The sequence below is a fragment of the Solihabitans fulvus genome (genome assembly GCF_008386585.1).
Classification (GTDB): domain Bacteria; phylum Actinomycetota; class Actinomycetes; order Mycobacteriales; family Pseudonocardiaceae; genus Solihabitans; species Solihabitans fulvus.
In genome coordinates, this window is the sequence record NZ_VUOB01000057.1 from 1 (window position 1) to 57,020 (window position 57,020).

A 57,020-nucleotide genomic window follows, 5' to 3' on the forward strand; every position below is an offset into this window, starting at 1 on the left:
CCAGCTCGGCGTCGGCGCGCTGTACGCGTCCCCGATGCTGGCCGCCGCGCCGGGCTCGACGCACGGCTACGACGTGGTGGACCACAGCCGCGCGTGTCCCGAGCGCGGCGGCGAGCGCGGCAGGCGGGTGCTCGCGGCGCGGCTGCGGGAACTGGACCTCGGGCTCGTCGTGGACATCGTGCCCAACCACATGTCGGTCGCGGTGCCCTCGGCCAACCCGTGGTGGTGGGACGTGCTGCGCCACGGCCAGGAATCCCGCTACGCCAAGCACTTCGACGTGGACTGGTCGGCGGGCCCGCTGCTGCTCCCGGTGCTCGGGGACGACGACGGCGTGGCCGACCTCAAGATCGACGACGGCTGCCTCGTCTACTACGAGCACCGGTTCCCGCTCGCGCCGGGCACCGACCGGCCGGCCGGCGGCGCACGGGAGATCCACGAGCGGCAGCACTACCGCCTGGTGTCCTGGCGGCGCGGCAACGCGGACCTGACCTACCGGCGTTTCTTCGACATCACCAGTTTGGCCGCGATCCGGGTGGAGGACCCCGAGGTGTTCGCCGCGGCGCACGCGGAACTGCTGCGCTGGGCGGCCGACGGCGACGTGACCGGCCTTCGGGTGGACCATCCCGACGGCCTGACCGACCCAGGCGAGTACCTGCGCGGGCTGCGGGCCGCCTCGGGCGGGTGGCTGGTCGTGGAGAAGATCCTCGCGCCCGGCGAGGCGCTGCCGGCGTCCTGGCCGGTGGACGGCACCACCGGGTACGACTCGCTGCGCGAGATCTGCGGGGTGTTCGTGGACCCCGCGGGCGGGCCCGCGTTCACCGAGTTGGCCGAAAGCCTCGGCGTGGCAACGGATTTCGCCGCCGTGCAGGAGGAGTGCCGGCGGTTGGTCACGGACACGATCCTGGTCGCGGAGAAGCGCCGGATCGCCGCACTGCTGCCCGGCGTGCCGCGCGCGGCGGCCGAGGATGCCGTGGCCGAGGTGATGATCGCCTATCCCGTCTACCGCAGCTACCTGCCGGCCGGCCGCGCCAGCTGGCAGGCCGCGCTCGGCCGGGCCCGCGACCGCCGCCCCGAGCTGGCCGCCGCGTTCGACGCCCTGGACACCGGGGTGCGCAGCAACCCGGAAGGCGAACTGGCGCAACGGATCCAGCAGACCTCCGGCATGGTCGTCGCCAAGGGCACCGAGGACACCGCGTTCTACCGTTACACCCGGTTCGTCGCGCTGAACGAGGTCGGCGGCGAGCCCGCCGCGTTCGGGGTGTCGCCGGCGGAGTTCCACGCGGCCTCGGCGGCCCGCGAGGCCGCGACACCGCGCGGCATGACCACGCTGTCCACGCACGACACCAAGCGGTCCGAGGACGTGCGGGCCAGGCTGTCCGTGCTCGCCGAACTCCCGACCGAGTTCGCCGGGTCCGTTCGCCGCTGGACGGACCGGTGCGGCATCCCCGAGCCGTCGCTGAACCTGTTGGCCTGGCAGACCTTGCTCGGCGCGTGGCCGATCGACGCGACCAGGCTGCGCGAGTACCTGCTCAAGGCGGCGCGGGAGGCGAAGGTCCGCACCTCCTGGGTGGACGGCGACGCGGAGTTCGAGTCCGCCGTGGCCGCCTGGCCCGAACGAGTGCTCGCGGACGCCGAACTGGCGGCGGAGGTGGCGACGATCGTCGAGCGGATCCGCCTGCCGGGTTGGTCCACCGCGTTGGGGCAGAAGCTGGTCCAGCTGGCCGGCCCCGGGGTGCCGGACGTCTACCAGGGCACCGAGCTGTGGGACCTGTCGCTGGTCGACCCGGACAACCGGCGCCAGGTGGACTTCTCGGCACGCCGGAACCTGGTGGGGCGCATAGCGTCCGGCTGGCTGCCCGAGGTGGACGACGACGGCGCCGCGAAGCTCCTGGTGGTGCAGCGCGTGCTGCGGCTGCGCCGCGAGCGACCCGACCTGTTCGTCGGCTACCGGCCGCTGCCGGCCGACGGGCCCGCCGCCGAGCACGCGCTCGCCTTCGCCAGGAGCGCCGACCTGGTGGCGGTCGCGACCCGGCTGCCGGTGCGGCTGGCCGCCTCCGGCGGCTGGCGCGACACCGTGCTGCCGCTGCCGGCCGGCCAGGGCTGGACGGACCTGCTGACCGGCAAGGAGATCGACTCGCCGAACCCGGCGCTGGCCGAGTTGTTGGACCGCTACCCGGTGGCGCTGCTCGTCCGGAGGACTGCGTGAGATTTGCCGTGTGGGCCCCGGAACGGACCCGGGTCCTGGTGCGCCTCGACTCCGGCGACCACCCGATGTCCAGGGACGACGGCGGCTGGTGGCATGCGTCGCTGCCCGACGCGCCCGGCGACGTCGACTACGCGTTCCTGCTCGACGACGATCCGACGCCGCTGCCCGACCCCCGCTCGGCCCGGCAGCCCAACGGCGTGCACGGCCCGTCCCGGCGCTACGACCACGCCGCGTTCGAGTGGTCCGACCACGGCTGGACCGGGCGCGCCCTGCCCGGCAGCGTCGTCTACGAGCTGCACATCGGCACGTTCACCGAGGCCGGCACCTTCGACGCGGCCGTCGAGCGGCTCGACCACCTCGTGGACCTCGGCGTCGACCTCGTGGAAGTCATGCCGGTCAACAGCTTCGACGGCGTGGCGGGCTGGGGCTACGACGGCGTGCTGTGGGGCGCGGTGCACGAACCCTACGGCGGCCCGACCGCCTTCAAGCGGCTCGTGGACGCCTGCCACGCGCGGGGCCTCGGCGTCGTGCTCGACGTGGTCTACAACCACCTCGGCCCGTCCGGCGCGTACCTCGACCGGTTCGGCCCGTACTTCGCCGGCCGCAACGACTGGGGACCGGGGCTCAACCTCGACGGGGCCGGGTCGGACGAGGTCCGCCGCTACGTCGTCGACAACGCGCTTGGCTGGTTCCGGGACTTCCACGTGGACGGGCTGCGGCTGGACGCGGTGCACGCGCTGGTCGACCGCCGCGCCACGCACCTGCTCGAGGAGCTGTCCGCCGAGGTGGACGCGTTGTCCGCCGGGCTGCGCCGGCCGCTGACGCTGATCGCCGAGTCCGACCTGAACGACCCGGCCGTGGTCACCGCGCGCGAGGCGGGCGGACGCGGGATCGCCGCACAGTGGTCCGACGACCTGCACCACAGCCTGCACGTGGCGCTGACCGGCGAGAAGCAGGGCTACTACGCCGACTTCGCCGCTCCCGGCGCGCTGCCGGCCACCCTGCGCGGGGTGTTCTTCCACGCCGGCACCTGGTCGTCCTTCCGGGGCAGGACGCACGGCAGAAAGGTCGACACCGCAAGGATTCCAGGCCACCGGTTCCTCGCCTACCTACAGACCCACGACCAGGTCGGCAACCGCGCGGCCGGCGACCGGATCTCCGCGCTCGTGTCGCCGGACCGGCAGCTCTGCGCCGCGGCCATCGTGCTCTGCTCCCCTTACACGCCAATGCTGTTCATGGGGGAGGAGTGGGCAGCGGGCACGCCGTGGCAGTTCTTCGCGTCCTTCCCCGATCCCGCGCTCGCCGAGGCCGTGCGGACCGGGCGGCGCAGGGAGTTCGGCGAGCACGGCTGGGGCGAGGCCGAGGTGCCCGATCCGATGGATCCGGCGACGTTCCTGCGGTCGAAGCTGAACTGGGCCGAGCTGGCCGAGCCGCGCCACCGCGAGGTCCATGAGCTGTACCGGGAGCTGATCGCCCTGCGCCGCAGCCGTTCCGAGCTGGCCGACCCCCGGCTGGACCGGTTCGTGGTCGACGCGGACGAGCACCCGTGGCTCGTGCTGCACCGGGGTGCGCTGCGGGTGGTGTGCAATCTCGGCGACACCGAGGCGCGCGTGCCGCTGGACCGCGAGCCGCACGAGGTGCTGCTGGCGTCGGCGTCGGTGGAGCTGGCCCCCGCCGCGGTGACGCTGCCGGCCGCGTCCTTCGCCGTGCTGGACACGGAGCCCGACCCGGCCGACTGACGGTCCCTGACGGCTAATTAGAGCGGCACGTCCTCGCTCGCCCGCAGCGTGCCGACGGTCGCGGACAGCCGGGCGACGCCGGCCGCGCCGGGGATCGTCACGAGCGTCATCGAGATCGTGCTGCCCTGGCCGGGAGCCACCGTGATCGCGCAGACCAGCTCGCTGCCGATCGCGGGCCGGCACCGGCCGCTCCCGTCGATGCCGATGACCCCCGCCGGCAGCGCGACGGTGAGCGTGCCCGTCGCCGAGGAGGATGCCGTGCCGTGCACAGTGATGTCCAGTCGCCGCAACAGCTTCCCGGTCAGCTCCTCGCGGCCGAGCGCGGTGACGGTCGAGGAGAGGGCCACCGTGTCGGCGCGCACCGGGGTCGGCTGCGTCGTGGTCGTGGCGGGCGGTGTTGTCGTCGGCGGCGTTGTCGTCGGAGGCGTGGGGGCTACGCCCTGTCGGGACGTCGACGCGGCCACGGTCGTCGACGTGGGCGGCGCGCTCGACGTCGGCGCGGCGGACGGGGACGGCTGGTCCGGGGTCGTGGTGGCGCGAGCGGGCTGCGTGGACGTCGACGGCTGGCCAGGCACGGCGGGTTGGTGCGCCTGGGTCGTTGGCGCTCTGCCGGGGGTCGGAACGGCGCCGGGCGTCGGGGTGTTGGGCGTTGTGGGGACGTTGCTCGATGGCGGCGCGGCCGGTGTCGTGGTCGGGATGGCCGTCTCGGCCTCCGCGGCTGGCACGCTCTGGTGGACCGGGCTCAGGTACAGCGCGCCCGCGACCCCGGCGGCCGCGGCGGCCACGCCGATCCACTGGGCGATCCCGGTCGTCGCCGAGTTGGCGCCCGCGGTGACCGGCGCAGCCGCGGCGGTGGCGGTGCCCGGCCCCGTGGTCGCCAGGTAGCCGGCCGCGCCGACGCCGAGCACCAGCGGCGCGACGACCGCGCGCAGGGTGGTGTTGACGTCGGACAGCTCGGCGGTCAGCGCCCGGCAGCGCTCGCACTCGTCGAGGTGCGCCTCGACCTGGTTGGCCTCCCGCTTGGACAGCGCGCCCCTGACCCATACGGCCAGCCGGTCCACGGTGGCGCGGCAGCGTGCGGAGGTGGTGTCGGTCAGGTGCAGTTGCAGGTATGCCTGGCGCAGGCCCTCGCGGGCGCGGTAGGCCAGCGCCGACACGCCGTTCGCGCTGAGCCCGAGGATCGGCGCGATCTCGGCCGGGCTCTGGCCCTCGATCTCGGTGTGCCACAGCACGGTCCGCCACCGCTCCGGCAGCCGCGCGTAGGCCGTCGCCACCAGCGACCGCTCCGCCAGGGCGACGACCTCGTCGGACGGGTCGCCCTCGTCCCCGACGGTCGGCCGGTCCTGGAAGTCCTCCTGGAGCGACACCCTGCCGTCCTTGCGGTGCTTCTGGAAGGCGACGTTGCGCACCACGGTGAGCAGGTAGGGGCGGAAGCCCTCGGTCGGGCCCCGGCCGGACCGCAGCATCTCCAGCACCTTGGCGAAGGCCTCGGAGACCAGGTCGTCGGCCTCCGTCGCGGAGTTGCCGAGGCTGAACGCGAAGCTGCGTGCCGCGCCCGCGTGCCGTTCGTACAGGACGCGGTAGGCGGCGGACGAGCCGGCGCGCACGGCGTCGGCCAGCTCGCTGTCACCGAGTGCGTCTGCCGAGTGACGCATTGTTGACATATCGTCCCTTCCTCTTTGACTCCTGATGCGTCAACGGCGATCTCGTGACGCGGAATCGCGTCATGAACGGCAACTATCGACATCCGGTAAGTGATTGGTGGCTGAGCGTGTGTATTCGGACGCATCGCCGCTGCGGGGGATTTCGGCTGAAACGGTCGTCATCGGACAACTGCCCCGACGTCACATTGGCACGGTGCACACGGGAGGACGCGCGCAGTGACGGAGGACTCAGCTGGTTTCGAGGTCGTGCCGAGGCAGGCCAGGGGTGACAACGACGAGATGGGGCGATTTCTGCGGAGCTGGCGGGCGCGCAGCGTGGCGGGCGGGTGGTCCTTCCCGAGCGACTGGGCGGTGGCCGGGGTGCGCGAGGTCGCGGCGGCCGTGCTGCACGGCACGGACCCGACGACGGCGCTGACCGGGCTCGGCGGGGCGCGGGCCAGGGTCGGCGTCGGGCTGCGCGAGACGCTGCGCGACCTCGCCGCGCTCCAGGCCGCGGTCGCCTACCGGCAGCGGCGGGAGGAGGAGTCCGACCGCGTGCCGAACACCTGGCTGCGCGCGGTGGCCGTCGGCTGGAGCGACGAGACCGAGCGCTGCCTGGTCTCGACGCACGCGGACGACCCGCTCACCGGGCTGGCCACGGCCGCGTACCTGCGCACCAGGCTGCTGGAGGTCTACCAGGAGTGCGAGTACCTCGGCGTGCCGGTGGCCGACCGGTACGCCGTCGTGGTGGTCAGCCTCGGCCACGAGGCGCTGCCGCCGATGAGCCGCGCGGCCGGCATGATCACCGTGGCCGCCGCGCTGCACCTGGTGTTCTGCGCAGGCGAGACCCGCGCGCTGCTCGCGCCGTCCACCGCGGTGGTGCTGACCCCGGTCGGACACCGTTTGGCGGACCGGGTTTCCACCGCGCGGCGGTTGGTCGCGCGGCGATTGGCCGCGGATCCGGCCACGACCGGGGTGACCCAGGCCGTCTGGATCGCGCAGCTGCCCGCGGTGTACGACGCCGCGCGGGGTCTCACCGCGACCGTGCTGCGCCACTGAGGTTTCCGGCCTGGAACGGGCAGGTTTCGGGCCCGGCACACGGAAGTGCCCGCGCGCCGGACCCGAAACGCAGCAACCCCCGGGCCTGCTCCTGCGTCACGCAGGCCCGAGCTGGACTGGCTCGGGAGCACCGGGGGCTGGGTAGCTGCCTGTTATTCGCGGACCGCTCGTCCGCAGAAGGGCGGTCCTAGCGGACAGCCACCTCACGAGTCCCGTTGATACTCAACTCTGGACCACCTCCTCTCTCGTGTACTGGCAACGCTAGTAGCCCAACACCCACCCGTGCAACGGATATTCGATCAGCCAGCGTTGGGCTCCGGGTTGCTGCCGGCGCGGGCCAGGAACTCGAAGTCGCAGCCCCGGTCGGCCTGCGTGATGTGGTCGTAGTACAGCGCTCCGTAGCCGCGCTGGAACGCCGGCTCCGGCGCGGTCCAGGCGGCGCGGCGGGCGGCCAGCTCCGCGTCGCTCACCTCCAGCCGCAGGCTGCGGCCGGGCACGTCCAGCGTCACGAGGTCGCCGTCGCGCACCAGCGCCAACGGGCCGCCGACGTGCGCCTCCGGCGCGACGTGCAGCACGCAGGCGCCGTAGCTGGTGCCGCTCATCCGCGCGTCGGAGACGCGGACCAGGTCGCGGACTCCCTGCCGCAGCAGGCGATCCGGGATGGGCAGCATCCCGTACTCCGGCATGCCCGGTCCGCCCTTGGGGCCAGCGCCGGCCAGCACCAGCACCGAGTCCGCCGTGACGTCGAGGTCGGGATCGTTGATTCGTCGTTGCAGGTCGGCGTAGCCGTGGAAGACCACGGCGGGTCCGGTGTGCCGCAACAGCTTCGGGTCGGCGGCGAGGTACTTGATCACCGCGCCGTCCGGGGCGAGGTTGCCGCGCAGGACCGCGACCCCGCCCTCCGTCGCGAGTGGACGGTCCAGCGGGCGGATCACCTCGTCGTCGTGCACGGTCGCGCCGGCCAGGTCCTCGCCGAGGGTTCGCCCGGTGACGGTGACGCGGTCCAGGTGCAGCAGGTCGCGCAGGCGCGCCAGCAGCGCCCGCAGGCCGCCGGCGTAGTAGAAGTCCTCCATCAGGAACTCGCCGCCCGGCTCGATGTTGGCCAGCACGGGAACCCTGCGGGCCAGCTCGTCGAAGTCGTTGAGGCCCAACGGGATGCCGCTGCGGCCGGCCATCGCGATCAGGTGGATCACGGCGTTGGTCGACCCGCCGAGGGCGAGCACCGTGGTGATCGCGTCGGCGTAGGCGCGCTCGTCCAGGATCCGGGAGATCCGCAGGTCCTCCCAGACCAGGCCCACCGCGCGCATCCCGCTCGCCGCCGCCATCCGGTGGTGCGCGGAGTCGACGGCGGGAATCGAGGCGGCGCCGGGCAGGGACAGCCCGAGCGCCTCCACCGCGGAGGTCATCGTGGACGCGGTGCCCATCGTCATGCAGTGCCCCGGCGAGCGGGCGAGGCCGCTCTCCAGCTCCGACCACTCGCACTCGCCGATCAGCCCGGCCCGCTTGTCGGCCCAGTAGCGCCACATGTCGGTGCCGCTGCCCAGTTTCCTGCCCCGCCAGTTGCCGCGCAGCATCGGGCCGGCCGGCACGAACACGACCGGCAGGTCCGCGCTGGCCGCCCCCATCAGCAGCGCTGGTGTCGACTTGTCGCAGCCGCCCATCAGCACCGCGCCGTCGACCGGATAGGACCGCAGGACCTCCTCGGTCTCCATGGCGAGCAGGTTCCGGTAGAGCATCGGCGTCGGCTTCTGGAAGGTCTCCGACAGGGTGGACACGGGGAACTCCACGGGATAGCCGCCCGCCTGCCACACTCCGCGCGCGACCTGCTCGGCGCGCTCGCGGAAGTGCTGATGGCACGGGTTGATGCCGCTCCAGGTGTTGAGAATGGCGATGACGGGCTTGCCGAGGTGTTCCTCGGGGTTGAGGCCGAGCTGCCGGCTGCGCGCGCGGTGGCTGAACGAGCGCAGGCCGTCGCCGCCGTACCACCGGTGGCTGCGCAGCTCCTCGGGACGCCTCACCCGGCGTCCCGGATGTCCCAGGAGGCAAGGATCTCGGCGACCCGGTCGCGCCGCGCCTGATCGAGCCGGTGGCTGGGCGGGCGAACGTCGGGACCGCACAACCCCAGCTGCGCAAGGGCCTCCTTGACCACGGTCACGTTGTTCGCCGCCTCGGACTCCGCGCGCAGCTCCTCGAAGGCGCGAATCCGTTGCCAGAGCTGCATTGCCGCCGGATAGTCGCCGCCGCGTAGCGCGGCGAGCAGGTCGAGCGACAGGGCGGGCCAGACGTTGGCCAGCCCCGAGGTGAAGCCGCGCGCGCCGACCGCCCAGTAGCCGGGCGCGGACAGCTCGGCGAGGCCGGCGATCCACACGAAACGGTCGAGGCCGGCGTCCCTGGCGACCGAGGCGAACCGCACCGGGTCGGGCACCGCGTACTTCACCGCGATGACGTTCGCGCAGTGCTCGGCGAGCCTGGCCAGCTGGTCCCCGCCGATCCTGGGGTTGCGGACGTACAGCACCACGCCGAGTTCCGGCACGGCGTCCGCGATCGCGCGGTGGTAGTCGACCCAGCCGTCCAGCGAGACATAGGGATGCACCGGCTGGTGCACCATGATCATGTGCGCGCCGGCCTGCCGCGCGTGCCGCGCGGCCTCCGTCGCGGTGCGCACGTCGTGGCCGACGCCGGCGAGCACGAAGGTGTCCGCGCCGACGAGCTTGGTGGTGAGTTCGACGGTGCGGCGCGTCTCGGTATCCGACAGCGCGTAGAACTCGCCGGTGTTCCCGTTCGGCGTCACGACGCGGATCCCGCCGCGCACCAGGCGATCCAGCAGCCGGCCGTACGCGTCGGCGTCGATCGATCCCGCCGCGTCGAAGGGGGTGACGGGAATCGCCACGACACCGGCCAACTGCTCCGACAGCTCCTGGAAGGTCACAGCCCAGTACTACGCCCGGGTTCGATGGCCGTCAAGAGAACATCGGACCTCTGTCGTCGTCCGCCGTGGACCCGGGTCGCGGGATCCCATTCCGTTGGTCAGTGTTGACGAGCCGTCGGGTCGGTCATACGCTGCTTCGACGGAAGACATCCGATGTGTGTCATGCGCCTGGCGCAAGGTGCCGCTACGGCTGTCCGAGGAACTCGTCGACGATCCTGAGTAGTTCCGCCGGTTCCTCCACGGCCACCAGGTGGCCGGAGTCTATTTCGACGTACTCGCTGCCGGGGATCGCCTCGTGCAGCTGCCTCGCGTACCTGATCGGCACCAGCTGGTCCTCCTTCGGCGCGACCACCAGGGTCGGGGCCTTGATATCCGGTAGGTATTCGCTGATGTCCATCTGGTCAACCAGGTGGACCAGCGCGACCAGTGCCTTGGTCGGCATGAGCCCGACACGGATCTGGAACCGTTCGGCCGCGCTGATCGTGTCCAGATAGCGAGCGGAGAGCGCGTGCATCATCGAGTAGTCGGCGAAGGCGTTGGCGTCCTGCTCGGCAAGGCGGAGCCAGGTCCGCACGAACATGCGCTGCCGAGGCTGGCGGTAGTGCATGAACCCGCCGCAGATCACCAGGCGGCGGACGAGGTCGGGCTCCTTCACCGCGGCGACGGCGGCGGCGACCGCGCCGGTGGAGAACCCGACGACGTCCACCGGGCCGTGCGCGGTGGCCCGCACCACGCCAAGCACCTGCTCGGCCAGCAGCTCGAAGCTCAGCTCCTCGTCGGGCAGCGGGGTGAAGCTGCTGCCCGAGTAGCCCGGCACGATCACGGTCCGGCTCTGGGTGAGGTGTTCCAGCAGGTTGGTGAAGCTCGACTCCGGGTGCCCGCCTGCGCCGTGCACGAGGACGAGCTCAGGACCCTGGCCCTGCACGAAGTAGCCGACCGGAATGCCGGCGACCTCGACGCTGTTCATTGTCGCGCTGGTCATGCGCTTGTTTCCCTCTCTCTCGGCCGTCGCGCACGGTCGTGCCGGAACGATCTCGGCGAGATCACCCCGCGGCCGCCGCCGGCTTGCCGATCTCCTCGGCGGGCTCCGTGCCGCGTTCGTCGGTCGGCCGCGCGGACCGCCAGGTGATCAGGCACGCGGCCACCGCGAAGACCGCGGCCACGGGTAGCACGAAGGCCGAGGAACCGGTGGTGCTGAGGATGACCGCGCCGATCACGCTGGACGCGAAGTTGCCCAGGTACGCGGTGGACAGGTTGAGCGACGTCACGAGGGGTGCGCCGCCCTGTGGCGCGTACGCGATGATGCGATGCTGCTGCGGGCCGATGACCGAGAAACACACGACGCCGCTCAACGCGTGCATGAGGGCCACCAGCGCGAAGTTCTCCCGAACGGGCAGCATCAGCAGGAACACCACCGCGATGCCAACGGTGGCGCCGATGACGACGCGCCGGGCGTCGTACCGGTCGGCCAGCGAGCCGGCCAACAGGTTCCCGCCGGTGGCGGCGATCCCGAAGATCATCAACAGCAGGGCGAGCCTGGCCTGGTCTCCGCCGGTCGCCGGCGCGAAGACCGCGCTCATGTAGGTGAAGGGGAGGAAGATGGCGACGAACGCGAGCAGCGTGACGACGAGGACCCGCAGCACCCGTCGGTCGGTCAGCGGCGCTAGGCGTTGCCGCAGCGTGACGCCGAGGTCGAGCCTGATGGCGGGCAGCAGGACGGCGACCGCGACCGCGATGACCCCGGCAATCGCGGTGATGAACCAGATCGCCGCCTGCCAACCCCAGGCCTTTCCGATGACCGTGCCCAGCGGAGCGCCGAGGACGAGCGCCAGCGTCGAGCCTGCGGTCACCATGGCGATGGCGCTCCCTCGTCGCTGGTCGGTGGCCAGGTGCGCGGCCGTGGCCACCGCGCTCGCGGTGAACAACGCCGCGCCGCAGCCCGCCAGTATTCGGGAGCCCAGCACCAGTCCGTAGTTGTTCACCGACGCGGTCACCGCGTTGCCCAGTCCGAGCAGCACGAGCGCGGTGACGAGAACCTGCCGCCTCGGCCACCTGCCGGTGACGGTGGCCAGAATCGGCGACAGCAGCGCATACGTCACGGCGAAGGTGCTCACCAGCTGACCGGATGCCGCGATGCTGACATGCAGCGTCTTGTTGATCTCGGGCAGCAGCCCGACGATGACGTAGCCGTCGGTTCCCACCGCGAAGGCGCCAAGCGTCAGGATCGCGGTACGCGCACGCCAGTTCTGCCGCCCGGGGGCGGTGTTCTCGTTGTCGGTCATCGAGGTCCTTTCGTGGATACCCCTGGCCTCAGCCGGGGGAGGAAACGAAACCCCTGCGGAGCAGTGTGGTGAAAGACGAACCGCCGCAGGGCGGTTCGTCTTTCACCACCTGCCCGACCGTAAGGTTCACAAGCAAATCCGCTATCTTGTGAACCGTGTCCACGCACGTGAAGCGGGCGTTCAAATACCGCTTCTATCCCACCGACGCGCAGGCAGCCGAGCTGTCGCGCACGTTCGGCTGCGTGCGCAAGGTCTACAACATGGCGTTGCAGGCCCGCACCGAGGCGTGGACGCTGCGGCAGGAACGGGTCAACTACAACGCCACCTCGGCGATGCTCACCGGATGGAAGAAGACCGAGGACCTGGCCTACCTCAACGAGGTGTCCTCTGTTCCGTTGCAGCAGACGCTGCGGTACCTGCAAGGGGCGTTCACCAACTTCTTCCAGAAGCGGGCCGAGTATCCGAGGTTCAAGTCCCGGAAGAAGTCCCGTCGATCCGCCGAGTACACCAGCTCGGCATTCCGGTTCCGGAACGGCAGGCTGACGCTGGCGAAAATGGCGGAGCCACTGGACATCGTGTGGTCGCGTCCGCTGCCTGAGGGCAGCGAGCCGACCACGGTCACCGTGTCGCAGGACAGCGCGGCACGCTGGTTCGTCTCCCTGCTGTGCGTCGACCAGCCCAAGCCGATGCCAGTAACGGACGCCGCTGTCGGCATCGACGCCGGTATCACCTCCCTGCTCACCGTGTCCCGGCCGATCGAGGGTCTGACCGACGGACAGGGCAAGATCCGCAACCCGAGGCATGAGCGGACCGACCGCGCCCGCCTGGCCAAGGCCCAGCGCGAGTTGTCCCGCAAGGCCAAGGGCAGCAACAACAGGGCGAAGGCCCGGCTCAAGGTCGGCCGGGCCTATGCCCGGATCGCGGACCGGCGCAGGGACTTCCTGCACAAGGTCACCACCGCTCTCGTGCGTGAGAACCAAACGCTCGTGATTGAGGACCTGGCGGTGCGCAACATGCTCAAGAGCCGGACCCTGGCCCGCGCCATCGCCGATGCGTCGTGGTCGGAGCTGCGAGGCATGCTGGAGTACAAAGCCCAGTGGTACGGGCGGGACCTGGTCGTGATCGACCGCTGGTTCCCCTCGTCCAAGTTGTGCTCGGCCTGCGGTGCCGCGTGGGGCACGATGCCGCTCACCATTCGCGAGTGGACGTGCGGTTGCGGAACGACCCATGACCGGGACGTCAACGCGGCGCGCAACATCCTGGCCGCCGGGCTGGCGGTTGCAGCCTGTGGAGACGGTGTAAGACCTCAACGGAGCACTCCGGGCGGGCAGTCGTCGGTGAAGCAGGAAACATCCCAACCGCGGCGCTCACGCGCAGCGGCTCAGCCGCGAGGCTGAGGGGGAGGAAGTCAACTCAGGTTCCTGTCGGTGTTCGGTCTCGTTGTCCTTGCCGGGTCAGCCGGTGGCGATCTCAGCCCGGATCAGCCAGTTCCTGGACACGCCGGGAACCTCGCGGGGCTGCACCTCGTAGGGCCACCGTCCCTCGCCGGCATCCGGCCGGCCTGGCTCGGTGAGCACGCGGAGGTCCCACCCGGTTGGCCGGAGGAACTCCTCGGGCTCGTCGGTGCCGAACAGCCACGGGATCCCGTCCTTGGCCAACGCGGACAGGAAGAACCGGGTCGCGGGACTGCGCAACAGCTGTTCGCTCAGGATGTCCAGCGCCAGCTGGCTGCCGGGCGCGGACACCGAGGCCATGGCGCGCAACAGCGTCGAGGCCTGGTCTTCGGTGAGGAAGAACAGCAACGCCTCGGCGATCCACAGCGTCGGCTTGCCTGGGTCGAACCCGGCGGCGGTCAGCCGGGGGACCCAGTCCTCGGCGAGATCGGCGGGGACCTCCTGTCGTCGCACGAAAGGCTGTGCGTCCATTGTGGACAGCCGGCGGCGCTTCTCGGCGAGCAGGGCGTCGTGGTCGACCTCGTAGACCACCGCGTCGGCCGGCCACCGCAGGCGGAAGGCCCGCATGTCCATGCCGGCGGCGATCAGGACCACCTGACGGATCTCGCTGCCGGACAGCAGGTTCTCGACCGTGTCGTCCAGGAACTTGGTGCGGATCGCGACGAACTCGACCAGTCCGCCGCCTCGGTACTTCTCCAGCAGCTCGAACCCCTTCGGGGCGGCGAGCTCGCGGGCGAACCTGTCCTCGAACAGCGGCGCGTCCGCGCGCTCCGACTCCAGCGCGCGCGCCGCTGCCGTCCACTGCGAGGTGTACGAAACGGTCTGCATGGCCGTCCTTCCTTCCGGTGTGCACGGTCGGGCCCCGCGTGGGGCGGCGGAACCGGGTTGTCCGGCCCCGCCGCGAACCTCACGCCGGGAAGAACGCCTTCTCGATGGCGGACAGGGTGCGGAAGTCATCGATGTCGACGGTGTCCACGTCGATGCTGGTGCCGCTGGCCTTCTCGATGACGAACACGAACTCGACGAAGGAGAGCGAGTCGATCAACCGGTTCTCGATGAGGTCGATGTGCTGGTCGACGGGGCTCCGCTCGGGGTGCTTGCCGACGATCCAGTCCCGAACGGCGTCGATGGTTCCTGGGGCGGTCGAGGTCATCGTTACCTTCCCTGGGGCGCAGAGGTGATGTGTGCTACCACCACGGCGACCGCGAACGGGCCGTCGTGGGTGATGCTGACCGCGATCGTGTCCAACCGGGCCTGGTGCGCCAGCCGCCTGGCGCGACCGCTCAGCTGGACCTCCGGCCATCCGCCGCGTCCCCTGAGGATCTCCACGCCGAGCCAGGGCAGCGTCTCCCGTTCGGTGTGCAGGACCTTGAAGACGGCCTCCTTCGCCGCGAGCCGGCCAGCGATGCCGGCGTGGTCGAAGCCACTGTCGTTGCGGGACAAGGAGATCTCGGTGTCGGACAGCAGCCGGTGCAGGTGCGGTGTGGCGGACCGGAGGATGTCCTCGACCCGGCTCAGCGGGACCAGGTCGACGCCGACTCTGGGGATCACGGTCAGTTCGTCCGCTGCGCGGCGTCGCGAACCGCCGCAAGGGCCTTCCGTGGATCGCCGTAGCGGCTGACGAGCACCGCGACCCACCGCTCAAGGCCGAAGGCGACGCAGCTGGTGAACGCCGGCTCGCCGGTGTCGGCCGTGGTGATCGCGCACCGCTCGCCGAAGAAGTTGCGGTGCGTGTTCACCGAGGAGATCGCCAGGTCCTCGCACCGGAACTCGTGCTTGACCGGGCTCAGCTTTTGCAGCAGGGCGCGGCCGCCGTCCTGCTCGAAGAAGGGGTCGGACGCGGGCACCTTCTCGACGTCGAGCAGCAGGTCCGTGGCGAAGGCGATGATCCGGACGGAGAGCCGGGCCAGCAGATCCTGCGCGTGCTCGGCGCTGCCGATGGCGACGATCTCCCGCATCTGGAAGCTCAGCAGGCGGCGTAGGCCGCCGTAGCTGTCCTCCCTGCGGAAGCAGCGATTCACCAGCGTCACCGTCGTCTCGGCCGCCACCTGCGAGTTCTCGTAGAACAGGTAGGCGCCGTAGCAGGTCGCCGACGGCAGTCCGAACCGCGCGCCGAGCAGCTGCTCTCGCCCGAACGCGCCGCTGTCGGCCGCGTCCACCACTCGGTCCACGTCGAGTTCGCTGGCGACGAGGGAGAGGTGCGGGAAGTTCTTGTAGATGTCGAACTTGCGGAGATCGTCGATGCGGTAGATGGGCGGCGGGCAGATCTCCCCAGCTCCCGCGGCCCAGCCAGCGAAGGTCCGATCAAGCTCCCGCAGCAGGGCCGTGTGGTCGGGATCCAGGATCGCCAGAGCCCCGCCACGCAGTGCGTCGTCCATGTCAGTCGAGTCCCCCTGATTCACGCGACGTGTAAGTTCTTGTCCCGGAAAATTCCCGTCTTCACCAGGTAGCTCAGCGGCTTGCGGAATACTCGTTGTTCGAACTCGTGCCGGGTGGGCGAGTTCAGCAGCGTGCTGCGAAACTCCAGCGGGTCCTCGATTCCGGCGTCCCGGTACACCTGGGGGTTGAACAGCGATTCGAAGCTGTAGCTGACATAGCGCTTCAGGTATCGCTCGACGTTGCGCAGCTCCTCCTCTGAGGCCCCGACGCGGAAGTCGTCGAAGAGGATCGCGACGAGTTCGCGACCGAACGCGATGTGCCGCGACTCGTCCTGGTGGTGAATGCGGTTGACCTGCCGGATCGTGTCGTGCAGCCCGGTGTCCTGGGCCATCTTGGCGTTGTAGTAGTCGACGAGTTCCTCGAAGATCAGTATTCGGGCGAAAACCAGCAGGCTTTCCGCCTCGGACGCGGGAACACTGGCGTTGCCGCCGCGCGGCTGCTTGTAGATCTTGTGTCCGTACCGCGAGCAGAACTCCGCGAAGAACCACATGTGCTCGTTCTCCTCACCGATGAAGTGGTGGAAGAACTCCGACGGCGCCTCGAAGTCGGTGGTGTGGATTCTCCTGGTGACCTCGATCAACAGCTCGCGGATGCCGTGCACGTTCAGGCTGTAGAAGTTCACGCTCTCGTACTTGGACAGCCGGTGCAGCTGCTCCTCGCCGAGGTCGCGAACCACCTCGCTGCCGTGCGTGGAGGTGAGGTCGGGGCTCATCCACCACATGTTCTCCGGCAGGGTTTCTGGCCACTCGAACACCCGATACGGGTTGTAGTAGTCTTCGATCGACTTGGTGCTGAGCCTGTCCAGGATTCCCCGGAACCGCTCGTTCGCCTCAATCAGGTCGCTCACCATGCTGAACACTCCATTGTGGCTGGAATCCGCGCTCGCAGAGTGTCACCCCCCATGTCGGGCCGCTCACCGCACAGGATGCACATGCGAAATGCGCGGTTGCGCAAGTCGCCGTTGTCGGCCACCCTCAGTGACGATCCCATAACTACGCAAAGCTCGGTAGCGGATTAAAGGTTTTGTGATCCAGGTCACGTGACATGGTAACGATCGGTACCATGTATGTCGATAACCGAGACATAGGGTACTTCGCGGCACGCTGGTAATGTAAAGGATTGCGAGGTCAGGACGTTATGACGGGGGAGGTGGCCTTCGGGAATGGTGTGCCCTCTTCGGTCCTGTCTGGCCCGATGGGCATTTGGCGTATTGTTGTTGAACTTTCAACCTGATAGCGTCCGGATCATGCGCATCGGATTCAGCCTTCCGCAGCTCGGTGGTGTCGCAGCCCGGCAGGCCGACGCCGTGGCCCGGTTCGCCGGCGAGGCGGAGGCGTTGGGGGCGGGCAGCCTGTGGGTCGGCGACCGGCTGCTGGCTCCGGTCAACCCCACCGTGGGCTACCCGCCGGGGGCCAGCACCATCCCGGAGGAGTTCCACCACATCCTGGATCCCTTCGTGGCGCTGGGGATCGCGGCTGCGGTGACCGAGAAACCCTTGCTGGGCACCAATGTGATCAACGCGCCGTGGTATCCGCCCGCGCTGCTCGCGCGCTCGCTGACCACCATCGACGCGGTGAGCGGCGGACGGCTGGTGCCCGGCTTCGGCTCCGGCTGGTCGCCGGAGGAGTTCCAGGCGGCCAGTGTGCCGTTCGCCGAACGCGGCCGTCGGCTGGACGAGTGCCTCGACGCGCTCGACCAGCTCTGGACCGCCGACCCGGCCGAGTACCACGGCCAGCACTGGACGGTGCCGGCCACCCACGCTGGGCTCAAACCCGTGCGGCGGCCGCAGATCCACCTCGCCGGCTTCGCTCCCGCGGCGCTCCGGCGGGTGGCCAGGAGGGCCGACGGCTGGCTGCCGATCCTGGTGCTCCCCGGTCCGACGGACCCGGCCGAGCTGATCACTGCGCCGATGCGGCGGATCCGGGAGTTCGCCGAGCAGGAGGGCCGCGACCCTGCCGGCATCGGCCTGGTCCTGCGCGTCTATCCGCAGCCGGGGGCCACCATCGACGAGGTCGTCAGCGCCATCCAGCGCTGCTCTACCGAACCCGACGTGCGGCACCTGCTCGTCGACCTGATGTTCCTGGCCACCAGCGTCGACCACGCTCTTGAGCTCGCCGAGACCATTCTGCGGAGCTGCTGAGCGGCCCGTCGACACGGACGGTCAGTTCGTCAACATCCAGCGCAGCTGGTCGAGCACCTTGGGCAGCGTGTCGGTCAGGTCGCGGTGCGCCAGCGCGCGCAGGATCGCGTGGTGCTCGCGATACCAGGCCAGGCTGGTCGCCCTTCCTCGGTGCCAGCCGGGCTCGTGCCGGACGCTCACCGACTGGTCGGGCAGGTGGTGCTGGACCGCCGTCAGGTAGTGGTCGACCACGCGCTGCACGGCGGCCGGCGCCGCCACCTCGGACCGGCCGAGCTCGTCCGCCGCGAGCAGGCGCACCAACGCCGGCACTCGGTACCTTGCCCTGGGCAGGGACTCCAGCAGGCCCGCGTCGACGAGCCGCTCGGCGGTCGCCTCGGCGCTGGCCTCGGCGACGTCCAGCAACGCGGCCACGGTCGCCACGGTGACCACGGGCAGGTCCAGCTCGGCGAGCAGGGCGAGCGCCGACAACGCCTCCTCGTCGCCGTCCACCCGCAGCCCGTGCACGCAGGTCTGCAATCGGTCCCGGACGCTCAAGTCGTTGCTCACCAACAGGTCCAGCCTGCGGTGCGCGTCGGCGAGCCGGTCGGCGAGGTCCGCGATGGTCCAGTCGGGGCGGGCGGCGAGTCTCGCGGCCGCGACCCGCACCGCCAGCGGCAGGCACTCGCACAGGCCGGCGAGGGTGTTCGCGTCGGCCAACTGCGCGTCGACCCGGTCGGCCCCGAGGACCCTGCGCAGCAGGTCCACCGCGGCGGGCACGGGCAGCCGGCCAAGCCGCAGGTGGTGGCAGCCGTCGATGGCGCCGACCGCGGCGCGGCCGGTCAACAGCACCGCGCAGCCGGGAGCCGTCGGGAGCAGCGGCCGGACCTGCCGCACATCGCGCAGGTCGTCGAGCACGAGCAGCACCCGACGTCCCTCCAGCGCCGCCGCCCACTGCGCGGCGGCCTGCCGTGGGTCGGCCGATGGCCGCTCGCCGAACGCGGACAGCAGGGCGGCGAGCGCGGCGGCCGGGTCGAGCGGCGCGTTCGACGCGCCCCGCAGGTCGAGATGGAGCTGACCGTCGGGGAACCGGTCGGCCACCGCCTGCGCCACGTGCAGGGCCAGCGCGGTCTTGCCGGATCCGGTCATCCCGTGCACCGCGCACACCGCGTTGTCCTCGGCCAACCGCGCGGTCAGCTCGGCCACCTCGGCGTCGCGGGCCACGAACACCGGGTTCCTCGGCGGCAGCCGATGCGGCGCGACGCGGGTGATCTCGACCGGGGCGGCCAGGGGAACGGGGGCGGCCGGGGTGCCGAGCGCGACCGCGAGCTGGGGATCCTCGGCCAGGATGCGCCGCTGCAACTCGCGCAACGGCTTGCTCGGCTCGACCCCGAGCTCGTCGATGAGCAGCCTGCGCAGGTCCCGGTACGCGCCGAGGGCGTCGGCCTGCTGCCCCGAGCGGTACAGCGCCACCATCAGGTGTTCGTGCAGCCGCTCGCGCAGCGGGTGCTGCGACACGATGAGCTTCAGCTCCGGCAGCACCTCCTCCGGGTCGCTGAGCGTGATCTGGAGGCCGAAGCGGCTTTCCAGCACGGTGAGCCGCGACTCCTCAAGCCGGGCCCGCTCGGCCATCACCGACAGGGTGAGGGCGACGTCGGCCAGCGGCGAGCCGCGCCAGAGCCGCAGCGCGGCGGTGAACGCCGTCATCGCGCCGGCCAGGTCGTCGGCGGCCAGCCGGGAGCGGGCCGCCGTCACCAGCTTCTCGTACTCCAGCACGTCGAGCGCGCCGGGCTCGACGGCGAACTGGTAGCCGCTCGCCTTGGTGACCAGCGCCCGCCCTGCGGTCTCGCCGAGCGCCGCGCGCAGCCGCCACACGCACCCGGCGAGCAGGCCCTTGACCTGTGCGGCCGGTTTGTCCGGCCACAGCTCCGCGTACAGCTGCCGCACCGGCACCACGCGGTTGGCGTTCAGCAGCAGAATCGCCAGCAGCGTGCGTTGCTTCGCCGAGCCGATCGACCGCCATTCCCCGCCGTCGTTGAACTCGACGGGTCCGAGCAACCGGAACCGGACCGGTGAGGTGTCCTGACGTGACGCCGCCAACGATCCTCCCCCCTGGATCCGCCACGCTTCAACGGATGTGACTCCACAGTCGCACAACGGCGCGCGCGGACCCAGAAAAACGCTTACAGGTGACCATTTCGGCCTAACCGGCGCGGCCTAACGGTTGCCGCCTAACGGGTGCGTCCTAATGGGTGCCGCCTAACGGGTGTCGAGATGTTCCCGAATGGCAGCGCCTCCTGGTGTCGGCGGCAGGTCGGACAGCTCCTCGGCGAGCCGACGGCGGTCGACTTTGCCGTTGGTGTTGACCGGCAACGCGTCCAGACGGCGGTAGGACCACGGCAGCATGTAGGCGGGCAGCCGCCGGGTCGCGATCGCGGCAAGCTCGTCGTCGAGGCCGGGGCTGCCGGTGTAGCAGGCGCGCAGCACGATCTCGCCGTTGTCTCCGGTCAGCGCGAGCACGACCGCGTCGTGCACCCCGTCGTGCTCGCGCAGCACGGCCTCGATCTCGCCGAGCTCGACCCGGTACCCGCTGATCTTGAGCTGGTGGTCCAACCGGCCGAGGTGCACCAGGACGCCGTCCTCGACGCGGACCCGGTCCCCGGTGCGGTACCAGTGATCGGCGGCCGGCACACCGGGCCCGGTCGCCGGCGCGCCGTCGGCGGCGAGGAAGCGGCCCGCGTTCGCCGCCTCGTCCAGGTAGCCGTGGAAGCGTTGGGCGCCCCGCACACACAGCTCGCCCGCCTCGCCCTGCCCGCCGTCCTCGGCGTGGACCAGGCCGTCCAGGTGCGGGTAGACCTGCCCGATCGGCACGGTGCCGTTGGACGTGCTCGGCCAGCTCGCCTCGTCGGTCGGCAGCCGGTAGCCGGTGCAGGTGATGGTCAGCTCGGTCGGCCCGTAGAGGTTCTCGACCGTGCTGCCGGGTGCCGCCGCCGCCCACGCCCGCGCCTGGTCGAAGGTGAGCTGCTCGCCGGCGAACAGGCTCCAGCGCAGGCCCGGCATGACACCGGGGCGCACCGCGCGCAGCCGCCGGGCGATCGAGACGATCGAGGGCACCGAGAACCAGTGCGTGATGCCCCGGCCGGTGACGAACCGGACGGGGGTGAGCAGCTCCTCGGCCTGCGGGACGACCAGGGTCGCGCCGGCGGACCAGGCGACGAACATGTCGAACACCGAGGGGTCGAAGGTGAGGTCGAACGTCTGGCTCAGCCGGCAGCCGGGGCCGACCTCGTAGCGGTCCACGCAGTAGTCGAGATAGGCGTCGAGGTTGCGGTGCCGGATCGGCACGCCCTTGGGCACGCCGGTGGAGCCGGAGGTGAACAGCACGTAGGCGACGTCGTCCGCCCGACCGGCGTAGGGCTCGCGGTGCGGCGGCGGCAGGTCGGCCGGTCGCGGCGGCGCCACCGGCACGATCGCGGTGGTGTCGACGATCTCCGCCGCCGCGTCGGGCTCGTCGACCACGATGGCCGCGACCGAGGTGGCCGCGCACATCAGGCGGTTGCGGGCGGCGGGATAGACGGGGTTGAGCGGCACGACGGTCGCGCCGAGGCGCAGCGCGGCCAGGTATCCCGCGTACGTCGAGAGGCCGCGCGCGGCGAGCAGCCCCACCGCGGGCGGCCGGCCGCCCACCCGTGCCACCAGCACCTCGGCGAGCCGCTCCACCAGGTCGAGCAGCTCGCGGTAGGTCAGCACGTCGTCGCCGACCTCCAGCGCGACGGCGTCGGGATGGCGGGTCGCCGACTCGCGGAACCGGGTGAACAGGGTCGCGCCCGGGTGGTCGGAACCGGTCATGGCGTCCTTCCAGGTGGTCGAGAGGGACGGGTCACGGCTGTGGGAGTCGCGCGGCGAGGCGTTCGACGGCGGCGGCGATCTCCGCGACGGCGGGCGCGCGCACCGCGCCGAAGTGGTCGGAGGCCACGCGCAGCACGCACGGCGTCGGGGTCAGCCGCTCGGCCCACTGGCCGAGCTGCGCGTCGGTGAGGTCCGCGCCGACGACCACCGAGGCGGTCGGCAGCCTGCGGTCGGTGACGTGACCGGCCCCGGCCAGCGAATGCCGGTGGTAGGCCCGCCAGCGCTCGACCAGCGCCTGCGCCGGCACCGGTTCGCCCGCCGCCGTCAGGCACGCGGCCAGCACGCGAACCGTCAGCTCGGGGTCGTGCGGCGAGACGATCGGCGACGCGGCGTCCGGCGGCAGGTCCAGCGACTGGCCGACCATCGCGGCGAAGGACGTCAGCTGCTCCCGCACCGCGTCCTCGTCGACCGGGTAGCCGACCGGTGGCGGCGAGTCGATCACCACCAGTCCCGGCGGCGGGCCGGGGCAGGCGGCCGCCATCTCTGCGGCGACCATGCCGCCGAACGACCACCCGCCGAGCACGTCCGGTCGTTGCCCCGCCGCGTCGAGGTCGGCCAGGTACGCGGCGGCCATGGCCGGCACCGAGTCCGCCCCGGTGCGGTCCTGGGACAGCGTGACCCGCCAGTGCGGCGGCAGGGCGGCGACAAGGTCCCGGTAGTCGTGCGCCGCGCCGCCCGCGCCGTGCACCAGGTGCAGGTGCGGGCCAGCGCCCTCGCGCAGCGTCACCAGGGTGCTCCGGACCGAGCCGCCGTGGCCGCCGCCGGCGAGCTGCTCGGCGATTCGCCTCGGCGTCGGCTCGGCCAGCCAGTCCACCAGCTCCAGCCGCGCGCCGGTCGCCGCCTCGATCGCGGCGGCGAGCTGGAGGACCTTGAGCGAGCCGCCGCCGTCGGCGAAGAAGTCGACGTCGGGGCCGGTCGGGGCGTGCCCGAGCACCTCGGCCCAGGCCCGCCCGATGTCGGCCGACACGGCGGACTGAGGCGGCGCGGCCTGTGCCGGTTCGGCTGCTGTCGGTTCGGCAGGCGCGGGCCGGTGCCGCGCGGCCGACCGCGTGCGCAGCCCGATGGCGCTGACCTGGCGGTCGCCCTCGCTGGAAAGGACCAGGTCCACGTCGTGCAGCAGGCGCAGCACGGTGGCCCGGTCGTAGCGGTCGACGTCGTACTCGACCTCGGTCAGCAGGCCGTCGCCGTCCCAGTAGCCGATGGTCAGGTCCGTCCTGGCGGCCCGGTTCGGGCTGCGGCGCAGCGCCAGCGGCACGTCACCGAGGCGCAGGTCCGCGCCGATCGGGCCGAGGTAGTTGAGCAGCACCGGCGGGATGTCGCCCAACGCGGCGCTGGTCTCCGCCGGCAGCTCGGCGTGCACCACGGGGTAGGGCACGCCCTGGTGGGTCAGCACCTGCCACTGCGTCTCGCGTGCCCTGCCGACGACGGCCGCGACGGTGTCGTCGTCGGCGATCCGCGCCCTGGTCACGCAGACGTTGGCCAGGTAGCCGACGAGCCGCAGGTCGCGGCCGGTCATCCGGTTGGCGGCCACGACACCCACCGCGACGTCCCGGCCGCCGCCACCGCGCGCCAGCACGATCTGCACGGCGGCGAGCACGACCGCGAACGGCGTGGTCTGCGCGGCCTTGGCGAGGTGGGCCAGCCCGTCGACGGCCTCCCGGCTGAACTCGTAGCGCACCGTCGAGCCAGGACCGCCGACCGTGTCGCGGCCGGGGCGGTCGGGTGCGACGGTCACCCCGGTCGCGCCGTCCAGCGTCGCGCGCCAGTAGTCGAGCGTCTTCTGCCAGCGACCCCGGTCGCGGGCCCGGCACAGGTCGCGGGCGAAGTCCAGGAACGAGCCGGGTTCCTTCTCGAAGCACGGCGGCGCGCCGCGCGACAGCGCCGCGTAGGCCGTGGACAGGTCGGCCATCAGCACCTGAATGCTCCAGCCGTCCACCGCGCAGTGGTGCACGGTGAGCACCAGCTCGTGCTCCGCGCCGACCCGGACGGCGGTCAGCCGCGCCAGCGGAGCGCGGTCGAGCGGCATCGGCTCGTCGTGCGTCTCCTCCGCGATCAGCGCGAGCAGCGTGGCGACCGGCGTCGATCCTGGGTCGTCGATCTCGACCGACCGCACCGGCACGGCCACCGAGGGCAGGACCGTCGTGGCGACCTCGCCGTCCAGCAGGTCGATCGACATCCGCAGCGCCTCGTGCCGGTCGACCACCGCCCGCCACGCCCCGCGCAGCACCGAAAGGTCCGGTGGCACGGCACACCCGAGCCGCCAGGTGATGTGGTAGAGCGACTTGCGCGCGGCGCGCTGGTGCACCCACCACAGGGCTTCCTGGGTGGGGGTCGCGGGGAAGCGTGGCTCAGTCACGGTGCACCGCGAACTCGTCGGTGAGTTTCTTGCGGTCGACCTTGCCGACGGCGGTCAGCGGGATCGAGTCGCGGTGGTGGAAGCCGCGCGGGTGCATGTACCTCGGCAGGCCGCCGACCAGCTCGGCCAGCTCAGCGTCGGTGACCTCGCCGCCGGTGTAGAGCGCGTGCAGGTCCACCTCGCCGTCGGCTGCGGTGACCGTGATGACCACGACCTCGATGACGGCGGGGTGCTTGCGCAGCGCGGACTCGATCTCGCCGAGCTCGACCCGGTGGCCGCGGATCTTCACCTGATGATCGACGCGGCCCAACAGGATCAGCTCGCCGTGCTCGATCCGGCACCGGTCGCCGGTGCGGTAGTAGTGCTCGGCGGTGAGCGGGCCGCTGCCGTCGTAGACCTCGGCGCGGCCCGACTCCACCCGCACGAACCGGCCGGCGTTCTCGCTCGGGTCGAGGTAGCCGGGGAACCGCTGCCCGCCCCGCAGGCACAGCTCGCCGTCGTCGTCGGAGGTCCGGTCGTCGTCCAGCAGCACCCAGTCCACCCCCGGGAACGGGTGGCCGAGCGGGATGTACCGGTTGGAGGTGTCCGGCCACGCCGCCCGGTCCGCCGGCACCACGTAGCCGGTGACGATGACCGTCGCCTCCGACGGGCCGTAGCAGTTCTGCACCTTCGAGTTCGGCGCGGCGGCCGACCACGCCTCCGCCTGCTCGAAGGTCAGGCCCTCGCCGCCGAACTGGCTGCTGCGCAGGGTCGGCATCGAGCCGGGCGCCAACGCCCGCAGCCGCTTGGCGAAGGAGACCAGCGACGGCACCGAGAGCCAGTGCGTCAACTGCCGTTCGTTGACGAACTTCACCGGCGTGAACACGTCCGCGTGCTGCGCGACGCACAGGGTCGCGCCCGACGCGAGCGCCCCGAAGATCTCGATGACCGAGCCGTCGAAGGACATCTCGAACGTCTGCGAGACGCGGCAGCCGGGACCGAAGCCGAAGCGGGGGATGACCTCGTCCAGGAACGCCGACATGCAGCCGTGCGTGACCGGCACGCCCTTGGGCTTCCCGGTGGTGCCGCTGGTGAAGATGATGTAGGCGAGGTCGTCCCTGCCGCGCTCCGCCTGCGGCGGGATCCCCTTGCCCTGACCGGGATCGCGCATCGGCCGCCACCGGTCGCCGGTCATGTCCAGTACCTCGCCCGAGGTCTTCTGCCGGTACTCCGCGACCTCGGCGCCGGAGGTGTCGTCCACGACGGTGAGGTCGAGGCCGGCCTCGTCGGTGATGGTCAGGTTGCGCACCGCGGGCGCGCCGGGGTTCATCGGCACGACCGCCGCGCCGAGCCGCAGCGCGGCCAGATACGCGACATAGCTGACCGCGCAACGCGAAGAGAGCAGACCGACCCTGCTCGGCGCCTCGCCGAGCGCCCCGACCATGCGCGCGGACATCCACTCGGCCGCGGTGACCAGCTGGCCGTAGGTCAGCTCGATCCCGTTGGCCTCCAACGCCATGGCGTCGGGATTGGCCTGTGCGGCCAACCGAATCCACTCGTAGAGGGAGCGCGTCGTCATCGTGCTGTCCTTCCGGCTGTCGGCAGGAGCGCGTCCTGTCCGCTTTCGATGGTGAGCAGGTTGCCGAACGTCAGGTCGACCAGCGACGCGCGCGGCCGGTCCCGGCGCGCGGAGTCGACCGCGAACCGCAGGGCGCTGGGAAGCTGCCGCCAGGCGTCCAGGGCCCCGTCCAACGCGGCCCGCGCGTCGTCGGCGCACGCGGGGTCCTCGCGCAGCCGCCGGTACCGGAACGTGTGGTGCCCGGCGACGGTCCACAGGTCGTCCAGGTACGGCGCCATCCCGATGGGATCGGCGCGGAAGCGGTCGGCGAGGAACGGCAGGGCCTCCGCGTCGGTCGTCAGCCACCGCCCCGGCAGCTCGTCGGCGCGCCCGTCGTCCCGATCCCGCCGCAGCCACTGCGGACCGGACAACGGTGTGCCGACAGGGAAACCGAACGCCAGCTCGCTGCGGCGCTGCTGCACGGCGGACCAGTGCCGGGGCAGCGTCATCGCGTCGAGCAGGCGCGCGGTGGACAGCGTGCCGGTGTGCGCACTCTGCTCGCCGGTCGGCAGCAGGCCGGCGAAGTGGTCGACCACGTGCCACTGGTCGCCGTCGCGGCCGTCGACCAGCAGCCAGTGCGGCGCGGTCGAGATGGTGCCGAAGGACGGCGACCACGGCAGCCGCGCGTTGTCCGTCACCACCAGAACCTGGCCGTGCGCGGCCAGTTCGGCCTCGACCTCGTCGCGCGCCGCCATGGCGTCCACGGCGCAGGCGTACCGCAGGCGGGTGCCGTCGGGCAGCCGGTCGAGCGGAATGTCGTGGTGGGAGAAGGAAAGCGCGCCGTCGGGCAGGTCGACGCGCACCGCGAGCCGGACCGAGTCGGCGAACCTGGCCGCCGCGCCGGGGTCGTCCTCGGCAAGGTAGGCAACGAGATTGGCGGTGTAGCAGCTCAGGCCGGTGAACTCCACGTGGCCACCTCCTCGGGATCGGGGCTGCCCCGGTAGGCGAAGCTCGCCGGCACGCCAATCGAGTCGGGCAGCCTGCGCCAGCGGTAGTCGCCCCAGACGCCGGCCCGCTGCCCGACCTCGACGGGCACCGTCCACGGCAGGCCGGCCACGCCGGTGCCGTCGGCCTTCACGCACGCCTCCTGCACGGTCCAGATCCAGGCGAACTCACGGTCCCGGTCGGCGGCCGGCAGCTCGGCCAGCGCGCGGCGGGCGCGCGGGGTGCAGCAGCGCCGCCGCAGGCCCTCGCTGGCCGGCTGCGGCGGCTGCACGTCCACGCCGACGTCCACGCCGAGGCCGACCGCGGCGGCCACCCAGTCGCCCTCGTGGGACAGGCTGATCGTCAGATCGGGCCGGTCCGGCAGGTGCGGCCTGCCGGCCTCGTCGGCGGCGATCGGCAGGACGGCGGCGGCCGGTCCGGCGACCTCGGCCAGCAGCCGCCGCAGCAGCGCCCGCGCGGCCAGATACTCGGCGGCCCGCCACGCCGGCAGCAGCCGCGCCGCCTCGGTGTCGGCGGCCGTTGCCGCGTCGCCGACGGGCGTGTCGGCGCGCGCAACCCTTGCGTGGGCGCGGTTTCCTGCGAAGGCGAGCGTCATCGCGGACCGCCGAGCAGGTCGTCCGCGTGGTCGGCGACACCGGCCAGCATCGCGCCGGTCGCGCCGCCGGCCACCCCGAACATCGCCGCCTCCGCGCGCAGGCGCGCCACCCCGCCGGCACCGAAGGCGTCCGCGCCGATCAGCTGCACGCACTCGCCGAGGACGCGGTCCAGGCTGTCGGCCACCGACGCCTTGAGCACCATGCTGTCCACCAGTCCGCCGGAGCCGCCGCACACGTCCGCGCACAGCGCGTCGATGCGGCGCGACTCGACCAGGCAGCGCGCGAACCGTTGCCGCACAGCGTCGTTGTCCCACGCGGTCGCCCCGTGCAGCGGCTTGTCGGCGAGCGCGCGCCGGGTGTCTGTGAGCACCCGCCGGCACATCGCGCCCGCCCACAGCCCGCCGGCCAGCCGCTCGGTCGCGATGTGCCTCGAGAACGTGGCCAGACCCCGGCCGGGCGCGCCGACCAGGTGGTCCCGGCCGAGCGTCACCGCGTCGAAGGACAGGTGGCCGACGCCGGAGCCCGCGAACATCGACCCGTCCGCTGGCTCGACCGTCAGGCCCGGCGCGTCGGCCGGCACCAGCACCCACAGGAAGCTGGTGAAGTGCCGCTGCGGCCGGTGCCGCGCCAACACCAGCAGGTGGTCGGCGGTGCCCGCGTTGGTGATCCACCGCTTCCCGCCGTCCAGCACGACCGTGTCCTCGCCGAGCACGGCGGTGGTGCCAAGGTCCATCAGGTCGGACCCGGACGCCGCCGAGTCGGTGGCCGCCAACGCCAGCATCGCCTCGCCGCGCAGCGCCGCCGCGCCGACGCCGGCCACGTGCTCGCTGGCCGGCCCGTGCAGCAGGATCGGCAGCGCGGTGGCCACCTGCACGCACACCGACAGCACCACGCCGAGCGGATAGCGGGCGTCCAGCTCGGTCAGCAGCGCCCGCAGCCGGTCGGCGCGCGGATCCTCGCCCGCCGTGTGCGCGGCCAGCACGCCGCCCCGGCCCAGCGCGCACCACAGCTCGCGGCCGGTGGCGTCCCCGACGGTGTCGAGGGCGTCCACCAGCGCGCGCCGGAAGTCCGTGACGGCCGGCGACGGATCCGAGATCGCCGTCATCGCGGCCCGCCGTTGGGATCAGGCAAGGCGAACCTCCTGGTCGAGCAACGCCAGCGCCCCGTTGGCCAGGAGCAGGCGGTCGTTGGCGTAGTTCAGCGACGCCGAGCGCAGGTCCCGGAACACGCGTTCGAGCCACAGCGCCGAGCCGCGCAGGTACCCGTGCCGGAGGCCGACCAGCTCGACCAGCTCGTCCACCGCGGCGAAGCACTGCACGGCCGCCTGCGTCTTGAGCGTGTTGATCAGCAGCTGTACCGGCGGCACGGACAGGTCCTGGGTCCGGTCCACCACGTCGAGGGTGTGCCGCAGCAGGGCGTGCACCAGATCGAGCCGGCCGCGGACCCCGGCGAGCCTGGTCAGCAACAGCTCCGATGAGGTGTTGAACTGCTTGCGTCCCTGCGGGCTCCTGATGTGCCCGACCACCCTGGACAGCGCGCCGGACGCCGCGCCGAGCCATGCCGCTGACCAGCTGAGGTGGGCAAGCGGGCCGAAGGTCGCGGTGACGATGTCCCGGAACCCGCCGGGCTCGCCGACGAGCTGGCTCGCCGGGATGTCGCCGGTCAGCCGCATCGGCACGCTGTGCGTGGCGCGCATGCCCAACGGCTGCCAGCCGCCGAGCACCTGCGTCTCGAGTTGGTTCCTGGCCGCGTAGATCAGCGAGACCTGGCTTGGCGAGGTGGCGTCCGGGGCGAGCGTGGTGACGAGGTAGCCGTCCGCGTGCACGCCGCCGGTGACCACCGGCGCGTCCCGGTCCACGTGCAGGGTGCCGCCCTCGGCGGTGACCTCCGACTCGGAGGTGAGCAGGTGCCCGCCCTTGCCGCGCTCCGTGGTCACCGACGCCAGGTACAGCTCGCCCCTGGCGAGCGCGGGCAGCAGCTCGGCCCGCAGTGCCGGGCCGGCGTGCCGGACGATGGTCGCGGCCTGCTGGCAGTGCATGCCGAACACCATGCCGACCGACATGTCCACGGTGGCGATCCGCATGGTCAGGTCGACCACGTCGGCGAACGTGCCGCCGAGGCCGCCGTGCTCCACCGGCACGACCAGCCCGAGCAGGCCGCTGGCGCGCAGCGCGTCGAGCGCGGCGGTGGGGAACTCGGCGTCGGCGTCGGCGTGCTCGGCGTGCTCGGCGGCGACGGCGAGCACCTTGTCCAGCTCCGGTGGCGTGCTCAGCACAGCTTGGCTCCTGCCTCCGCGCCGACCCCGGAGCTCTCGATCGCGGCCCAGAGGTTGCCCGCGGTCGCGAAGGTGGTGTCGGTGAGCAGCTCGTCGGGTAACGACACCTGGTAGGTGTCCTCGATGGCGAACAACAGCTCGACGGCCTGCATGGAGTCGAGGCCGAGATCACGCAGCGACGAGTCGAGCGTGATCTCGTTGGCGCCCGCGTACTTGAGGAACGGCCGGAGCATCGTGACGAAGCGGGTATCCACAGCGGATCACTCCCTGTCCAGATCGGGAACGTGTGCACGGCGAAGAGTCAGCGTGGAGATGTCCGAGATCTGTCCATTTCGGACGATGACCTCGGCGGGCAGTGGGTGGCCAAGGAACGCCACCAGGCTGGCGGCCAGGCCGTAGGCGCCGACGTTGGGCACGACGAGCAGGTCGCCCGGCCGCGCGTCGGTCGCGGTGACCCCGCGCGCCCAGGTGTCCAGCGGGGTGCACAGCGGGCCAGCGACGATCGTCCCGGACACCTCGCCCCTGTCGTCGTCGGTGGGGTGCAGGTGCGGGATCATCGGCGGCAGCCGGCGCAGCCCCGACATGCCGCCGAGGTGGTTGATGCCGGACTCCAGCACCAGCACCGGGCTGCCGTGGGACCGCTTCGCGTCGAGCACCCTGGTGAGCAGCCGGCCAGCGGTCGCGACCAGGTACCTGCCGGACTCGAAAGCCACCTCGGGCGTTTCGGCGCCCCAGCCCGGAAAGGCGGTGTCCAACAGGTCCGCCAGCCGCTCGGCCAGCGTCGGGAACGTCGGCAGGTCGCCCGCGCGGGCGAACGGCGCGCCGAACCCGCCGCCGAGGTCGAGCACGCGCGCCTCGGTGCCGCAGGCGTCGGCCAGCTTGCGCGCGGTCGCCGCGGCCTGGCCGAACTGGGCGACCAGCGCGTCCTCGTCGGTCAGGTTGCTGCCCATGTAGAGGTGGAAGCCGGCCAGCGTCGCCGCGTCCCGCGAGCCGAACCTGGTCGGCTCGGCCAGGATCCACTCCGCGTCCGCGCCGAACTGGGACGGCACCCCGGTCATGGTCAGCCCCTGGCCGGGCACCGGCGTGCTGTCGTTGACCCGCAACAGGAACCGCGCGCCGACGCCGACGGCTCCGGCGATCCGGTCGAGCTGGTCGATGCCGTGCGGCGAGTCCACCGAGAACCACGTGACGCCGTGCCGCATCGCGTCGGCCACGTCCACGTCCCGCTTGCCGGGTCCGGTGTAGAGGATCTCGTCGGGGGAGTGGCCCGCGTCCAGCGCGACGCGCAGCTCGCCGGGGGAGCAGACCTCGGCGCGGCACCCGGCCTGGCGCAGCGCGCCAACGATCGCCGGATGCGGGTTGGCCTTGAGCGAGTAGTACAGCGTGCTCGGCGTTGGCAACGCCTGCCGCAGCAGGGCGTACGCGTGGTCGACCTGGTCGAGGTCGTACACGTAGGCGGGTGTCGGCAGGTCCTCGAGCCCGGCGGGCAGGCGGCTAGACATGAGTGCCGTCCTCGACCAGCCGCAGCAGTCCCGCGCGGTCGACCTTTCCGTTGGGTGTCAACGGAATCTCCGGCACCACCAGGCACTGCCTCGGCACCTTGAAGTCCTCAAGCTCGGCGCGCAGCCCGGCGAGCACGTCCTCCGGCGCGAGGTCGGTGACGACCAACAGCGTCGCGCTGTCCCGGTCCGCGGTCGGCGCCAGCACAGCCGCCGCCTGCACCCCGGGCACCCGGTAGGCCGCGGCCTGCACCTCGGTGACGCTGACCCGGAACCCGCGCTCCTTGTAGAGATCGTCGCGACGACCGGAGAAGTACAGGTAGCCGTCCTCGTCCATCCTGCCGTAGTCACCGGTGCGCAGCTCGGGGAACAGCCCGTGCGCCAGGTGGAACCGTTGCGCGGTCAGCTCCGGCCGCCGCCAGTACCCGGCCATCACGTTCGGCCCGCGCACCACGATCTCGCCGATCTCGCCGACCGGCAGTCGCCCGCCGTCCTCGTCCACGACGAAGACCTCGGTGCCGGGCAACGCCTTTCCGCACGCGCCGGGCCTGCGCAGGTCCTCGTCCGGCGGCATGATCGTGGCGCGCTTGCACTCGGTCAGCCCGAACATCAGCTGGACCCGCAGGCCGGGCACGTGCCGCCGCAGCTCGCGCAGCGAGACCTCCGGCATGGCCGCGCCCGTGTTGGTCACCAGCCGCAGCGGCGGCGGCTGCGCGCCGGGCCGGGACAGCAGGCGCGCCAACGTCTTCACCATGGCCGGCACCGCCGGCAGCACGGTCACCCGGTGCGTGGTGAGCTGCCGCAACAGCTGCGGGCCCGCGTCGGCCGCCGAGGCGAGCCGCAGCCGCGCGGCGGCGGAGGTCGCCAGGAACAGTTGGTAGAGCCCGTAGTCGAAGGACTGCGGCAGCGCGCAGAACACGACGTCGTCCGGCCGGTACGCCAGCTGGGACTCGATCGCGGCGATCGCGAAGACGGCCTGCGCGTGCGTGGACACCACCGCCTTGGGCCGTCCCGTGCTGCCCGAGGTGTAGATCAGGCACACCGGGTCGACGGCGAGCACCGGCGTCTCCCGCGGCACGATCGAGTCTTGTTTGGCGGAGTCCTGCCTGGCGGAGTCCTGCGCGGCGGCGTGCAGCTCAGCGAGCGTGACCGCGCGGATGCCCCGTGCGGCGGCCAACGCGTGCCCGACCGGGTCGTCGGTGACCAGCACGGCGGGCTCGCAGTCGTCGAGCACGTGCGCGAGCGCGGGCTCCGGGGTCTGCTCGTGCACCACGCTGAACACCGCGCCCGCCCTGGCGCAGCCGTAGAGCAGCGCGGGCACCAGCACGTCCGGCGGCGTGCACACGACCACCCGGTCGCCCCGGCGCGCGCCGAGCTCCGCAAGGAAGCCGGCGAGCCGCCTGCTGGCCAGGTCGAGCTGCCCGAAGGTCAGCGTGGCGGTGCCGCAGTCGACCGAGGGCGCGTCGGGGCGTGCCGAGGCCGCGCGGTCGAGCAGGTGGTGCAGCAGCGTCGGACCGGTCATGGCGTGTCCTCCCGTTCGACCGCGAGGCGGAACATCCCGGACAGCGCCTCGACGTCGCGAAGGCCGGTCGCGGTCAGCTGGTCGGGGTCGAGAACCACACCGAGCTGGGCCTCGACGTGCTCGATGACGTCGATCAGCCGGAAGGAGTTGAAGTTCGGCAGGTCGCGCAGCACGCCGGCGGAGGCCGCCGTCGCCGGGTCGAGCTTGAGCACCGCCGCGAGCGCGTCGACCACCGAGGCCCGGACCGCGAGCGCGGCGAGCGCCGAGGCGAGCGCGACGTCCCCGTCCAGCAGGTCCCGCAGCCGGTCGGCGAGGCCGGTCGGCACGCCGCCGCCGCGCTGTGCCCGCCGCATCGCTACGTAGACCTGCGTGGACATCGCCTGCCAGGCGTCCGCGTGCGCCGAGGCCAGCTGCCAGCCGTCTGCGGGCGCGGCGGGCGCCTCGGCGAGCCAGCTCGCGTGCAGCTGGCGCGACCGGCTGAGCAGCCACACGTCCAGCACCAGGCGGTCCAGCGCAGCCGGGTCGCCGAGGTGTTCGCGCACGGCCGTCACGTACCGGTCGGCCGGGGCCCGGTTCGCCAGCGCCCTGGCGTTGCCGACCAGCACCCCGACGGGGTCGACGGCGGGCAGCGGCCCCTCGGACAACAGGATCGCGGTCGCCGTCGGCACCGCGGCGTCGAACTCGGTGGGGGACAGCCGCCACACGCCGGGGCGGGCCGACCCCCACGGCGTGTCGTTGTGGTAGGCGTCCACGACGGTGCACGAGTCGCATGCGTCGGCCAGCAGCAGGCTGTGCTCCATGTGGCTGCGCCCGAAGTACGGCAGCCAGCTCATGTCGTGCGCGTCGCCGACCACGTACAGCGGCCCGTGCTCGGCGACCAGCGCGCGCAGGGTCGGGCCGTCGACCCCGTCCCAGCGCTTCGCGACGGCCAGCCCGAGCAGCTCCTCGGCCTCGGTCAGCCGCTGCTGGAGCGGCACCTCGACGCTCGGCGGCCCGCCGGGCTCGCCGGTCGAGGCGAACCGCAGCCACGCGCCCAACGCGAGGTGGCTGCCCGGCCCGTGCCGCCGGTCGGCCACGGCCGCGAGGTTGGCCTGCAAGCAGTCCAGCTCGGCGGCGCGCACGTCGTCGAGCACCGGGGACCACGTCCGGTCCAGCGTCTCGGTCGGAACGGCGACGGCCATGTCAGCGCACCCCCGTCGGCAGGTCGGACCCGACCGGGCGCAGCCGCGCGGTCGCGAGCTCCACCGCGCGGTCGTCGGCGGCCAGGTCCTGCACCTGGCCGGCCAGCAGCTGGTCGTAGGCCGACAGGTCGAGCAGGCCGTGGCCGCTGACGCAGACCAGCACGCCGTGCCGGGACCGGTGGTGCGCGTCCGCGCCGGTGGCCACCGCGGCGGCCGCCGCGAGCGCGTGACCGGACTCCGGCGCCGGCAGCACCAGCTCGGACAGGGCGAACCTGCGGCCGGCCTCCAGCGCCTCGCGCTGGCCGACGGCGGTCGCCTCGATCTCGCCGTGGTGGCGCATCGCCGACAGCAGCTTCGCCGCGCCGTGGAAGCGCAGCCCCGCCGAGTGGGAGGCGGGAATGGCGTAGCTGCTGCCGATCGAGTACATCGCCTCCATCGGGCCGGTGCCGGTCGCGTCGGTCCAGTCGTAGGCGTAGACCCCCCTGGTCAGCTTAGGGGTCGCGGTGGACTCGACGGCCAGCAACGTCGGCTGCTCGGCCGTCTCGCCAGCCCGGTGCCTGGCCAGGAACGGCAGTGCGACACCGCCGAAGTTGGAGCCGGCGCCGACGCTGCCGATGACGGTGTCGATCCGCGCGTCGATCTCGTCGAGCTGCGCCGCCGCCTCGAGGCCGATCACCGACTGGTGCAGGATGCTGTAGTTCTCGCCGCTGCCGATGCAGAACGCCCTGCCCTCGCCCTCGCGGGCATACTCGACGGCCTCGCCGATGGCCAGCGCCAACGTGTTCGCCGAGGCCGCGTTGCCGCGCCCTACCTCGGTGAGGCCGCTGGGGCTGGCGTGCACGGTCGCGCCGAGCAGCCGCATCAGGCTGCCGCGATAGGGCTTGTCGCGCAGGCTGCCGCCGACCATGAAGACCACGCAGGACAGCCCGAACGCGGCGCAGGCCGCGGCCAGCGCGGTGCCCCACTGGCCGGCCCCGGTGCCGGTGACGACCTCCTTGATGCCGGCCCGCTTGTAGTAGTAGGCCTGGGCCAGCGCGGTGTTCACCTTGTGGCTGCCGGAGATGTTGCCGCCCTCGTACTTGACGTAGACGGGCACCTTGGCGTCGATCGCGGCCTCGAACGCCCTGGCCCGCCACAGCGGCGCGGGGCGGTACCTGCGGTACTGCTCGGCGACGGGCTCGGGAATGTCCCACCACTCCTTGCTGGACACGCTCTGCCGCACCAGTTCCAGCGGCAGGCCGGTGGCGACCGGGCCCGAGGTGGTCGTCGGCGTGAGGTCGGGCGGCAGGTCGTAGCCGAGGTGCGGCAGGACGCTGCGCCACGCGGTCACCGGCAGGCTCATCGGGGCACCTCCACGGCCCGCAGCACGACCCCGACCAGGTCCGCGACGGTGGTGAACACCGTGCCGGCGAACAGGTCGTCCGGCAGCGTCACGTCCAGCTCGTCCTCAAGGCGCACCAGCATCCCGAGGAACCCCAACGAGTTCACCCGCAGCACGTTGCCGTTGAGCGGCTCGTCGTCGGCGACCTCGGACGGCGGGATCGACAGCCGTGACTCGAGCACCACCAGGCGTTTCACGGCCTCGTTGACCTCGTCGTGCCTGTTCTGCGCGGTGGTCACCGCTCACCTCCCGATCCACGGATCGCCCCTCGGCCCTCGATGGCCCAACTGTGGGGCAGCCGTGACTCGAGCACCGCCAGGCGTTTTACGGCCTCGTTGACCTCGTCGTGCCTGTTCTGCGCGGTGGTCACCGCTCACCTCCCGATCCACGGATCGCCCCTCGGCCCTCGATGGCCCAACTGTGGGTCAGCAGCGCGGAGAGGCCGACCGGCCCGCGCACGTGCAGCCGCCCGGTGCTGATCGACAGTTCCGGCCCCAGCCCCATGGTCGGGCCGTCGTGCAGCCGCATCGACCCGTTGACCACGAGCGCGGCGGCGTCGACGTCCCGCAGGAATCGGTCGGCGACGGCCCGGTCGGTGGCGACCACGCCCTCGGTGTGCCGGGAGCCGTGCCTGCGAATGTGCGCGACGGCCTCGGCGGGCCCGGCGACCGCGCGCAGACCCAGCGTGCGGTCGAGGAACTCGCGGCCGTCGTCGTGCGCCTCCAGCGGCTGGCACCTCGGGCTCGCCGCGACCCGGTCGACCAGCGCCGGATCGAGGCGCAGCGCGAAGTCCTCGGCCCTGCCCAGCAGCGACTCGGCCAGCTCGACCGCGATGTCCTGGTGCGCCAGCAACATCTCGACCGTGTTGCACGCCGTCGGCTCGGTGAGCTTGCTGTCCAGCGCGATCTCCACGGCCAGCGCCAGGTCCGCGCTGCGGTCCACGTACAGGTGGTTGACGCCGCCGCCGCTGGCGATCACCGGGATCGCCGACGAGGTGCGGCAGTAGTCGATGAGCGACGGGCTGCCACGGGGGATGAGCGCGTCGATCACGTCGTAGCGGGCGAGCAGCTGGCGGACCAGCTTGCGGTCGGTGTCCGCGAGGACGGTCGCCATGCCCTCGGGCAGCCCGGCGGCGGCCAGCGACTCGGTGATCACGGCGCCGAGCGCGCGGTTGGTCGCCGCGATCTCGTTGCCACCGCGCAGGATCGCCACGTTGCCGACCGCGACCGGCAGCAGCGCGCCCTCGACCGTGACGGTCGGCCTCGCCTCGTAGATCATCAGCAGCACGCCGAGCGCCTTGGCGACCTTCCGCGCGGTGATGCCGCCCGCCCCGGTGCGCGTCTCGCCCGCGGCGGTCGCCTCGGGCAGCAGGACCCTGGTGCGCTCGGCCAGCGCGGTCAGCGTGCCGAGGTGCGCCTCGGCGAGGCCGAGCCGGTCGAGCAGCGAGTCCGGCAGGCCGCGTTCGCGGGCCCGCGCCACGTCGGTGGCGTTCGCGGCCAGCACCGCGTCCCAGTGCTTCGTCAACCGGGCGGCCAGTTCGCCGCAGTAGGCCGCGTAGCGCTCGTCGCCGGGCGGCGGCGCGTCGTCCCGCGCCGAGGCGGCCCCGGCGAGGATGTCGTCGATCGTCTGTTCCGTCACCACATGAACTGCCCACCGTCCACAATGAGCTTCTGACCGGTCAGATACCCGCTCTGTTGGCCGACAAGGAACTCGAGGGCGTCGGCGATGTCCTCGGTGGTGCCGATGCGTCCCCTCGGGATGCCGGCGACCACCTCGGCCCGTGCGTCCTGGTCGGTGAGGTTGAACCGTTCGACTAGCTCCCGCGTCTCGGTCATGCCGGGAATCAGGCAGTTGACCCGGATCCTCGGTGCCAGCTCCAGCGCGAGACACTTGGTGAGCTGCAACAATCCCGCCTTGCTTGCGCAGTAGTTGGCGCCGTTGATCCGTGGCCGGATGCCCGTGGTGGCGCCGATGTTGACGATCGACCCCTGCTCGCCGCCGTCCAGCATCGCCGGCGCGAGCGCGCGGGTGAGGTAGAAGACGCCGGACAGGTTGGTGTCGACCACCTGTCGCCAGTCCTCGTGGCTCAGTTCAAGGAACGGCCGGTCGATGTTGCGCCCAGCGTTGTTCACCAGCACGGTGGGGATCCCGTGCCGTGCAAGGATCTCGTCGGCGGCGAGGGTCACCGCGTCGCCGTCGGTGAGGTCGACGCGCACGGTGCTCAGCGCGGGGCCGAACTCGGCGACCGCAGCCTCCGAGGCCGCCTCGTCCGACCGGTATAGCGCCACGACCTGGTAGCCGAGCTTCACCAGCCTGCGGGTGAAGCTCAGGCCGATGCCCTTCGTGCCGCCGCTCACCACTGCCGTCGGCCTGCTCACCGCGCAACCTCCTTGTCACGCCCGAGAAAGGCGCCGATCGCGGCGCTGAGTTCGGACAGGTACTCGGGTTCGAAGACGTCGAAGTGGCCGGAGCGCAGCCGCCCCTGCTCGAGGTCCCCGTCGGCCAGCTCGCGCCAGCGCACCTCGGCGGCGGACCTGACCTCGGTGTCCGGCGAGCACAGCAGCAACAGGACCCTGCCGGCGTAGTGGAGTTCGGCCCGGTGCGCGGCCAGGGCGGCGACCTGCGCCTGGAAGGTGCGTTCCAGCCGCTGCACGGTGTCCGGCGCAGGCCTCGGCCCGAGCTGGCCGACGATCGTGTCCCGGATGTCCGCGTCCTCCTCGTCGGTGGACACCCTCGCCATGGGCGAGCAGTCCACCAGCACCAGGTCGGGCCGGTGGCCGCGCTCGGCGAGCGCGGCGCACACCTCCCACGCGACGACCCCGCCGAGCGACCAGCCGAACACCAGATCCGGGACGATCCCGCTGTCCTCCATGGCTTTCAGCGCCGAGTCGGCCATCTCCGCGACCGTCGCCTCCGGCGTCTCGTCCGGCAGCAGGCCGGCCGGGCGGACCGCGTAGATGTTGTGCGTCGCGCCGAGGTAGGAGGCCAGCCGCAGGTAGGGGGTCACGCCGCCGCCCGCGCCGGGCAGCATCACACAGGCCGGCCGGTTCTTGCGGCGGACGATGGTGATCAGCCGTCCCAGGACCGGCGTGGTCACGCGACCACCTCGTCCTCGCGCAGCTCCCGAACGAGATCGGCGAGCGCGACGACCGTTGGCGCGCGGAAGAAGTCCGCTACCGGCACCGACACCCCGTGCTGCTCCTCGATGACGGCGAACGCGGCGAACACGTTGAGGGAGTGCGCCCCGTACTCCAGCAGCGACCGGTCCGGCTCGATGCCCTCGACGTCGAGCACCTCCTGCCACAGTTCGGCCAGCGCGCGCTCGAGGTCGTCGCGGTACTGGACCTCCCCGGTCGCCGCGCCGGCCCGCTCGGCGGCCAGCCGGTCGGCCAATGCGGCCAGCGCCGAGTGGTCGGTCTTGCCGGTGCCGGAGGTGGGGATCGAGTCGATGTCGAAGATCCGCACCGGCACCATGTAGGAGGGCAGCGCGGCGGTCAGCCTGGCCCGCACCTCCTCGTGGTCCACCGCGATGTCGTTGAGCAGGAACAACACCAGCTCCCGGTCGCCGGCGGCCCCGGTGGCGACGGCGACTGCCTGCCGCACTCCAGGCACGGTGTTGGCGACCGCGTCGATCTCGCCGAGTTCCACCCGGTAGCCGCGAATCTTGACCTGGGTGTCGTCCCGGCCGAGGAAGATCAGCACCCCGTGCTCGTCCCGGACGACGAGGTCGCCGGTGCGGTACACGCGGCCGTCGCCGGCGAACCGGTCGGGCAGGAAGGCCGCCGTGGTCCGCTCGGGATCGTTGAGGTAGCCCTCGGCGGGGCACAGCCCGCCGAGGTGCAGGTCGCCCGGCACGCCGACCGGCGCGAGGTGACCGGTGCGGTCCACCACATACCCGGCGACGCCGTGCATCGGCAGCCCGATCGGCACGTGGCTCGGCCACTGCTGGTCGGCGCCGGTCAGCCGGTGCGTGGTGACCGCGTGCGTCTCGGTCGGCCCGTAGAGGTTGACCAGGTCGCAGTGCGGGTGCTCGACGAAGAACGCGCGCACCTCGTCGTCCACCAGCAGCTGCTCGCCAGACACGCACACGTGCCGCAGGGCGGGGAAGCGGGCCCCGATCCGTTGTGCCGCCTGGACGAACGGCCGCAGCGCGGCGACCGGAAGGTAGATGTGGGTGATCTCGGCGTCGGCGACCCGCCGCACCAGCGCTGGGAAGTCGCGCCGGTCCACCGATCCCCGCGCGACGACGGTGCCGCCGGCGGCGAGCGTCGGCATGATCTCCTGGAAGGACACGTCGAAGCCGAGCGGCGCGTACTGGAGGAACCTGGTGTCGCTGTCGTGGCCCAACGCGGCGATCTGCCACGCGGTGAGGTTCAGCAGCGGCCCGTGGCCCATCAGCACGCCCTTGGGCAGCCCGCTCGACCCCGAGGTGAACATGAGGTAGGGCGCGGACTCCGCCATCCCGCCGGGCGGCGCGCCGCGCGCGGCGTCGGGCTCCTTGTCGATGCCGAGCAGGCGGACGCCGGGCAGGTCGACACCGTCGCCGACGACGACGCGGCAGTCGGCCTTGTCCACCATGTACGCCAGGCGATCGGCCGGCAGGCTCGGGTCGAGCGGCAGGAAGGTCGCCCCGCACCACAGGATGCCGAACATGGCGATGGTGGTGTCGCAGAGTGTGTCCTCGGCCAGGCCAACCACGTCGTGCGGCGCGACGCCCTGACCGACCAGGTAGCGCGCCAGCTCCTCGGCCGAGGCGACCAGTTCCGCGTAGCTCAGCGTGCGTCCCGGCTCGTCGATCGCGCGGGCGTCGGGGGTCGCGGCGGCGGTGGCGCGCAGCCAGTCGACCAGCGTCGCCGAGGGCACCCGCGCCGAGTGGCCGTCGGTGCGCAGGCTGGCGGTGAACGACGCGTCGGCGAACAGGTCGGCGACCGTCGCCGACCCGTCGGCCAGCGCGCGCCGCACCGCGGTGCGCAGCGAGCCCAGCAGGCCGTCGGCGACGGTGGGCGCGATCAGCTCCCTGTCGTACTCCAGCTCCAGCAGCCACCCGCCGCGCTCCGGGGTCGCGCCGAGCCACAGGTCGAACTTGGCGGTGTGGTTGCCGGGTTCGCTGACCCCGAGCACGGCGCTGGTCGCGGCGCCGTCGAAGGTGTCCTGCATCGCGAGCATGCAGGAGAACAGCGGGTTGCGGTTGCTCGTGCGGTCCTGCCTGAGCAGGGCGACGAGCTGGTTGAACGTCACGTCCGCGCGGGACTTGGCGTAGTCGACCGCCGTCCGCACCACGCCGCCGAGGAACTCGTCGACCGTGCGGTCCCAGTCCACGTCGACCCGGACGGGCAGGGTGTTGACGAAGAAGCCGCACAGGTCGAAGGCGCCGATCGTGCGTCGCGCCGTGAAGGGGCTGCCGACCAGCACGCTGGACACCCCGCCGTGCCTGGCGAGCACGGCGCCGTAGAGCCCGGTCAGCAACACGAACGGCGTGACGGCAAGCCGCTTGCAGGCCTGGCTCAGCAGCGCGGTCTCGCGCTCGTCCAGCCGCCAGGACACCCTGGCGCCGGCGAAGTCGGTCTCGCGCGGCCGGTTGGGGCGGGGGCTGAGCACCAACGGCGGCACGTCGCGCAGGTGCTCCGCCCACGCCTTCGCGTTGTCCACCGTGCGTTCCGAGGTGGCCGTGCGGTTCTGCGCGCGCAGCTCGCGGGCGAACGCGGTCTCCCTCGCCGCGACGAGGGCGGGCACCGAGTCGGCCGGGATGCCGCCTGTCAGCGCGTTCTCCAGGTCGCGGACGAGCGGTCCCATCGAGACACCGTCGGAGACGATGTGGTGGGCGCACAGGATGAACGCCGCCGCGCTGTCGTCGGCGGCGCGCACGTACCCGAAGCGGTACGCGGGGGCGGCGTGCAGGTCGAAGGGCCGCTGTCCCAGCTGTTCGGCGAGCGCGGCGGCCGCGGTGGCGAACTCGCCGGCCGGCACGACCACCCGGTCGAGCGGGAGGTCCTGCGGGGACGGTGGCGGGGTCAGGCTGGCGTGCGCGTCCGGCAGCGGCGCGAACACCTGGCGCAGCGCGGGCTGCACCGCGACGAGCACGGCCAGCGCGGCCACGACGGTGTCGGTGGTCAGCGCCGGGTCGAGGTCGACCTGCATGAGCTGGTTGTAGATCTGGGGTGTCGGCACCCAGCCGTCGACGACCAGCAGGCCCCGCTGCGACTCGGTCAGCGGCAGCCGCGTCGGCAGCTGTTCGGCCGTGCTGCTGGTGGCGGTCTCCGTCAGCATCACGCGTCCAACCTGCTCGCCGAGGGATCCATGCTGCGCAACCAGTCCTTGAGGTCGCCGATCGTGCAGAGGCCCGCCATGCGGGTGGCGTCGATCTCCGCGTCGTCGTCGGTCGCCGCCTCGATCGCGAGGCGCAGCAACGACAGCGACTCCAGGCCAGCCTCAAGCAGTGGGGTCGAGTCGGTGAACGACGCGGTCGCGTACTTGGCGATCGCCGAGTCGAGGTCCGCAGGTGAGGTCATCGATATGCTCCGCCCCTTGGTCGTGCGTCCAACCAGTGCCTGGTGCGGGCCGCAGGTCGCGTCGAGGGCGAGGGCCGCGCACACCATCCGGAAACGATGCTTCCCTGTGCTGGTGTGCGCTTGATGTGCGCGCGATTCGTGGGCGGTGTGCGCTGTGGGGCCAGCGTCAGCGGTCGGCGCGCTGCCTCGCGGAGTAGCTGCGGCTCTTGGCCCGGTTACCGCACACCCGCATGGTGCACCATCGCCTGCTGTGGTTGCGCGACACGTCCCAGAAGACCCAGCCGCACGTCTCGTCGGCGCACCGCTTGAGCCTGCGCGCCTGGCCGGTCACCACGACCTCGGACCACGCGACGGCCAACACCGCCATGGCCCGCTGCGCCAACGGAAGCGCGGGATCGGGCCGCACCGCGTGCCGTGGCGGCGGGCCGTCGACCGTGTCCACAGTGTCCGACAGGTAGACGAGCACGGGGAGGTCGCGCAGCACGGCGTTGGCGACGGCCAGCAGGTGCGGCGACGGCGTGCCGGACGCGGCGAGCGCGTCCCGGACACCGGCGCGCAGGTCGAGCAGCTTTCGGTGGTCCTGGCGACCGAGCGTGACCGGGCGGTCGACCAGCCGCCTGGCCAGCAGCCATCCCGCGGCGTCGGCGGCCGAGGCCAGCGCGTCGGTCCCGTCGTCGAGGTCGATGGTGTTCGCGAAGGCGGCGACCAGCTCCGTCTCGGCAGATGCCTCGATCACCGTCACCCTCCTCAGCGGACCGGCTAAGCCATTCGGTGGTTACTCCACCTGATGACTGCATTATGCGCCGAGGGTGAAGTACCGTCCACCTATCCCAGTAGCCGGTTAGACGTGGAGTCGTAGATGGCCGAGCAGATGGAGGCGGTCGACGCCTCACCGGGGGGCGTCGCCGGGAAACCAGCCGCCGATCCGACCACCCGCAACACCGCCGTCCTGGTGGTCTTCACCGCCGTCACCAACCTGACCGACGGCGTGACCAAGGTGGCGTTCCCGTTGCTGGCCACGGGCATCACCAGCTCACCGGCCCAGATCTCCGGGGTCTCGCTGACCCTGACGCTGCCGTGGCTGCTGGCCGCGCTGCACGTCGGCGTGCTGGTCGACCGCGTCGACCGGCGCAAGCTGCTGTGGGTGGCCAACGCCATCCGGATCGTCGTCGTCGCCGCCGTGCTGGCCGCCGTCGTGACCCACCACGTCAGCATGCTGCTGCTCTACGCTGGCGGACTCTCCCTCGGCATCGCCGAGGTGATCGCCCTGATCTCAGCCTCCGCCCTGGTGCCCGACGCGGTGCGGCCGGCGGGCCGGGAGCGGGCCAACGCGTGGGTCGCCGGCGCCGAGACCGTCTGCAACGAGTTCGCCGGACCGCTGGTCGGCGGCCTGCTCGTCGCGGCGGGCGCCGCCATCGCACTCGGCGCGTCGACCGCGGGCTACCTGATCGGGATGGGCGTGCTGCTGTTGCTGGTCGGCAAGTTCCGGGTGGAGCGCCCGGCCGACCAGCCGAGGGACTCGGTGAACCAGCAGATCGCCGCCGGGCTGAAGTTCCTGTGGCACCAGCGAATGCTGCGGGTGATGGCGCTCGCGCTCACCGTGCTGTGTTCCTGCTGGGGCGCCTGGTTCGGCCTGATGCCGTTGCTGGCCACCAAGGACATGGGCCTGGACGCCAAGGGCTACGGCGTGCTGCTCAGCTCGCTCGGCGTCGGCGGGCTGCTCGGCGCGTTGTGCGTCGGCACGCTGAACCGGTTGTTCGGCCGCAGGATCGTGATGGTGGCCGACCTGGTCGGCACGTTCGCGATGGTGGCCGCGCCCGCCGTCGTCAACACCATGTGGATGGTCGCGGTCGCCGCCTTCCTCGGCGGCCTCGGCGGCACGTTGTGGACGGTGAACTCCCGCACGATCAGCCAGAACCTCGTGCCGACCGAGCTGATGGGCCGCTACACCGCGGCGTACCGGCTGTTCAGCTGGGGTGCCGTCCCGCTCGGCGCTGGCCTCGCCGGCCTGGTGGCCGAGTGGTTCAGCATCAAGGTGGCGTTCGGGCTGTTCGCGGTAGCCGTGCTGCTGCTGTTCGTGCCATTCCTGCGGACCTTCACGACCGAGGCGCTGGCGGCGGCCGAGCCGGCCAAGGCGGAGCCGGCCGACTAGCCGACTAGCCCGGATGGCCGGTGTCGAGCGGCACCAGGCCACCGGTTATCTGGGCTATTCGGGGAGGAGTCGGCGATTTCGCCTCACCTCGGCCGACCGCTCCATATATTCCGTGCATGGGAGCCGAATTACTGCCCTCGGAAGAAGTTCTGTGGACGGGCTCACCCGTTCGCTTCCCGGTGTTCGACGCGGGAGACATCCTCGCGGTCCTGTTGGGCCTGGTGTGGTTTGTGTTCGCGATCTTCTGGACGACCACGGCCGCGCAGGGTGGTGCCCCGGCGTGGTTCCTGCTCTGGGGCGTGGTGTTCATGCTGATGGGCCTCTACATGGCTGCCGGCCGACTCCTCGTCCGGTGGTTGTCGTTGCGTAGCACCAACTACACCGTGACGAATCTACGGCTCATCGCCACCTGGACCTCCTTCGGCAGCGCCCGCGAGAGGAGCCGCTACCTCAGCTCGCTCGAACCTCCGGTGCTGTCGGCGGATGAGGACGGCGTTGGCACGATCAGGTTCGGCGAGCAGAGCGCCTTCCAGGTCCTGTTGAGCCAGCCCATGATGATGGGCCGCTGGAACCGCGGCCAACCGCCGGTCATCGAGCTGCGCGCGATCAGCAATGCCCGCTTCGTGCGCGACCTGATCGTGGCGACGCGATCGGGGCAGCGCTTGAGTTCCGACTCGACATCGGCGAGCCCGCAGGCGCCGTGGCAGTACCGGGTCGACCGGCGGCCGAAGCGACGACGCGGCGAGTAGCCATCGCGTCGCCCTCCGGCCGCAGTCGACCCGATCCGACCCGGCCGGTCCGCCACCGACCCGAGGCGTCTCCTCAGCGGCGCACGCGCGCGGCGAGCCGTTCGGCGGCGGCCTCCAGCGTGGACCGCTTCTTGCACACCGCGAACCGGACCGTGTGTTCGGCGCTGGGCATCGGAGCGGAGTAGAAGACCGACAGCGGCAGCGCGGCGACGCCGCCGTCCAGCACCATCCGGTCGCACCACTCCTCGGCTGGGGAACCCACGTCCGCCAACAGGTAGAAGGGATTGGCCTCGGCCTTCGTGTGCAGCCCGAGACCGGCCAGCTCGCCGGCGAACCAGGCGGCCCGCTCGTGCAGCCCGGCGGCCACGCCGTCCACCACGGCACGGTACTCGGGCGAACCCATCAGCGAGGCAACCGCGTGCTGGAGCGGAACGGCGGGGCAGAACGTCACGAACTGGTGCACCGCGCGGATCCGCCGAGTGAGGTCGGGACCGGCGATCGCCCAACCGACCCGCCATCCGGTGGCGGCCAACGACTTGGACACCGAGGAGATCTTGACCCGCAGCTCCGGTTCCCCGATGGCGTGCAGCACGCCGAGGTGCCCGCCCGGCGCGAGCTGCTCGTAGGTCTCGTCGGACACCACGACCACGCCGCGCCGCCTGGCCAGGTCGCCGAGCGCGGTCCACTCGTCGCTGTCCAGGCTGCGCCCCAACGGGTTCCACGGGCTGTTGACCACGACGACCTTGGTCCGCTCCGTGCACGCCGACTCGAGCAGCGCCGCGAACGATCCGTCCGGGTAGGCCAACCGCACCGGCACGACCGTTGCGCCTGCGGACCGGATCGCCGGCGCGTACTGCTCGTACGCCGGCTCGACGACCAGCGCCTCGTCACCGGGCCCGAGCAGCGCGGCCATGGTGCAGTGCAAGGCTTCCGTGGCACCTGCGGTGATGGTCACCTCGGTGTCCGGGTCGCAGCTGGTCTCGGCGGCGACGGCCTGGCGCAGCGCGGGCAGGCCGGCGCTCGGCATGTACTGGTGCACCCCGTCGTTCTCGCCGGCCGCGACGAGCGCGCGCAGCAGGGCGGCGGGCGGCCCGTGGTCGAACACCCCCTGGGCCAGGTTGATCGCGCCGTGCCTTGCGGCCAGCGCGGGGATCCGCACGAACATCGACTCCACGATCGCCACTCCTTCTGCTGGGCGACAGGCGACACCGGTGTGCCGGCGGCGAGGGCCGCCGCCGGCACGGGATCGGCGTGGCTCAGTCGGTCCCGCCCTGTCGTCCACGGCCGGTCGCGCACGAGACCCGCCCGTCCCAGGGGATCATGCGGCCCCGGTTGAGGATGCCGTTCGGGTCGAACGTCCGCTTGAGCTGGGCCATCAACGCGATCTCGCCCGCTGACCTGGTGTAGTCCAGATAGGACCGTTTCTCGAACCCGACGCCGTGCTCTGCGGAGATCGAGCCGCCGCTTGCGGTGACCACGCGGTACACGATGTGCTCCACCTCGGGCTTGCGGTCCCTGGTGGTCTCCCCGGTGATCACCGCGATGTGCACGTTGTCGTCGCCGAGGTGGCCGAACACCAACAGCTTCACCTCGGGCCACGACTTCTCCAGCTCGAAGCGCATCTCCCGCAGGCACTTCGCCAGCTCGCCCGCCGGCACGCTCACGTCGAACCCGAACAGCGGCTGCATCCGCAGGATCTCGGCGGGGATGCGCTCGCGCGCCGCCCAGAACGCCCGCAGCTCGGTCGCGTTGGCGGCGACCGCCGCGGCCAGCACGTCGTCCTGCACCTCCTCCATCACCGAAGCGAACCGCAGCGCGTCGCCGTCGGGATCCGAGCCCCGGCACTCGACGAGCACGTACAGCGGGTGGCCGAACGGCAGCGGCAGCCGGACGCCGGTCGGTTCCAGCGTTCGGTACGCGTCGTCCCAGACGACCTCGAACGCCGTCACCGCGCCGGGCAGCCTGCGCTGGAGCGTGTGCAGCAGCCGCAGCGCCGCGTCCACGTCGGACACCGCGCAGAACGCGCCGGTCCTGGTGATCGCCGAGGGCTGGAGGCCGAGCGTCGCTGAGGTGACCACGCCGAGAATGCCCTCGCAGCCGATGAACAGCTGCTTGAGGTCGATGCCGGCATTGTCCTTGACCAGCGACGTCGACAGCGTCAGCAGCCGGCCGTCGGCGAGCGCGACCTCCAGCGACCGCACGTGCTGGCGGGTCATGCCGAAGCCGACCACGTTGACCCCGCCCGCGTTGGTCGCCACGCAGCCGCCGATGGTGGCGCTGCCCTTGGACGCCAGGTCGATGGGCAGCAGCAGGCCGTGTTCGGCCGCCGCGTCCTGCACGTCCGCGAGCGTCGCGCCCGCGCCAGCGGTGACCGTCCTGCCGGCAGGGTCGACGGCGGAGATCCTGCTGAGCAGCTCGGTGGACACCACCACCTCGTCCTCGTTCGGCACGCCGCCGGACACCAGCCCGGTCATGCCGCCCTGCACGACCACCGGCTGCCCGATTCCGTTGCAGTGCTTGAGGACCTCGGCCAGCTCGGTCGCGGTGCGCGGCCGCACCACGAGCGCCGCGTGGCCGACCAGGTCGCTGCCCCACAGGTCCTGGGTGTGCCGGGCCGGCACGGCGTCACCGGTCAGCGCGTTGGCCTCGCCGACGATGGCGCCAAGGTCGCGCTGGAGTCTCGTCACGTTGATCACGGCGCATCATCACCCCACTCGATGTTCGCGTGCCCGGCACGCAGGCTCGTGTGCACGTGCAGCAGGTACCCGTCGGGCCCGGCCGACAACGCCCTGCGGACCGCGTCGGGCACCTCCTGCGGGGTGCGGACGTGTTCGCCGGGCACTCCGAACGCGCGCGCCCAGGTCACCAGGTCCGGGGTGGCGAGGTCGGTGCCGCAGTACTGGCCGGGAAACTTGCGCCTGGCGTGCTGGTCGATGGTGCCGTAGCCGCCGTTGTCGGCGACGACGATCACCGGGCACCGGCCGCCCGCCCGCGCGGTGGCCAGCTCGTCCCCGGTCATCAACAGCCCGCCGTCGCCGACCACGCAGACGACCGTCCGGTCGGGGCACCGGCCGGCGGCCGCGACGGCGGCCGGCACGCCGAAGCCCATCGCGCCGTTGCCGAGCGCCAGCATCAGTCTGCGCGGCCCCGCGTGCACGTAGCGGTGGATCCAGCTGGAGAAGTTGCCGGCGTCGAAGGTGATGATCGCGTCGTCCGGCAGCGTCGCGTCGAGTTCCGCCGCGACGTGCGTGAGGTCGACGCCGTCGTCGAAACTGCGTGCCCGAGGGGTGGCCAGCCGCTCGGAAAGCTCGTGCCACTCCCGAATCCAGGCACGGCGCTCGTCGGACGGGTCGGGCCAGTCGGTCCCGGCCAGGGCGGCCAGCACCGCGCGCGGGGGCTGCTTCTCCAGGTGCGTCCTCGGCCCGGTCCAGCCGGCCAGGTGGATCTCGTCGGGCGCCTCGCCGAGCAGCACGACCAGGTCGGCGCGCGACAACCGCTCCCGCACCTCGCTCGGCGAGCCGAGGTGCAGGTGCCCTGCGTAGTGCGGGTGCCGGTTGTCCAGCAGGTCCTGCTGCTTGTTGCCGACCAGCACGGGCAGCCCGGCCGCCTCGGCGAGCGCGGTGAGCGCGTCGGTCGCCGCTCGGTCGGTGTGGCTGCGCCGCAACAGCCTGCCGGCGATCAGGACCGGCCGCCGCGCCTGCTCCAGCTCGCGACGCAGCTCGGCGACGTCGACCTCGGCCTCCTCGATCTCGACGGCGGCCGGCGAGACGGTGGCCGATGAGATGGTGGCCGCCGAGACGGTGGCCGGCGAGATGGCCAGCGCCGGCTCGCCGTCGGTCGGCGCGGTCCACAGGTCCTCCGGCACGATCAGCACCACCGGCTGCGGCTGTTGGCCGAGCAGCACCTCGGCCGCCCTGGCGAGCTGATCCGCCAGGCTCCGCGTCGACAGCGTGATCGTGGTGGCCAGCGCGCCGAACATGCCGGCAAGGTCGGCGCCCTGGAACGCGGTGGCCCGGTCGGCGCCGGTCGGGATGTCGCCGACCAGCACCAGCAGCGGCGTCGGGTCCGAGGCCGCCGCGTCCACCGCGATCGCCACGTTGGCGCTGCCGGGGGAGCGGTTCACCGCCACCACGGCCGGCCGCCCGGTCAGCCGGGCGGACGCGATCGCCATGAAGCCCGCGCCGCCCTCGTGTCGGGTGGTCACCGTGCGGATGCCGTGCTCGCCGACGGTCGCCAGCAGCGGCAGGAACGCCTCGCCAGGCACCGTGCACAGCTCGTCGACGCCGAGCCCGCGCAGCCACCCGCAGAGCAGGTCGACGACCATCAGCTCTGCACCGACGGGTGGCGGAACTCGCCGGTCACCGCCGCCTCCGGCCAGACGATCACGGCCTCGTCGAGGGTGTGGCCGACCTCCTGGTAGTGCATGAGGACGAACTCCGGCGGCTGGTGGTGGTCGTCGGTGAACCGCACCTGGCCGCGCCAGGTCCGGAAGCTGCCCGACTCGAGGGCGTTGCGCAGCTGGGCCCGCTCGTGCGAGCCGGCCAGCGCGGCGGCCTGCGCGAGGATCACCACGTCGGTGAACGAGTTGAGCGCGTTGTCCGGCGGGTAGCTGCCGAACTCCTTGTGATAGGTGTCGACGAACCACCGGCCGGTCGGCGTCAGGCCGCTCCACGTCGGGCTGTACCGCGTGGCGGGCCACATCACGCCGATCCCGGCCTGCCCGGCGAAGTTCCAGTAGTCCTGGGAGCGCATCGGGAACGGGAAGCACGCCATCATCGGCACCTTGGGCAGCAGCCCGGTCTCTGCTGCGGCCTCGACGATCAGATAGTTCGTCCGCACCACGCCCGCGTTCACCAGCAGGTCCGGCCCGAACTCGGTGGCCCTGGCCAGTTGTTCGCGCAGGTCCGTGACGCCGTCCTGGGCGAAGTCCTCCCGGTACAGCTCGAGGTCGGGGATGGCGTCGCGCAACGCCTCGCCGACGGTGTCCGCGAGCATCTGCCCGAACACCGTGTCCGCCGCGATGACCGCGATCCGCCGCCAACCCTGCCGCGCGGCGAACTCGGCCATCATCGGCGCGCGGTCGGCGATGGAGAAGTACGTGCGGAACAGGTTCCTGCGGCCGTGCGTGATGGTGTTGTGCCCGTTCTCGATGAACGTCGGCACGCCCCACCGCTCGGCCAGGTCGGCGACGACCGGGCTGGTGCGCAGGTGCCACTGGCCGACCACCGCGCTCACCCCGTCCAGCGCGACGAGCTTGGCCATCCCGCCCGCCGCCGACCTGGACATGTGCTCCACGTCGGCGGTCCGCTGGTCGTTCTCCAGGAACAGGCGCACCGCCCTGCCGGAGAAGTCGCCTGGGTGCTCGGCCACGTACCGGGCGCCGAGCACCGTGCCGCGCACCACCAGCTCGCCCGCCGTCGGATCGCCCGGCGCGCTCAGCGGGGTCAGCACGCCGACCGGCATCGCAGCACCCGTCACCGTCGCGTTGTGGGCCTCGACAAGCGCCCTTGCCCTGGCCTCGTTCTCGCTCACCATCGAGGTTCCCGTCTCAGACATCGAATCGCTTGCAGTAGTCGGAGGTCGCGGCACGCAGCGCCGTCGGGTCGAGCCCGAACTCGGCGGTCGCGTAGCGGTGCGTGCCCTGGCTGCGTTGCCCGTTGGCGGCCAGGTAAGCCCTGGCCCTGCCCAGGAAGCGGTCGGTCATCGGCAATCCGAGGAAGTCCAGTACGGCCCGCAGGCTGCCCTCGGTGTCCGCGACCAGCTCCTCGTACCGCAGGTCGAGCACCGGGCGCCCGGACACCAGCTCGTCCCTGCCGTGCGCCAGCTGCTCCGTCAGCGGCACGATCCGGTCGCGCCAGAACGCGCCGATCTCGGGCAGGTCAAGCTCGTCGGTGCGGGCGCTGCGCACGGCCCGGCACAGGCTCGCCGTCGACGTGATGGCCTTGGCCGGGTCGCGGTGCAGGTGCACGAACCGCGCGTTCGGGTAGGCCGACACCAGCTCGGGCAGGAACCACGTGTGGAACGGGCACTTCAGCACCGGGGTCAACGCCGTGCCGTCGGGGGTGCTGCGGCGGCTCATCAACAGTTCCAGCTGGTGGCGGTGCCACTGGTAGGGCACGGTCAGGTCCTGCTGGTGCAGCCACTCGCCGTAGGAGGGCACGCGGTAGCGCATCTCCAGCACCATGCTGTGGAAGGTGTTGATCAGCAGGCGATGGCACTCGTCCGGCCGGTCGGCCTGGAGGTAGTGGATGCTGCGCAGGTCCGGCGACTTCTCGTTGTACTCGTCGACGTAGCGCTGTGCCTGGTCGCGGACCTCGGCGTAGTGCCGGGGGTCGCCCGCGGCGGCGAGCGGGTCGGCCAGCTCCCACAGCGCGGGCCCGTGCAGGCTCTCGTGCAGCGCGAGCAGGTTGTGCAGCAGCGTGGTGCCGGTGCGCAGCAGCCCGATGATCACGACGGGCGCGTCGACCGGCCTGCCGGGCTCGGCCGCCCCGACCACGTCCGCGATCACCTGGCGGCTCCGGTCGACCGACGCGAACACCGATGGCGCGTCGGCCTCCCGCAGCCGCGCCTCGGCGTGCAGGGCGGCCACGAACCGGTCCGCCCCGACGTCGAACGCCGGGTCCGGCCGGAGTGCGGTTCTGGTCACGACTCCTCCTCGTGCGTGGTCGTCACGGCGTCGCGGGGCCGGAGGCCGGCCCGCAGATCGGCGAGGTTGTCCAGGAACGTCCTGCCGACCTCGTCCGGTTCGTCGGGGAAGCCGAACGCCCGGTGCGGCGACACGACGAGGTTCGGCACCGTCCACGCCGGGTCGTCGTCGGGCAGCGGCTCGACCCGGTGCACGTCGACGAACGCGCCCCGGATGCCGCCGGAGCGCAGCGCCTCGTGCAGCGCGCCGTCGTCCACGGTCGACGCCCTGCCCACGTTGACGAACGCGGCGTGCGCCGGCAGCGCGTCGAACACCGCGCGGTCGACCAGGTTCGCCGTCCGGTCGGTGCCGGGCAGGCACGCGACCAGGTGATCGGCGGTGGCCGCCGCCGCGACGAGCTGGTCGACGCCGATCGTGCGCTCGGCGCCGGGCACCGGCACCGCTCCGGTGCGGGTGACCGCAACGCAGCGCGCGCCGAGGGCGGACAGTCGGTCCAGCACGGCGCGCCCGATCCGGCCGGCACCCAGCACCAGGACGACCGAGTCGCGCAGCAGCACCGCTCGCGAGGCGAACCAGGGCGGCCGGTCCGCGAGCCCCGACAGGTCCTTGAGCAGCATGAAGAGCCCGGCCACGGCGTACTCCGCGACCGACTCGACGGGCACCCGCGCCGAGTTGGTCACCAGGACGTCCGGTCGCAGACCGGCGGCGGCCAGGTGGTCGGTGCCGGTGCCGGTGAGGTGCAGCCAGCGCAGCGCGGGCAGTTCGGCGAGCACCCCGGGCGGGAACTGGTAGCCGATCACCACGTCCACCTCGGTGCGTTCGGCCGGGGTGAGGTCGGAGATCGCGACCGCGTGCCGCACGGGGACCTCGGCCTGGATCGTCGGGATCAGACGCGGCGCCATCTTGGCGTGCGTGACGAGCACCGTCGGCTGCTGCCAGCCGTTCAGCACGCGATGTTCCGGTCGGCAAGCAACTCGGCAACCGGGTCGGTGCTGCCCGAGCGGACCAGGTCCGCGATCAGGGTGCAGTTGGTGGTGACCTTGCCGCCGATCCACTCGCGCAGCCAGGCCGAGATCTGCGGGACGGTCAGGCCGCTCGGCGCGACACCGGCGAGGATGCAGCCGGTGACGGCCGCGCCACCCACGTTGACCACGACGTCGGGCAGGACGGTGTGGCCGGCCAGCCTGAGCAGCCGCCGCGCGGACCTGGTGCAGCTGAGGTTGCCGCCCTCCACGATGAGACCCGCGCGCACCAGCGGCAGCGCGGCGTCGTCGATCGCGTTCGCGCCGGCCGCGAGCACCAGCACATCGGCGTCCACCGACAGCCACGCCCGGTCCCCGTCGTGCACCTTGACCGAGTCGGGCAGGCCGGCGCGGTCGATGGTGCCGTCGCTGCTGGTGTTGGCGATCAGCTTGTCCACCGGCAGGCCTGCGGGGTCCTCGATCGTGCCGAGCACGTCCGCCACCCCGACGACCAGGTGCCCGTGCTCGGTCAGGTGCTGCGCCACGCTCCGACCCACCGTGCCGAAGCCTTGCAGCACAACGCGTTGCGGCCCCTTGGCGGTCGAGGCGCGCAGCGTGCTGAGCGTCGCGACGGCGACGCCGTAGCCGGTGATGTCGGCCATCGTGTGCCAGAACTCGGCCCAGTTCACGTCCAGCCGGGTCGCGCCGGGGACGGTGGCGATGTCGTAGCCAGCGGCGGCGAAGAACTCGTCCCGGTCGGCGTGCGTGGTGCCCTGGTCGCAGCCCAGGTAGACGCCGCCGTGCAGCAGCGGCCGGGCGACCTGCCCGAACGTGCGCATCAACGCGGAGCGGTCCTGGATCTCGCCGCGCGGCCGGATGCCCGCCTTGGCGCCGCCGATGGGCAGGTCGACCAGCGCGAGCTTGTAGGTCATGGCCCTGGCCAGCGAGGCCAGCTCGGCCTCGCTGACGGTCGTGGTCATCCGCGTGCCGCCCATGGCCAGGCCGTCGACCATGCTGTCCACGACAACCCAACCGTCGGCATCGCGGCCGGGCAGCGAGAGCGTGGTGGAGAACAGCGGCGACGACGCGTTGGTGGCGTCGCTGTGCAGCAGCGTGAGGCTCATTGCGCTCCTTGGTCGGTTAGGGCGTGGAGGACTGTTCCGGTGACTGCACCGAAAATGTGTTCACAACGCCCCCGTCAACCATCGAAACGCGGGATAAAGCAACCGCATTGAGAGGGTGGGCGGAACGGCACAGATTAGGTGAAATCCCCCAGCGTCAAACTCCAACGTTGAGGCAATAACAGCATCGGGGTCCGACGTGTACACACCGCCGAAAGGGTGAACTTTCCACAGGGTGGACGCGGCTTGACCTGGTCTGGTAAAAGGTGGCCGATTGCGGTCTTTGTGCCCCCTGGCCTGGGCTTAACAAATGCCAAACACAGGGCTCAACAGCCGATGCTAGTTCCGCCGAATGCTGCGAACGGTGTACGGCAGAATGGTTATTTGACTGCTCTCTCCGGGCGCATCGTGTCGGTATCGACCTGGTCTGCCGTGATTGCTCTGGCCGGCCAGCCGCCGCCGGCCGTGCAATGGGGTTCCGCGCTGCGCCGAATGGCGGTAAACACTGTGCTTACATATATGTACGCGAAACGTCTGCTCCGGTGGGAAATATCAACACGACACTGAGGCGGCGGGCGGGGCGGCTGATATACGGTCATTGGTGTCGTGTGTGCCGCGCACGAGCGGGCTGCCTGGGGGTTCTTCCATGAGCGGAAATGGGTTCCACGCCGAACTGTCGGACACCGGGGTGACGGTGTGGCTCACCGGCCTGCCCAGCTCGGGCAAGAGCACGATCGCGCAGCACGCCGCGGCGGCCCTGGTCGAACAGGGGCGGCGCGTGCAGATCCTCGACGGTGATGAGCTGCGCAAGAACCTGTGCGCCGATCTCGGCTTCTCTCGCGCGGACCGGGAGACCAACGTGCGCAGGGTGGGGTGCGTCGCCGAACTGCTGGCGCGCAACGGCGTCGTCGTGCTGGTGCCGGTGATCGCGCCGTACGAGCAGAGCAGGCAGGCGGTGCGCGCGCTGCACGAGGCCGCCGGCACGCGCTACCTCGAGGCGTATGTCGCGACGCCGGTGGCGGTGTGCGCGGAGCGCGATGTCAAGGGCCTGTACGCCCGTCAGCGGGCCGGCGAGATCAGCGGCCTGACCGGCGTCGACGACCCGTACGAGGCGCCGAGGCGCCCGGACATCCTGATCGACACCACCGGCCGCGCCGTGGCCGACTCGGCCCGCCTGCTGCTGGACGGCCTGTCGGCCGGCGTCGAGACGGCCGCGGCCCGCAACGGCAGCCGGTAGCCGGCCGCCGCCCAACCGGCGACGCGCGTCAGTCCGTCGCCCACGGCCGGAGCTTCTCGGGGTTCCGCACCGCCCAGATGTGCCTGATCCGGTCGTCGGCGACGTTGAACGCCATCACCAACACGGTGATGCCGTCCTGCCGGGCCACCAGGCCGGGCTCGCCGTTGACCGTGCGCACTCCGATGGTCGGGCCGTCGGGTGCCCTGCTGGCGAGATCGACGAGGTAGCGGGCGATCCGCTCGCCGCCGTCGATCGGGTGCAGCGCGGCGAGGACGAGGCCGCCGCCGTCGGCGATCGCGGTGGCGTCGGGGTCGAGGAGGGCGACGAGGGCGTTGATGTCCTTGGCCTCCCACGCCTGTTTGAAGTCTCTGACGATGTCGGCGCGCCGGGTCGCGGGCGTCGCGGGAGCCTGCGCCGCGCGGACGCGGCGGCGGGCCGACGAGGCCAGCTGGCGGCAGGCGGCTGGTGTGCGGCCGACGATCTCGGCCACGTCCGCAAAGGGTTTGGAACTGTTCGGCGGTTTGTGAGCGTGTGTGATCGAACGTGTGTTTGAATGAGCGCGTGAAGCTGGCCGAGTGGGCGCGGTCGTTCGGGGTGCACCCGCAGACTGCGTACCGGTGGTTCCGGGAGGACCGGATGCCCGTGCCCGCCCGCCGGTTGCCATCCGGGACGATCGTCGTCGACCTGCCGGACAGCCCTGGGGGCCGCGCCGTTGTGTACGTCCGGGTGTCCTCGCATGACCGGCGCACCGACCTGGAAGCGCAGGCCGGTCGGGTGACCGCCTGGTGCGCCACGCAGGGCATCCGCGTGGACGAGGTCGTGTCCGAGGTCGGGTCCGGAGTGAACGGGCGACGCGCCACGCTGGCCCGCCTGCTGGGTGACCCCGAGGTCGCGACGATCGTGGTGGAGTATCGGGACCGGGTGGCCCGGTTCGGGGTCGAGCACCTGCACGCCGCGCTCGCCGCGACGGGCCGCCGGATCGTGGTGGTCGACACCTCGGAGACCATCGACGATCTCGTCGGGGACATGGTGGAGGTGCTGACCTGGATGTGCGCCCGCCTGTACGGGCGGCGCGGAGCCCGCAACCGGGCCATGCGGGCGATCACCGCGACCAAGCGCGAGCCCGGCGAGGCCGCCGGGTGACCAGAGTCCTTCAGGCGTACCAGTTCGCGGTGGACCCGACGCCGGCCCAGGACGGCGCGCTGCGGTCGCACTGCGGTGGGCAGCGTTACGCCTTCAACTGGGGCGTGGCCCGGGTCAAGGTCAATCTGGCGCAACGCGACGCGGAACGCTCCTATGGCATTCCCGACGATCAGCTGACGCCGTCGGTGTCGTGGTCGGCCTACAGCCTGCGCAAGGACTGGAACCGGGCCAAGGACGCTGTCGCGCCGTGGTGGACCGAGAACTCGAAGGAGGCCTATTCGTCGGGTCTGGCCAACCTCGCCACAGCGCTGAAGAACTGGGCCGACTCCCGCACCGGCAAGCGACATGGCCGCATGGTCGGGTTCCCGAGGTTCAAGGGCAAGCGCAACGCCCTATCGTGCCGGTTCACCACTGGCGCGTTCGGTCTGTCCGACGCTGACCGCCGACACGTCACGCTGCCCAGGATCGGCCTGGTCCGCACCCACGAGTCCACGCGGAAGCTGGCCCGGCACGTCGAGCACGGCACCGCCCGGATCCGATCGGCGACGGTGTCGCACCGTCGGGGCCGGTGGTTCGTGTCGTTCTCGGTGGAGATCGACAGGGTCGATCCCGGACCGACCCGACCCGACGCCGTCGTCGGTGTGGACCTGGGCCTGAAGTCCCTGGCCGTGCTGTCGACCGGCGAGGTCATCGCCAACCCGAAGCATCTGGAGATCGCCCAGCGGGAACTGCGGCGGCGGCAACGGCAAGCCTCCCGGCGGCAGGGGCCCGACCGGCGCACCAACACCACGCCATCGCGGCGGTGGCGCAAGGCTGCGGCCCAGGTCGCCCGGCTGCACACGGCCGTCGCCCATGCTCGGCGGGACGGCCTGCACAAGCTGTCGACTCGCCTGGTGCGCACGTTCGGCGCGATCGTGCTGGAAGACCTCAACGTGGCCGGTATGACCAAGAACCGCCGGTTGGCCCGGCGCGTCGCCGGGGTCGGCATGGCCGAACTCCGGCGTCAGGTCGAGTACAAGGCCGCCTGGTCCGGCGTGCGCGTGCATATCGCTGACCGGTGGTACCCGAGTTCCAAGACGTGTTCGGCTTGTGGCGCGGTGAAAGCCAAACTGCGTCTGTCCGAGCGTGTGTTTCGGTGCGACCGGTGCGGTTTCGTGCTGGATCGTGATCTCAACGCCGCTCGCAACCTCGCCACTCTGGTCGAGGCTGTCGGCGGTGATGGCGGCGAGTTGCGTCGTGACAGCCCGAGGGAAACCCACGTCAGACCCGCATTGCGCGGGCAGCGGGTACCGCCCCGGGAAGGCCCTTCGGGTCAACGTCGGTGCGGCAACGCACCGGCTGCCTGAACACAGTGGACTCACCTTCACTCACAC

Annotated in this window: 47 protein-coding genes and 1 pseudogene; 10 read left to right on the forward strand and 38 right to left on the reverse strand. The window is 72.0% G+C overall.

Features of this window, described 5'->3' with window-relative positions; all coding sequences use genetic code 11:
* Together treY and treZ are read left to right on the forward strand one after the other, a co-directional pair.
* Positions 1–2,206, forward strand: a 2,206-nt coding sequence (gene treY / locus F0L68_RS28460) for a malto-oligosyltrehalose synthase (RefSeq protein ID WP_149852914.1), incomplete at its 5' end; no start/stop codon positions are given.
* Positions 2,203–3,945, forward strand: a complete 1,743-nt coding sequence (treZ, locus tag F0L68_RS28465) for a malto-oligosyltrehalose trehalohydrolase (protein ID WP_223199210.1) — start codon at positions 2,203–2,205, stop codon at positions 3,943–3,945. The genes treY and treZ, both read left to right, overlap by 4 nt.
* A gap of 17 nt (positions 3,946–3,962) precedes the next feature.
* Here treZ and F0L68_RS43730 read toward each other — a convergent pair whose 3' ends face one another.
* Positions 3,963–5,609, reverse strand: coding sequence for a sigma-70 family RNA polymerase sigma factor (locus tag F0L68_RS43730; protein ID WP_223199211.1), 1,647 nt, complete (start codon positions 5,607–5,609; stop codon positions 3,963–3,965).
* 216 nt (positions 5,610–5,825) lie between these two features.
* Between F0L68_RS43730 and F0L68_RS28475 the strand changes: the two genes are divergently transcribed.
* On the forward strand, positions 5,826–6,647 hold the full coding sequence (locus F0L68_RS28475; RefSeq protein WP_149852915.1) for a GGDEF domain-containing protein: 822 nt from the start codon (positions 5,826–5,828) through the stop codon (positions 6,645–6,647).
* 299 nt (positions 6,648–6,946) lie between these two features.
* Here the strand turns inward: F0L68_RS28475 and araD are convergent, their stop codons facing one another.
* The 4 genes from araD to F0L68_RS28495 all read right to left on the reverse strand — a co-directional run bounded on the left by araD (position 6,947) and on the right by F0L68_RS28495 (position 11,858).
* Positions 6,947–8,665 carry an L-arabinonate dehydratase gene (gene araD / locus F0L68_RS28480; protein ID WP_149852916.1) on the reverse strand — a complete coding sequence of 573 codons (1,719 nt, stop codon included), beginning with the start codon at positions 8,663–8,665 and terminating at the stop codon, positions 6,947–6,949.
* Positions 8,662–9,576: a dihydrodipicolinate synthase family protein gene (locus tag F0L68_RS28485; RefSeq protein ID WP_149852917.1), complete on the reverse strand. Its 915-nt coding sequence runs from the start codon at positions 9,574–9,576 to the stop codon at positions 8,662–8,664. The genes araD and F0L68_RS28485 overlap by 4 nt, the downstream gene beginning before the upstream one ends.
* Before the next feature lie 184 nt (positions 9,577–9,760).
* On the reverse strand, positions 9,761–10,558 hold the full coding sequence (locus tag F0L68_RS28490; protein ID WP_149852918.1) for an alpha/beta fold hydrolase: 798 nt from the start codon (positions 10,556–10,558) through the stop codon (positions 9,761–9,763).
* Between the two features lie 61 nt (positions 10,559–10,619).
* Positions 10,620–11,858, reverse strand: coding sequence for an MFS transporter (locus F0L68_RS28495; protein ID WP_149852919.1), 1,239 nt, complete (start codon positions 11,856–11,858; stop codon positions 10,620–10,622).
* A gap of 155 nt (positions 11,859–12,013) precedes the next feature.
* Here F0L68_RS28495 and F0L68_RS28500 point away from each other — a divergent pair, with 155 nt between their 5' ends.
* Positions 12,014–13,255 (forward strand): RNA-guided endonuclease InsQ/TnpB family protein, encoded by a 1,242-nt coding sequence (locus tag F0L68_RS28500; protein ID WP_149852920.1) that lies wholly within the window; start codon positions 12,014–12,016, stop codon positions 13,253–13,255.
* Positions 13,256–13,312: 57 nt separating this feature from the next.
* On the opposite strand, the gene F0L68_RS28505 is transcribed toward F0L68_RS28500, so the two are convergent.
* The 5 genes from F0L68_RS28505 to F0L68_RS28525 form a co-directional block, all read right to left on the reverse strand.
* Positions 13,313–14,140 carry a class I SAM-dependent methyltransferase gene (locus F0L68_RS28505; RefSeq protein WP_149852921.1) on the reverse strand — a complete coding sequence of 276 codons (828 nt, stop codon included), beginning with the start codon at positions 14,138–14,140 and terminating at the stop codon, positions 13,313–13,315.
* 79 nt (positions 14,141–14,219) lie between these two features.
* Entirely contained in the window at positions 14,220–14,465 is a 246-nt protein-coding gene (locus F0L68_RS28510; RefSeq protein WP_149852922.1) for an acyl carrier protein, read from the reverse strand.
* Positions 14,466–14,467: 2 nt separating this feature from the next.
* Entirely contained in the window at positions 14,468–14,863 is a 396-nt protein-coding gene (locus tag F0L68_RS28515) for a holo-ACP synthase (protein ID WP_149852923.1), read from the reverse strand.
* 2 nt (positions 14,864–14,865) lie between these two features.
* A complete protein-coding gene (locus tag F0L68_RS28520; RefSeq protein ID WP_149852924.1) occupies positions 14,866–15,690 on the reverse strand; it encodes a class-II aminoacyl-tRNA synthetase family protein in 825 nt (274 codons plus the stop codon).
* Between the two features lie 20 nt (positions 15,691–15,710).
* Positions 15,711–16,601: a diiron oxygenase gene (locus F0L68_RS28525; protein WP_149852925.1), complete on the reverse strand. Its 891-nt coding sequence runs from the start codon at positions 16,599–16,601 to the stop codon at positions 15,711–15,713.
* Positions 16,602–16,997: 396 nt separating this feature from the next.
* Here F0L68_RS28525 and F0L68_RS28530 point away from each other — a divergent pair, with 396 nt between their 5' ends.
* A complete protein-coding gene (locus F0L68_RS28530; RefSeq protein ID WP_149852926.1) occupies positions 16,998–17,891 on the forward strand; it encodes a TIGR03619 family F420-dependent LLM class oxidoreductase in 894 nt (297 codons plus the stop codon).
* 21 nt (positions 17,892–17,912) lie between these two features.
* Here F0L68_RS28530 and F0L68_RS28535 read toward each other — a convergent pair whose 3' ends face one another.
* The 20 genes from F0L68_RS28535 to F0L68_RS28630 all read right to left on the reverse strand — a co-directional run bounded on the left by F0L68_RS28535 (position 17,913) and on the right by F0L68_RS28630 (position 42,373).
* Positions 17,913–19,967 (reverse strand): AfsR/SARP family transcriptional regulator, encoded by a 2,055-nt coding sequence (locus F0L68_RS28535; RefSeq protein ID WP_149852927.1) that lies wholly within the window; start codon positions 19,965–19,967, stop codon positions 17,913–17,915.
* Positions 19,968–20,126: 159 nt separating this feature from the next.
* The gene (locus tag F0L68_RS28540) at positions 20,127–21,716 is read right to left on the reverse strand and encodes an amino acid adenylation domain-containing protein (RefSeq protein WP_149852928.1); all 1,590 of its coding nucleotides are present in this window, start codon (positions 21,714–21,716) and stop codon (positions 20,127–20,129) included.
* Positions 21,717–21,747: 31 nt separating this feature from the next.
* Positions 21,748–24,132 (reverse strand): condensation domain-containing protein, encoded by a 2,385-nt coding sequence (locus F0L68_RS28545; protein ID WP_149852929.1) that lies wholly within the window; start codon positions 24,130–24,132, stop codon positions 21,748–21,750.
* Positions 24,125–25,690, reverse strand: a complete 1,566-nt coding sequence (locus tag F0L68_RS28550) for an AMP-binding protein (RefSeq protein WP_149852930.1) — start codon at positions 25,688–25,690, stop codon at positions 24,125–24,127. The genes F0L68_RS28545 and F0L68_RS28550 overlap by 8 nt, the downstream gene beginning before the upstream one ends.
* Entirely contained in the window at positions 25,687–26,637 is a 951-nt protein-coding gene (locus F0L68_RS28555) for a cysteine peptidase family C39 domain-containing protein (protein ID WP_149852931.1), read from the reverse strand. Before F0L68_RS28555 ends, F0L68_RS28550 begins: the two co-directional genes overlap by 4 nt.
* Positions 26,619–27,269 carry a 4'-phosphopantetheinyl transferase family protein gene (locus tag F0L68_RS28560; RefSeq protein WP_149852932.1) on the reverse strand — a complete coding sequence of 217 codons (651 nt, stop codon included), beginning with the start codon at positions 27,267–27,269 and terminating at the stop codon, positions 26,619–26,621. The genes F0L68_RS28555 and F0L68_RS28560 overlap by 19 nt, the downstream gene beginning before the upstream one ends.
* Positions 27,266–28,375: an acyl-CoA dehydrogenase family protein gene (locus F0L68_RS28565; protein WP_149852933.1), complete on the reverse strand. Its 1,110-nt coding sequence runs from the start codon at positions 28,373–28,375 to the stop codon at positions 27,266–27,268. Before F0L68_RS28565 ends, F0L68_RS28560 begins: the two co-directional genes overlap by 4 nt.
* Before the next feature lie 18 nt (positions 28,376–28,393).
* The gene (locus F0L68_RS28570) at positions 28,394–29,545 is read right to left on the reverse strand and encodes an acyl-CoA dehydrogenase family protein (protein ID WP_223199212.1); all 1,152 of its coding nucleotides are present in this window, start codon (positions 29,543–29,545) and stop codon (positions 28,394–28,396) included.
* A complete protein-coding gene (locus F0L68_RS28575) occupies positions 29,539–29,799 on the reverse strand; it encodes an acyl carrier protein (RefSeq protein WP_223199213.1) in 261 nt (86 codons plus the stop codon). Before F0L68_RS28575 ends, F0L68_RS28570 begins: the two co-directional genes overlap by 7 nt.
* 6 nt (positions 29,800–29,805) lie before the next feature.
* Positions 29,806–31,047: a type III PLP-dependent enzyme domain-containing protein gene (locus F0L68_RS28580; RefSeq protein WP_149852934.1), complete on the reverse strand. Its 1,242-nt coding sequence runs from the start codon at positions 31,045–31,047 to the stop codon at positions 29,806–29,808.
* Positions 31,040–32,566 (reverse strand): class I adenylate-forming enzyme family protein, encoded by a 1,527-nt coding sequence (locus tag F0L68_RS28585; protein WP_149852935.1) that lies wholly within the window; start codon positions 32,564–32,566, stop codon positions 31,040–31,042. The genes F0L68_RS28580 and F0L68_RS28585 overlap by 8 nt, the downstream gene beginning before the upstream one ends.
* Positions 32,563–33,747 carry an acyl carrier protein gene (locus tag F0L68_RS28590; protein ID WP_149852936.1) on the reverse strand — a complete coding sequence of 395 codons (1,185 nt, stop codon included), beginning with the start codon at positions 33,745–33,747 and terminating at the stop codon, positions 32,563–32,565. Before F0L68_RS28590 ends, F0L68_RS28585 begins: the two co-directional genes overlap by 4 nt.
* Before the next feature lies 1 nt (position 33,748).
* Positions 33,749–35,089, reverse strand: a complete 1,341-nt coding sequence (locus F0L68_RS28595) for a TrpB-like pyridoxal phosphate-dependent enzyme (protein ID WP_149852937.1) — start codon at positions 35,087–35,089, stop codon at positions 33,749–33,751.
* Complete coding sequence (locus F0L68_RS28600) at positions 35,086–35,367, reverse strand: acyl carrier protein (RefSeq protein ID WP_149852938.1); 282 nt, start codon at positions 35,365–35,367, stop codon at positions 35,086–35,088. The genes F0L68_RS28595 and F0L68_RS28600 overlap by 4 nt, the downstream gene beginning before the upstream one ends.
* A 127-nt stretch (positions 35,368–35,494) precedes the next feature.
* Positions 35,495–36,766, reverse strand: coding sequence for a glutamate-5-semialdehyde dehydrogenase (locus tag F0L68_RS28605; protein ID WP_223199214.1), 1,272 nt, complete (start codon positions 36,764–36,766; stop codon positions 35,495–35,497).
* The gene (locus F0L68_RS28610; protein WP_149852940.1) at positions 36,763–37,506 is read right to left on the reverse strand and encodes an SDR family NAD(P)-dependent oxidoreductase; all 744 of its coding nucleotides are present in this window, start codon (positions 37,504–37,506) and stop codon (positions 36,763–36,765) included. Before F0L68_RS28610 ends, F0L68_RS28605 begins: the two co-directional genes overlap by 4 nt.
* On the reverse strand, positions 37,503–38,225 hold the full coding sequence (locus tag F0L68_RS28615; protein ID WP_149852941.1) for an alpha/beta fold hydrolase: 723 nt from the start codon (positions 38,223–38,225) through the stop codon (positions 37,503–37,505). The genes F0L68_RS28610 and F0L68_RS28615 overlap by 4 nt, the downstream gene beginning before the upstream one ends.
* Positions 38,222–41,395, reverse strand: a complete 3,174-nt coding sequence (locus F0L68_RS28620; protein ID WP_149852956.1) for a non-ribosomal peptide synthetase — start codon at positions 41,393–41,395, stop codon at positions 38,222–38,224. Before F0L68_RS28620 ends, F0L68_RS28615 begins: the two co-directional genes overlap by 4 nt.
* A complete protein-coding gene (locus F0L68_RS28625; protein WP_149852942.1) occupies positions 41,395–41,637 on the reverse strand; it encodes an acyl carrier protein in 243 nt (80 codons plus the stop codon). The genes F0L68_RS28620 and F0L68_RS28625 overlap by 1 nt, the downstream gene beginning before the upstream one ends.
* A gap of 166 nt (positions 41,638–41,803) precedes the next feature.
* Positions 41,804–42,373 carry a CGNR zinc finger domain-containing protein gene (locus tag F0L68_RS28630; RefSeq protein WP_149852943.1) on the reverse strand — a complete coding sequence of 190 codons (570 nt, stop codon included), beginning with the start codon at positions 42,371–42,373 and terminating at the stop codon, positions 41,804–41,806.
* 123 nt (positions 42,374–42,496) lie between these two features.
* Between F0L68_RS28630 and F0L68_RS28635 the strand changes: the two genes are divergently transcribed.
* Positions 42,497–43,789 carry an MFS transporter gene (locus F0L68_RS28635; RefSeq protein WP_223199215.1) on the forward strand — a complete coding sequence of 431 codons (1,293 nt, stop codon included), beginning with the start codon at positions 42,497–42,499 and terminating at the stop codon, positions 43,787–43,789.
* A 116-nt stretch (positions 43,790–43,905) separates the two neighbouring features.
* The gene (locus F0L68_RS28640) at positions 43,906–44,538 is read left to right on the forward strand and encodes a hypothetical protein (RefSeq protein ID WP_149852944.1); all 633 of its coding nucleotides are present in this window, start codon (positions 43,906–43,908) and stop codon (positions 44,536–44,538) included.
* Positions 44,539–44,611: 73 nt separating this feature from the next.
* On the opposite strand, the gene F0L68_RS28645 is transcribed toward F0L68_RS28640, so the two are convergent.
* The 7 genes from F0L68_RS28645 to F0L68_RS28675 form a co-directional block, all read right to left on the reverse strand.
* A complete protein-coding gene (locus F0L68_RS28645; RefSeq protein WP_223199218.1) occupies positions 44,612–45,703 on the reverse strand; it encodes a pyridoxal phosphate-dependent aminotransferase in 1,092 nt (363 codons plus the stop codon).
* A 91-nt stretch (positions 45,704–45,794) separates the two neighbouring features.
* Positions 45,795–47,234, reverse strand: a complete 1,440-nt coding sequence (locus F0L68_RS28650) for an FAD-binding oxidoreductase (RefSeq protein ID WP_149852946.1) — start codon at positions 47,232–47,234, stop codon at positions 45,795–45,797.
* Positions 47,231–48,862 (reverse strand): thiamine pyrophosphate-dependent enzyme, encoded by a 1,632-nt coding sequence (locus F0L68_RS28655; RefSeq protein WP_149852947.1) that lies wholly within the window; start codon positions 48,860–48,862, stop codon positions 47,231–47,233. Before F0L68_RS28655 ends, F0L68_RS28650 begins: the two co-directional genes overlap by 4 nt.
* Positions 48,862–50,094 carry an ABC transporter substrate-binding protein gene (locus F0L68_RS28660; protein ID WP_223199216.1) on the reverse strand — a complete coding sequence of 411 codons (1,233 nt, stop codon included), beginning with the start codon at positions 50,092–50,094 and terminating at the stop codon, positions 48,862–48,864. The genes F0L68_RS28655 and F0L68_RS28660 overlap by 1 nt, the downstream gene beginning before the upstream one ends.
* Positions 50,087–51,184 (reverse strand): sulfotransferase family protein, encoded by a 1,098-nt coding sequence (locus F0L68_RS28665; protein ID WP_188316885.1) that lies wholly within the window; start codon positions 51,182–51,184, stop codon positions 50,087–50,089. Before F0L68_RS28665 ends, F0L68_RS28660 begins: the two co-directional genes overlap by 8 nt.
* On the reverse strand, positions 51,181–52,134 hold the full coding sequence (locus F0L68_RS28670) for an NAD(P)-dependent oxidoreductase (protein ID WP_149852949.1): 954 nt from the start codon (positions 52,132–52,134) through the stop codon (positions 51,181–51,183). The genes F0L68_RS28665 and F0L68_RS28670 overlap by 4 nt, the downstream gene beginning before the upstream one ends.
* Positions 52,128–53,270, reverse strand: a complete 1,143-nt coding sequence (locus F0L68_RS28675) for a Glu/Leu/Phe/Val dehydrogenase dimerization domain-containing protein (protein ID WP_149852950.1) — start codon at positions 53,268–53,270, stop codon at positions 52,128–52,130. Before F0L68_RS28675 ends, F0L68_RS28670 begins: the two co-directional genes overlap by 7 nt.
* Positions 53,271–53,913: 643 nt before the next feature.
* Here F0L68_RS28675 and cysC point away from each other — a divergent pair.
* The gene (cysC, locus tag F0L68_RS28680; protein WP_149852951.1) at positions 53,914–54,504 is read left to right on the forward strand and encodes an adenylyl-sulfate kinase; all 591 of its coding nucleotides are present in this window, start codon (positions 53,914–53,916) and stop codon (positions 54,502–54,504) included.
* A 28-nt stretch (positions 54,505–54,532) separates the two neighbouring features.
* Here cysC and F0L68_RS28685 read toward each other — a convergent pair.
* A pseudogene (locus F0L68_RS28685) lies at positions 54,533–55,003 on the reverse strand (sigma-70 family RNA polymerase sigma factor family protein); the annotation flags it as partial.
* Between the two features lie 62 nt (positions 55,004–55,065).
* On the opposite strand from F0L68_RS28685, the gene F0L68_RS28690 reads away from it, so the two are divergent.
* Both F0L68_RS28690 and tnpB read left to right on the forward strand, forming a co-directional pair.
* The gene (locus tag F0L68_RS28690; protein ID WP_149852952.1) at positions 55,066–55,647 is read left to right on the forward strand and encodes an IS607 family transposase; all 582 of its coding nucleotides are present in this window, start codon (positions 55,066–55,068) and stop codon (positions 55,645–55,647) included.
* Entirely contained in the window at positions 55,644–56,993 is a 1,350-nt protein-coding gene (gene tnpB, locus F0L68_RS28695) for an IS607 family element RNA-guided endonuclease TnpB (protein ID WP_188316886.1), read from the forward strand. Before F0L68_RS28690 ends, tnpB begins: the two co-directional genes overlap by 4 nt.
* Positions 56,994–57,020 lie beyond the last annotated feature (27 nt).

Bases quoted from the DNA above. Each gene is read 5' to 3' on its own strand.
- F0L68_RS28490 (WP_149852918.1), bottom strand. From the start codon at position 10,558: ATGACCAGCGCGACAATGAACAGCGTCGAGGTCGCCGGCATTCCGGTC.
- F0L68_RS28580 (WP_149852934.1), bottom strand. From the start codon at position 31,047: ATGTCTAGCCGCCTGCCCGCCGGGCTCGAGGACCTGCCGACACCCGCC.
- F0L68_RS28625 (WP_149852942.1), bottom strand. From the start codon at position 41,637: ATGACCTCACCTGCGGACCTCGACTCGGCGATCGCCAAGTACGCGACC.
- F0L68_RS28675 (WP_149852950.1), bottom strand. From the start codon at position 53,270: ATGAGCCTCACGCTGCTGCACAGCGACGCCACCAACGCGTCGTCGCCG.
- F0L68_RS28510 (WP_149852922.1), bottom strand. From the start codon at position 14,465: ATGACCTCGACCGCCCCAGGAACCATCGACGCCGTTCGGGACTGGATC.
- F0L68_RS28585 (WP_149852935.1), bottom strand. From the start codon at position 32,566: ATGACCGGTCCGACGCTGCTGCACCACCTGCTCGACCGCGCGGCCTCG.
- F0L68_RS28560 (WP_149852932.1), bottom strand. From the start codon at position 27,269: ATGACGCTCGCCTTCGCAGGAAACCGCGCCCACGCAAGGGTTGCGCGC.
- F0L68_RS28505 (WP_149852921.1), bottom strand. From the start codon at position 14,140: ATGCAGACCGTTTCGTACACCTCGCAGTGGACGGCAGCGGCGCGCGCG.
- F0L68_RS28595 (WP_149852937.1), bottom strand. From the start codon at position 35,089: ATGAGCCTGCCGGTGACCGCGTGGCGCAGCGTCCTGCCGCACCTCGGC.
- F0L68_RS28550 (WP_149852930.1), bottom strand. From the start codon at position 25,690: ATGACGACGCGCTCCCTCTACGAGTGGATTCGGTTGGCCGCACAGGCC.
- F0L68_RS28655 (WP_149852947.1), bottom strand. From the start codon at position 48,862: ATGGTCGTCGACCTGCTCTGCGGGTGGCTGCGCGGGCTCGGCGTCGAC.
- F0L68_RS28635 (WP_223199215.1), top strand. From the start codon at position 42,497: ATGGCCGAGCAGATGGAGGCGGTCGACGCCTCACCGGGGGGCGTCGCC.
- F0L68_RS28640 (WP_149852944.1), top strand. From the start codon at position 43,906: ATGGGAGCCGAATTACTGCCCTCGGAAGAAGTTCTGTGGACGGGCTCA.
- F0L68_RS43730 (WP_223199211.1), bottom strand. From the start codon at position 5,609: ATGTCAACAATGCGTCACTCGGCAGACGCACTCGGTGACAGCGAGCTG.
- F0L68_RS28495 (WP_149852919.1), bottom strand. From the start codon at position 11,858: ATGACCGACAACGAGAACACCGCCCCCGGGCGGCAGAACTGGCGTGCG.
- F0L68_RS28530 (WP_149852926.1), top strand. From the start codon at position 16,998: ATGCGCATCGGATTCAGCCTTCCGCAGCTCGGTGGTGTCGCAGCCCGG.
- F0L68_RS28590 (WP_149852936.1), bottom strand. From the start codon at position 33,747: ATGGCCGTCGCCGTTCCGACCGAGACGCTGGACCGGACGTGGTCCCCG.
- F0L68_RS28565 (WP_149852933.1), bottom strand. From the start codon at position 28,375: ATGACGGCGATCTCGGATCCGTCGCCGGCCGTCACGGACTTCCGGCGC.
- F0L68_RS28520 (WP_149852924.1), bottom strand. From the start codon at position 15,690: ATGGACGACGCACTGCGTGGCGGGGCTCTGGCGATCCTGGATCCCGAC.
- cysC (WP_149852951.1), top strand. From the start codon at position 53,914: ATGAGCGGAAATGGGTTCCACGCCGAACTGTCGGACACCGGGGTGACG.
- F0L68_RS28540 (WP_149852928.1), bottom strand. From the start codon at position 21,716: ATGACCGGTTCCGACCACCCGGGCGCGACCCTGTTCACCCGGTTCCGC.
- F0L68_RS28525 (WP_149852925.1), bottom strand. From the start codon at position 16,601: ATGGTGAGCGACCTGATTGAGGCGAACGAGCGGTTCCGGGGAATCCTG.
- F0L68_RS28660 (WP_223199216.1), bottom strand. From the start codon at position 50,094: ATGTCTGAGACGGGAACCTCGATGGTGAGCGAGAACGAGGCCAGGGCA.
- F0L68_RS28645 (WP_223199218.1), bottom strand. From the start codon at position 45,703: ATGTTCGTGCGGATCCCCGCGCTGGCCGCAAGGCACGGCGCGATCAAC.
- F0L68_RS28620 (WP_149852956.1), bottom strand. From the start codon at position 41,395: ATGCTGACGGAGACCGCCACCAGCAGCACGGCCGAACAGCTGCCGACG.